This window comes from Pseudonocardia sp. Ae505_Ps2, from assembly GCF_001932425.1.
Taxonomy (GTDB): domain Bacteria; phylum Actinomycetota; class Actinomycetes; order Mycobacteriales; family Pseudonocardiaceae; genus Pseudonocardia.
Map to the genome: position 1 here is coordinate 1,712,466 of NZ_MCIP01000001.1, position 56,502 is coordinate 1,768,967.

At 72.0% G+C, this 56,502-nt stretch carries 48 protein-coding genes and 4 pseudogenes (1 of these 52 cut by a window edge); 40 read left to right on the forward strand and 12 right to left on the reverse strand.

Annotated features, from left to right (window positions below):
- From Ae505Ps2_RS08085 to Ae505Ps2_RS08095, 3 genes and pseudogenes are all read right to left on the reverse strand, one after another.
- A pseudogene (locus Ae505Ps2_RS08085) lies at nucleotides 1–270 on the reverse strand (IS5/IS1182 family transposase); the annotation flags it as partial.
- 128 nt (nucleotides 271–398) lie between these two features.
- Nucleotides 399–1,469, reverse strand: a complete 1,071-nt coding sequence (locus Ae505Ps2_RS08090) for a hypothetical protein (RefSeq protein ID WP_075309044.1) — start codon at nucleotides 1,467–1,469, stop codon at nucleotides 399–401.
- A gap of 145 nt (nucleotides 1,470–1,614) precedes the next feature.
- Nucleotides 1,615–1,950, reverse strand: a complete 336-nt coding sequence (locus Ae505Ps2_RS08095; RefSeq protein WP_075309042.1) for a helix-turn-helix transcriptional regulator — start codon at nucleotides 1,948–1,950, stop codon at nucleotides 1,615–1,617.
- A 162-nt stretch (nucleotides 1,951–2,112) separates the two neighbouring features.
- On the opposite strand from Ae505Ps2_RS08095, the gene Ae505Ps2_RS08100 reads away from it, so the two are divergent.
- The 11 genes and pseudogenes from Ae505Ps2_RS08100 (at nucleotide 2,113) to mobF (ending at nucleotide 13,917) form a co-directional block, all read left to right on the forward strand.
- Complete coding sequence (locus tag Ae505Ps2_RS08100) at nucleotides 2,113–2,448, forward strand: helix-turn-helix domain-containing protein (protein ID WP_060713740.1); 336 nt, start codon at nucleotides 2,113–2,115, stop codon at nucleotides 2,446–2,448.
- Complete coding sequence (locus tag Ae505Ps2_RS08105) at nucleotides 2,448–2,678, forward strand: hypothetical protein (protein ID WP_060713739.1); 231 nt, start codon at nucleotides 2,448–2,450, stop codon at nucleotides 2,676–2,678. The genes Ae505Ps2_RS08100 and Ae505Ps2_RS08105 overlap by 1 nt, the downstream gene beginning before the upstream one ends.
- Nucleotides 2,679–2,971: 293 nt before the next feature.
- On the forward strand, nucleotides 2,972–3,274 hold the full coding sequence (locus tag Ae505Ps2_RS08110) for a hypothetical protein (protein ID WP_075309040.1): 303 nt from the start codon (nucleotides 2,972–2,974) through the stop codon (nucleotides 3,272–3,274).
- Entirely contained in the window at nucleotides 3,271–3,654 is a 384-nt protein-coding gene (locus tag Ae505Ps2_RS08115; RefSeq protein WP_139318868.1) for a hypothetical protein, read from the forward strand. Before Ae505Ps2_RS08110 ends, Ae505Ps2_RS08115 begins: the two co-directional genes overlap by 4 nt.
- Before the next feature lie 134 nt (nucleotides 3,655–3,788).
- Nucleotides 3,789–4,004: pseudogene (locus Ae505Ps2_RS33220) on the forward strand (WhiB family transcriptional regulator); the annotation flags it as partial.
- A 227-nt stretch (nucleotides 4,005–4,231) separates the two neighbouring features.
- Complete coding sequence (locus Ae505Ps2_RS08125; protein WP_075334071.1) at nucleotides 4,232–4,744, forward strand: hypothetical protein; 513 nt, start codon at nucleotides 4,232–4,234, stop codon at nucleotides 4,742–4,744.
- 1 nt (nucleotide 4,745) lies between these two features.
- On the forward strand, nucleotides 4,746–6,698 hold the full coding sequence (locus Ae505Ps2_RS08130) for a type IV secretory system conjugative DNA transfer family protein (RefSeq protein ID WP_075309032.1): 1,953 nt from the start codon (nucleotides 4,746–4,748) through the stop codon (nucleotides 6,696–6,698).
- A complete protein-coding gene (locus Ae505Ps2_RS08135) occupies nucleotides 6,695–7,702 on the forward strand; it encodes a hypothetical protein (protein WP_139320146.1) in 1,008 nt (335 codons plus the stop codon). The genes Ae505Ps2_RS08130 and Ae505Ps2_RS08135 overlap by 4 nt, the downstream gene beginning before the upstream one ends.
- Nucleotides 7,699–8,376, forward strand: coding sequence for a hypothetical protein (locus Ae505Ps2_RS08140; RefSeq protein ID WP_075309028.1), 678 nt, complete (start codon nucleotides 7,699–7,701; stop codon nucleotides 8,374–8,376). The genes Ae505Ps2_RS08135 and Ae505Ps2_RS08140 overlap by 4 nt, the downstream gene beginning before the upstream one ends.
- Complete coding sequence (locus Ae505Ps2_RS08145) at nucleotides 8,373–9,269, forward strand: hypothetical protein (RefSeq protein ID WP_075553536.1); 897 nt, start codon at nucleotides 8,373–8,375, stop codon at nucleotides 9,267–9,269. Before Ae505Ps2_RS08140 ends, Ae505Ps2_RS08145 begins: the two co-directional genes overlap by 4 nt.
- Before the next feature lie 244 nt (nucleotides 9,270–9,513).
- Nucleotides 9,514–13,917, forward strand: coding sequence for a MobF family relaxase (gene mobF / locus Ae505Ps2_RS08150; protein ID WP_075554197.1), 4,404 nt, complete (start codon nucleotides 9,514–9,516; stop codon nucleotides 13,915–13,917).
- A 10-nt stretch (nucleotides 13,918–13,927) separates the two neighbouring features.
- On the opposite strand, the gene Ae505Ps2_RS08155 is transcribed toward mobF, so the two are convergent.
- The 4 genes and pseudogenes from Ae505Ps2_RS08155 to Ae505Ps2_RS08180 form a co-directional block, all read right to left on the reverse strand.
- Nucleotides 13,928–14,128, reverse strand: a complete 201-nt coding sequence (locus Ae505Ps2_RS08155) for a hypothetical protein (RefSeq protein ID WP_139318866.1) — start codon at nucleotides 14,126–14,128, stop codon at nucleotides 13,928–13,930.
- A gap of 993 nt (nucleotides 14,129–15,121) precedes the next feature.
- On the reverse strand, nucleotides 15,122–16,057 hold the full coding sequence (locus Ae505Ps2_RS08165; RefSeq protein ID WP_075309020.1) for a branched-chain amino acid transaminase: 936 nt from the start codon (nucleotides 16,055–16,057) through the stop codon (nucleotides 15,122–15,124).
- On the reverse strand, nucleotides 16,041–17,279 hold the full coding sequence (locus Ae505Ps2_RS08170) for a DUF6421 family protein (RefSeq protein ID WP_075554198.1): 1,239 nt from the start codon (nucleotides 17,277–17,279) through the stop codon (nucleotides 16,041–16,043). Before Ae505Ps2_RS08170 ends, Ae505Ps2_RS08165 begins: the two co-directional genes overlap by 17 nt.
- A gap of 781 nt (nucleotides 17,280–18,060) precedes the next feature.
- Nucleotides 18,061–18,902, reverse strand: a pseudogene (locus Ae505Ps2_RS08180) (IS5 family transposase).
- 723 nt (nucleotides 18,903–19,625) lie between these two features.
- Here Ae505Ps2_RS08180 and Ae505Ps2_RS31835 point away from each other — a divergent pair.
- The 3 genes from Ae505Ps2_RS31835 to Ae505Ps2_RS08195 all read left to right on the forward strand — a co-directional run bounded on the left by Ae505Ps2_RS31835 (nucleotide 19,626) and on the right by Ae505Ps2_RS08195 (nucleotide 22,440).
- Nucleotides 19,626–19,853, forward strand: coding sequence for a hypothetical protein (locus tag Ae505Ps2_RS31835; protein ID WP_075309016.1), 228 nt, complete (start codon nucleotides 19,626–19,628; stop codon nucleotides 19,851–19,853).
- Nucleotides 19,854–20,058: 205 nt separating this feature from the next.
- Nucleotides 20,059–21,141, forward strand: a complete 1,083-nt coding sequence (locus Ae505Ps2_RS08190; RefSeq protein ID WP_075309014.1) for a helix-turn-helix domain-containing protein — start codon at nucleotides 20,059–20,061, stop codon at nucleotides 21,139–21,141.
- Between the two features lie 39 nt (nucleotides 21,142–21,180).
- A complete protein-coding gene (locus Ae505Ps2_RS08195) occupies nucleotides 21,181–22,440 on the forward strand; it encodes an acyl-CoA dehydrogenase family protein (protein WP_075309012.1) in 1,260 nt (419 codons plus the stop codon).
- A gap of 62 nt (nucleotides 22,441–22,502) precedes the next feature.
- On the opposite strand, the gene Ae505Ps2_RS08200 is transcribed toward Ae505Ps2_RS08195, so the two are convergent.
- On the reverse strand, nucleotides 22,503–24,164 hold the full coding sequence (locus Ae505Ps2_RS08200) for an NAD(P)/FAD-dependent oxidoreductase (RefSeq protein ID WP_075309010.1): 1,662 nt from the start codon (nucleotides 24,162–24,164) through the stop codon (nucleotides 22,503–22,505).
- A gap of 70 nt (nucleotides 24,165–24,234) precedes the next feature.
- Nucleotides 24,235–25,074, reverse strand: coding sequence for an SDR family NAD(P)-dependent oxidoreductase (locus Ae505Ps2_RS08205; RefSeq protein ID WP_075309008.1), 840 nt, complete (start codon nucleotides 25,072–25,074; stop codon nucleotides 24,235–24,237).
- Between the two features lie 177 nt (nucleotides 25,075–25,251).
- On the opposite strand from Ae505Ps2_RS08205, the gene Ae505Ps2_RS08210 reads away from it, so the two are divergent.
- From Ae505Ps2_RS08210 to Ae505Ps2_RS08280, 15 genes are all read left to right on the forward strand, one after another.
- Nucleotides 25,252–26,415 (forward strand): alpha/beta hydrolase, encoded by a 1,164-nt coding sequence (locus Ae505Ps2_RS08210; RefSeq protein ID WP_075309006.1) that lies wholly within the window; start codon nucleotides 25,252–25,254, stop codon nucleotides 26,413–26,415.
- Between the two features lie 328 nt (nucleotides 26,416–26,743).
- Entirely contained in the window at nucleotides 26,744–28,000 is a 1,257-nt protein-coding gene (locus Ae505Ps2_RS33225; RefSeq protein WP_083695459.1) for a LuxR C-terminal-related transcriptional regulator, read from the forward strand.
- Nucleotides 27,997–28,596 carry a hypothetical protein gene (locus Ae505Ps2_RS08220; protein ID WP_075553537.1) on the forward strand — a complete coding sequence of 200 codons (600 nt, stop codon included), beginning with the start codon at nucleotides 27,997–27,999 and terminating at the stop codon, nucleotides 28,594–28,596. Before Ae505Ps2_RS33225 ends, Ae505Ps2_RS08220 begins: the two co-directional genes overlap by 4 nt.
- A 96-nt stretch (nucleotides 28,597–28,692) precedes the next feature.
- Nucleotides 28,693–29,562, forward strand: a complete 870-nt coding sequence (locus Ae505Ps2_RS08225; protein ID WP_020623112.1) for an ABC transporter permease — start codon at nucleotides 28,693–28,695, stop codon at nucleotides 29,560–29,562.
- A gap of 16 nt (nucleotides 29,563–29,578) precedes the next feature.
- Nucleotides 29,579–30,460 (forward strand): ABC transporter permease, encoded by an 882-nt coding sequence (locus Ae505Ps2_RS08230; RefSeq protein WP_020623113.1) that lies wholly within the window; start codon nucleotides 29,579–29,581, stop codon nucleotides 30,458–30,460.
- Between the two features lie 476 nt (nucleotides 30,461–30,936).
- Entirely contained in the window at nucleotides 30,937–31,683 is a 747-nt protein-coding gene (locus Ae505Ps2_RS08235; RefSeq protein ID WP_051050105.1) for an ATP-binding cassette domain-containing protein, read from the forward strand.
- A gap of 3 nt (nucleotides 31,684–31,686) precedes the next feature.
- Nucleotides 31,687–32,973 carry a hypothetical protein gene (locus tag Ae505Ps2_RS08240; protein WP_075334075.1) on the forward strand — a complete coding sequence of 429 codons (1,287 nt, stop codon included), beginning with the start codon at nucleotides 31,687–31,689 and terminating at the stop codon, nucleotides 32,971–32,973.
- Nucleotides 32,970–34,358, forward strand: coding sequence for an MlaD family protein (locus Ae505Ps2_RS08245; RefSeq protein ID WP_075334076.1), 1,389 nt, complete (start codon nucleotides 32,970–32,972; stop codon nucleotides 34,356–34,358). The genes Ae505Ps2_RS08240 and Ae505Ps2_RS08245 overlap by 4 nt, the downstream gene beginning before the upstream one ends.
- Nucleotides 34,358–35,722: an MlaD family protein gene (locus Ae505Ps2_RS08250; RefSeq protein ID WP_083695460.1), complete on the forward strand. Its 1,365-nt coding sequence runs from the start codon at nucleotides 34,358–34,360 to the stop codon at nucleotides 35,720–35,722. Before Ae505Ps2_RS08245 ends, Ae505Ps2_RS08250 begins: the two co-directional genes overlap by 1 nt.
- Nucleotides 35,719–37,059, forward strand: a complete 1,341-nt coding sequence (locus Ae505Ps2_RS08255) for an MlaD family protein (RefSeq protein WP_075553538.1) — start codon at nucleotides 35,719–35,721, stop codon at nucleotides 37,057–37,059. The genes Ae505Ps2_RS08250 and Ae505Ps2_RS08255 overlap by 4 nt, the downstream gene beginning before the upstream one ends.
- The gene (locus Ae505Ps2_RS08260; protein ID WP_083696252.1) at nucleotides 37,059–38,354 is read left to right on the forward strand and encodes an MlaD family protein; all 1,296 of its coding nucleotides are present in this window, start codon (nucleotides 37,059–37,061) and stop codon (nucleotides 38,352–38,354) included. Before Ae505Ps2_RS08255 ends, Ae505Ps2_RS08260 begins: the two co-directional genes overlap by 1 nt.
- Before the next feature lie 15 nt (nucleotides 38,355–38,369).
- A complete protein-coding gene (locus Ae505Ps2_RS08265) occupies nucleotides 38,370–39,800 on the forward strand; it encodes an MlaD family protein (protein WP_075308984.1) in 1,431 nt (476 codons plus the stop codon).
- Entirely contained in the window at nucleotides 39,797–42,235 is a 2,439-nt protein-coding gene (locus Ae505Ps2_RS08270) for an RND transporter (protein ID WP_139318863.1), read from the forward strand. The genes Ae505Ps2_RS08265 and Ae505Ps2_RS08270 overlap by 4 nt, the downstream gene beginning before the upstream one ends.
- A complete protein-coding gene (locus Ae505Ps2_RS08275) occupies nucleotides 42,235–43,353 on the forward strand; it encodes a peptidyl-prolyl cis-trans isomerase (RefSeq protein ID WP_139320148.1) in 1,119 nt (372 codons plus the stop codon). Before Ae505Ps2_RS08270 ends, Ae505Ps2_RS08275 begins: the two co-directional genes overlap by 1 nt.
- The gene (locus Ae505Ps2_RS08280; RefSeq protein ID WP_075553539.1) at nucleotides 43,350–43,571 is read left to right on the forward strand and encodes a hypothetical protein; all 222 of its coding nucleotides are present in this window, start codon (nucleotides 43,350–43,352) and stop codon (nucleotides 43,569–43,571) included. Before Ae505Ps2_RS08275 ends, Ae505Ps2_RS08280 begins: the two co-directional genes overlap by 4 nt.
- A gap of 25 nt (nucleotides 43,572–43,596) precedes the next feature.
- Here Ae505Ps2_RS08280 and Ae505Ps2_RS08285 read toward each other — a convergent pair whose 3' ends face one another.
- A complete protein-coding gene (locus Ae505Ps2_RS08285; RefSeq protein ID WP_075308982.1) occupies nucleotides 43,597–44,538 on the reverse strand; it encodes an ATP-binding cassette domain-containing protein in 942 nt (313 codons plus the stop codon).
- 124 nt (nucleotides 44,539–44,662) lie between these two features.
- On the opposite strand from Ae505Ps2_RS08285, the gene Ae505Ps2_RS08290 reads away from it, so the two are divergent.
- The 9 genes and pseudogenes from Ae505Ps2_RS08290 to Ae505Ps2_RS08330 all read left to right on the forward strand — a co-directional run bounded on the left by Ae505Ps2_RS08290 (nucleotide 44,663) and on the right by Ae505Ps2_RS08330 (nucleotide 53,224).
- A complete protein-coding gene (locus Ae505Ps2_RS08290; protein WP_075308980.1) occupies nucleotides 44,663–45,082 on the forward strand; it encodes a hypothetical protein in 420 nt (139 codons plus the stop codon).
- 19 nt (nucleotides 45,083–45,101) lie between these two features.
- Complete coding sequence (locus Ae505Ps2_RS08295) at nucleotides 45,102–45,491, forward strand: hypothetical protein (protein WP_060713702.1); 390 nt, start codon at nucleotides 45,102–45,104, stop codon at nucleotides 45,489–45,491.
- A 42-nt stretch (nucleotides 45,492–45,533) separates the two neighbouring features.
- Nucleotides 45,534–47,000, forward strand: a pseudogene (locus Ae505Ps2_RS08300) (acyl-CoA synthetase); the annotation flags it as partial.
- A 172-nt stretch (nucleotides 47,001–47,172) separates the two neighbouring features.
- The gene (locus tag Ae505Ps2_RS08305; RefSeq protein WP_075308978.1) at nucleotides 47,173–47,580 is read left to right on the forward strand and encodes an SCP2 sterol-binding domain-containing protein; all 408 of its coding nucleotides are present in this window, start codon (nucleotides 47,173–47,175) and stop codon (nucleotides 47,578–47,580) included.
- 37 nt (nucleotides 47,581–47,617) lie between these two features.
- Nucleotides 47,618–48,673 carry an alcohol dehydrogenase catalytic domain-containing protein gene (locus Ae505Ps2_RS08310; RefSeq protein ID WP_083695465.1) on the forward strand — a complete coding sequence of 352 codons (1,056 nt, stop codon included), beginning with the start codon at nucleotides 47,618–47,620 and terminating at the stop codon, nucleotides 48,671–48,673.
- A complete protein-coding gene (locus tag Ae505Ps2_RS08315) occupies nucleotides 48,670–50,193 on the forward strand; it encodes an aldehyde dehydrogenase family protein (protein ID WP_075334080.1) in 1,524 nt (507 codons plus the stop codon). The genes Ae505Ps2_RS08310 and Ae505Ps2_RS08315 overlap by 4 nt, the downstream gene beginning before the upstream one ends.
- A 191-nt stretch (nucleotides 50,194–50,384) precedes the next feature.
- Nucleotides 50,385–51,728: a cytochrome P450 gene (locus tag Ae505Ps2_RS08320; protein WP_083695467.1), complete on the forward strand. Its 1,344-nt coding sequence runs from the start codon at nucleotides 50,385–50,387 to the stop codon at nucleotides 51,726–51,728.
- Between the two features lie 5 nt (nucleotides 51,729–51,733).
- The gene (locus tag Ae505Ps2_RS08325; RefSeq protein ID WP_043282063.1) at nucleotides 51,734–51,928 is read left to right on the forward strand and encodes a ferredoxin; all 195 of its coding nucleotides are present in this window, start codon (nucleotides 51,734–51,736) and stop codon (nucleotides 51,926–51,928) included.
- Nucleotides 51,929–52,009: 81 nt separating this feature from the next.
- On the forward strand, nucleotides 52,010–53,224 hold the full coding sequence (locus tag Ae505Ps2_RS08330) for an FAD-dependent oxidoreductase (RefSeq protein WP_075553540.1): 1,215 nt from the start codon (nucleotides 52,010–52,012) through the stop codon (nucleotides 53,222–53,224).
- Here the strand turns inward: Ae505Ps2_RS08330 and Ae505Ps2_RS08335 are convergent.
- Nucleotides 53,221–53,913 (reverse strand): TetR/AcrR family transcriptional regulator, encoded by a 693-nt coding sequence (locus Ae505Ps2_RS08335; RefSeq protein WP_075308972.1) that lies wholly within the window; start codon nucleotides 53,911–53,913, stop codon nucleotides 53,221–53,223. The genes Ae505Ps2_RS08330 and Ae505Ps2_RS08335 overlap by 4 nt on opposite strands.
- 190 nt (nucleotides 53,914–54,103) lie before the next feature.
- Here Ae505Ps2_RS08335 and Ae505Ps2_RS08340 point away from each other — a divergent pair, with 190 nt between their 5' ends.
- Both Ae505Ps2_RS08340 and Ae505Ps2_RS08345 read left to right on the forward strand, forming a co-directional pair.
- On the forward strand, nucleotides 54,104–54,508 hold the full coding sequence (locus tag Ae505Ps2_RS08340) for a hypothetical protein (RefSeq protein ID WP_075553541.1): 405 nt from the start codon (nucleotides 54,104–54,106) through the stop codon (nucleotides 54,506–54,508).
- Nucleotides 54,509–54,559: 51 nt separating this feature from the next.
- Nucleotides 54,560–55,372 carry a GntR family transcriptional regulator gene (locus tag Ae505Ps2_RS08345; RefSeq protein ID WP_020627738.1) on the forward strand — a complete coding sequence of 271 codons (813 nt, stop codon included), beginning with the start codon at nucleotides 54,560–54,562 and terminating at the stop codon, nucleotides 55,370–55,372.
- Nucleotides 55,373–55,378: 6 nt separating this feature from the next.
- Here the strand turns inward: Ae505Ps2_RS08345 and Ae505Ps2_RS08350 are convergent, their stop codons facing one another.
- Nucleotides 55,379–56,502 carry the 3' portion of a TDT family transporter gene (locus tag Ae505Ps2_RS08350; RefSeq protein WP_075308968.1) on the reverse strand. It continues 28 nt past the right edge of the window, so the window shows 1,124 of its 1,152 coding nt (coding positions 29–1,152); its start codon lies off the right edge, out of view — the gene reads right to left on this strand; its stop codon occupies nucleotides 55,379–55,381.

Sequence of the window (56,502 nt, forward strand, 5' to 3'; positions counted from 1 at the left end):
CAGGCCGGGTGCGGCCGCGGCGAGGACGTCGATGCCTTCGTGCAGGTAACGGTAGGCCGTTGCAGTGCTGATCGCGTTGTCACCGGCCGAACATCGGACCCGGGTAGCATCACAGAACCAGCGGATCACCAGCACTGCCTGGGCGAACGGGGTCAACGCCCGCCGCCGGGTGCCACGTCGACGGCGTTGAAGGACCAGGAGCCGCGCCAGATAGGCCACGGTGCGCTCCCCGATCGGGAGGACAGCGGTGTAGGTGACAGGATCAGACATGCAGGACCTCGGTGACGGTGTCGATCTGTGCTGGACCGAACCGATCTACCGGGGTCCTGCCCCGTTCCCGCTCATCTCACCACCCTCGGCGTGTCGCCACGACCTGCCACCCCGCTACTGAGAACACCTCAGTGCGCCAGCTCCGCCGCCATCTCGGCCTGGTCGAAGTAGCTGATCCAGGCGGGTTCGTCCCCGGCCCGGCGCTGCTCGAAATGGTGCACCGCCGATCCCATCGCGCGGTCGCACGCGTCGGCGTCACCGATCCGTGCCAGCGCCCGGGCCTCCATGATGTGGAAATGCGATGTGAGGATCGGAATGCCGATCGAGTCGGTCCCGAGGCGAGCGGCCCGAGCCATGTTCGCGGCCTCGCGATAGCGACCGAGGAAACTCGCCTGATGACTCATCGCGTCCAGAATGCTCGCCGCAAGCAGACAGTCCTCTCCGGCGTCGGCCAGTCCGAGTGCCTGGATGAAATAGCGTTGCGCGAGTCCGTGGAGCCCGGCGTCGTACGCCATCCACGCGGCGAGTTGTGTCGATTCTCCGGCGGCTGCGAACAGGGCGCGCCGCACGTCTGCGGTGCCTGCGGCCCGCAGGAGCAGCGGCAGCTCCGTGCGGAGGTACTGCACCAGCGAGTTCCGGGCGTGTGCGCCGCCGAACGTGCTGTCCAGACGGTCGAAGGTCTCGCGCATCGTACGGAGCCGTTGAACGTCGGACAGCCCGATGCGCGACGGGCCCTCGGCGCGATCGCCGACCGGTGGTTGTGAACCCACCAGCCAGGAGACCGACGCCTCGTTCCAGGCCGCGACGTTCGTCGGCGCGCCGAGCACCACGGGCGCGCTCGCAAGATCGGCGTCGAGGAGCTGCGCGGTCGCCACGACTCCGTCCTCCGCCGAACCGGGGTAGGCGAGACCTGCCTGCGGGTCCGCCGTCGTCGGCCGGCGGAATCCGAGCTCGTCGAGCGCGACCGTGCGTCCGAGCGCAGCGCCCACCGCCTGCGCGATCGCCGTCCGCGTCGCGTCGTCACGAGGGACCGTCCCGGCGATCCACCGGCTCACGTAGGTGTGGGAGTAGCTCCGGCCGGCGGTCCGCGCAGCTGGGGACTCACTGACGGCGCGGGCGAACCGCTTCCGGCCGATCGTCCCGGCACGGTCGAGGAACCCCGCCTCGATCAGCAGTGAGGACAGCCGCTCGTTCGCCACGCGCCGGTCCCCCTCCCGGATCAGTGCGCCGTCTGACCGAGTGTGCCCCCCACTGCGCCCTGTCGCGGGTGAATCCGGAAATCCACTCTGGTTCCTGTCAGGACAACCGACGCGGTAGCTCTGGGAGGTGAGCGGGATGAACCGGTCAGGACTTCATGTCGACGGCGCGTTCGAGGGCCTCGACCCGGCGTCGGAGGTCGCGGAGTTCCCCGCGAACGTCCACGGGGTCGTCGTGCCGCGGATCGTCGCCGGTGCGACCGCCGCGCAGCACGGTGCCGAGATGGTCGGCAGGCCATCCGAGCGCCACGGAGAGGGCGACCAGCGTCCTGGGCTGACGCCGACGGGTGTTCAGGACGTGCACCAGCTCGCGGACGGTCGTCAGCGAGACCCCCGACTTCGACGCGAGATCGGTCATCGTCATGCCTCGCTCGTCGAGCCGGACCTTGATCGCGTCCGACACCGCGGACCAGTCCTGATTCACGTGCGCTCCCGCCCTGTCGAGGTGCGGCGAGCGTAGCGAGAGCGCGGTACCGCGCGCACTTCACGCGCGAAGCCGTGTTGACGAACTATCAATCTGAGCTCAATATGAGCGTGAAACTGGCACTGCTGGATCGGCTGGCAGGCCACGACAGGGGAGGCACGAGTGGATACGACGAAGACCTCGACGGCGGAGGTTCCGGCCGCCGACGCGACGGTGAGCAGGCCCGCCTTCTACACCGCGGCGGAGACTGCGGCGATGCTCCGGCTCGACGAGTCGACGCTGTACCGGCACCTGCGGCGGGGGACCTTTCCCGGACTCAAGATCGGTGGGCGCTACGTCGTTCCCGGAGCGGTCCTGGAGCGTCTGGTGGCCGACATCCTCACGACCGGGCGCTGCATCGACCTTGGCTCCTGGACCGAGCAGTGGCGGCACGATCAGGTCGCAGCGCTCGCCCGGGCCGCGGCCGCGGACGTCACGATCGTGGGCGGGGCGTCCTGATGGGCAGCGTCGGGGTGCTGATCTTGTTCATGGTCGTCGGTGCGGTGATCTGCGCGAAGGCGCGGGTGGCCGCCGGTGCGGTCGCGTTCTCGCTGATCGCGTTGGTGCTGTTCATCGCCACGCCGGTCGGGGCTGGCCTGCCGGACGCGATCGGCACGTTCATTTCGGCGTTCGACCGGGCGGCGACGCCCGCGCTGAACGGCGCCGAGACCGCGGGGGCCGGGTCGTGAGCGCGGCCGCCGAGCCCGGAGCGGGAGACCTCGCCCTCACGGCCGGGCGGGCCGAGAACCCGGAGGGACCCGCCTGCGGCGGGGCGGAGGGCCGTCCGGCCCGAGTTTGGCCCGGCCTCACTCAGATTCAAGGGCGCTCCGCTGGCGCTACGCGTCGCTGCGCGACCGACCTTCGGCCGGCCCTTGAGTCCGAGCCTCGGAGGCCGTGCGCGCCTGACGGCGCGGTGGCGGACGGGACGCCGCCACCGGGGGGCCGGACCGGCCGACCCTCCTCGCTCTTTCCGGAGGCCAGCATGACCGCGATCTTCCTACCCGGCCCGCCCGTCGTGGACCTGGACGACGACCCGACCGACCTGATCGACGTCACGGACCTGGTGTGCCCGGGCTGCGCCGGCCCCGTCATCGACGCCCCGCCGTCGGGATGGCCCGCCCGCGCCGGGCGCCCGCCGGAGTTCTCCCACGCCGACGGCTCGGTGCTCTGCCCGGACGGCATGGGCCGGGTCCCGGAGCCGGTGGAGGCGGCCGGGCTGCGGTATGGGCTCACCGACGCCGGTGCCGCCGTGTGGCGGGACGAGGGCACCGGGTGGTTGGCGTGAGCGCCCGCCCATCACGGGAGTGGGTGGTCCCGGAGCGGGTCGCGCAGCCCGGGGACCTGGACCCGCGGTTGCTGCGCCCGACCGGGCGGACGGACCGGCTGCAGGTCGTGGTCGAGCACTACGTCGTCGGGGCGGGGCGCTGCCCGGGGTGCGGCTGGCCGGTAGCGCGTCGGGAGGAGTGCCCGTCGCGTCAGGCCGCGGTGTGCCTGCTGGACAACCGGCCGTTGCCGGTCCGGCTGGCCCACCTGGTCGACGTCGTGCCCGGGGCCCGAGCGGGCCGCGACAGCGCGGCGGAGCGCGAGGAGCGGCGGCAGGCCGAGGACGCGTTGCCGGGGCTGTTCGAGGCGCCCGCACGCGGGCCGGAGAGGAACACGCAGTGAACGACAGAAAGCAGATGGGGCGGCCCGGCGACGGGATCTTGGCGGAACACGACCGCCGGGCCGCTCTCACCAACCAGTACGTGGAGGCAGGCGAGATGACGAGCGTAAACCCGAGCCCCGGACGGGTCGACGAGCTGGACTGGCGGACCCGCGCGGCGTGCCGCGACGTCGACCCGGAGCTGTTCTTCCCGACCGCGACCGCCGGTGCGGCCCTGATCGAGGCGGAGTCGGCGGCGGTGGCGGTGTGCACGGGGTGCCCGGTGATCGCCGAGTGCCGCAGGTGGGCGGTCGCGGAGCAGCCGCACGGCATCGCGGGCGGGTTGACCGAGGCGCAGCGCACCGCGCTGCGCCATCCCCGCCCGGCCCGGCGTGGCCGGCCGGTCGGGGTTCGGGTGCCGGTGTCGGTGCGGGGTGCGCGGCACCGCGAGACCGGTCGGGCCGCGCTGGCGGCCGGCGCCGAGCCAGGTCTGGTGGCTGCGCAGTGCGGGGTCACGCGGCGCACCGCGGAGCGGTGGGCGGCCGAGCTGCGCCGTGACCACCGCGTCGCGGTGGGCGTGCGGGTCGGGGGTGGCCGGTGATGGGCGTGTTCGGTGAGCCGACCGAGGTTGAGCGTCGGGTGTGGCGGGTCCGGGACCTGATCCGGTCCCTGGCCGTGGAGTGGTTCGGCACCCGTGAGACCCGCGCACCGATCGGCGACAGCAGCATGCCCCGCCCGGTCCTGGCCGATCCGCTGGCGGGGTTGCGGGCGGCGGTGCAGGTGCGGCGGGTCGCCGCTGCGCAGGGCCGGGAGTACGCCCGGGACGCCCGCGGCGCCGGACGGTCCTGGGCCGAGATCGCGTCGGTACTCGGGTTCGACGGTTTGGACGAGCCGGAGGTGCTGGCGTTCGAGCACATCGCCGAACGCGGCGGAGCCGCGGCGCCGCGGTGGGAATCGGTGTCGTGGCGCTGCACCACCTGCGCCGCCCGGGTCACCGACACCGGCCCCTACGGCAGCCACCCGACCGACGTCGAGTCCGGGCACACCGACGGCTGCGCGCGTCACTGCGCGGACATCGCCGCGTGGTCCGCCCGGACCGGATGGGACGACTGAGATGAGCGTTCTGTTCAGCTCCACCAGCCTCGTCCTCGCCGCGTTCGCCGCGGGCGCCCTGCTCGCCTGGGCCCGCGGCGCCCGCGCCCTGGCCGCCGGCCTCGCCCTGGTCGCGCTGCTCCCCGCAGCGACGATCGTCACCGCCCTCTCGTGGCCCGCCCTCATCGCCGTGGTCGGCCTCGCCGCGGCGATCGTCTGGCACCGCTGGTCGCGCTCGTCAGCGACCGTGTCTCGCTGGGCTGCGCGGTCGCGCCGCAAGGTCGGGGTGGCCTCGTCGCTGGACATCGTCCGCCACGCCGGGACCCTCGCCGTCCGGCGTCGCACCGGCACCGTCCGGCCCTCGCTGGCCGGGCTCCCGCGCTGGCAGCGGTTCCGGCTCGCCACGAGCGAGGCCGCCGTCGAGCTGTGCCGCACCGGCGCCCTTCGGGTGTGGGCGCTGGTCGAGGACGTCGTGATCGTCGTCGGCGGCCCCCGCACCGGCAAGACCGGCTGGCTCGCCGGCCGCGTCCTCGACGCCCCCGGCGCAGCCCTGGTCACCTCCACCCGCACCGACCTGCTCGACCTGTGCGCGCCGCTACGCCGCCAGACCCGGGGCGAGGTGCTCGTGTTCAACCCCGCCGGCCTCGGCGGCCGCGCGTCGACGATCACGTTCGACCCGCTGACCGGCTGCACCGACCCCGTCACGGCCACCGAGCGGGCCACGGACATGCTCGCTGCCGTCGCCAGCGGGTCCGGTGGGGACCGCGAGTTCTGGGACGGGCAGGCCCGCCGCGTCCTCGCGGCCCTGCTGCACGCTGCCGCCCTCGGACACAAGCGGATGGCCGACGTCCTGGGCTGGGTCGCCGACCCCGACACCGCCGGCCGCGAGGTCCCAGCCCTGCTGCGCCGCTCGGGGGTGACCGCGTTCGAGCAGGACGTCATGCAGTTCCTGACCACCAACGAGCGCACCCGCTCCTCGATCACCTCCAGCGTGATGCCCGCCCTGGGCTGGCTGACCCACCCCGCGGCGGCAGCGGCGGCGGAGCCGGGGGAGGGGTTCGACGTCGCCCGCCTCCTCGACGACCGCGCCACGGTGTTCCTGCTCGGCGCCGAGGAAGCCCAGACCGCACCCCTGGTCTGCGCGCTGACCGGGCACATCGCCCGCGAGGCCCGACGCCTGGCCGCCGGGCAGCCCAAGGGCCGGCTGGACCCGCCGCTGGGGCTGTTCCTCGACGAGGCCGCCCTCATCTCCCCGGTCCCCCTCGAATCGTGGACCGCGGACATGGGCGGGCGAGGGGTGACGATCCTGTGCGCGTTCCAGTCCCGCGCCCAGCTCCTCGCACGGTGGGGCGAGCACAAGGCCGCGACGATCCTGAACAACACCGCCGCGGTGATGATCTTCGGCGGGACCCGTGACAAGGCGGACCTGGAGTTCTGGTCCACCCTGGCGGGTGAGCGCGACGAGCGGGTCACCACGACCGACGACCACGGCCGCGTCGCGTCCCGGTCGGTCCGCAAGGTGCCGGTGTTGGCGCCGGCGCAGATCGCGAACCTCCCGGCTGGCCGGGTGGTGGTGATCCGGCGCGGGATCGCCCCGGTGATCGGCCGCGCTCAGATGGCGTGGCGCCGCCGCGATGTCCGGCGTCGGGCCTGGCTGCTGGCGCGGATCGAGGCTGAGACCCGCTGGCACCGCCGCAGCGAGGTCCTGCGCGCCTGGACGGACCAGCAGCTCGAACACGCGCTCGCCGCGCTTGCCGCGCGCTGGCCGGAGCGCTACGGCGAGGCGGCGGAGCGGGTCCGGTCGTCGAACCGGATGTTCGCTGAGCTGCGCACGATCCGCCGAGGCGGCGAGCACGACCAGGCCGTTGAGGCGACCGCGCTGAACGAGCCGTCCCCTGGCGCCGGGCCCGGTGGGGCTGCGGGTCCGGCCGGCCCCGCCGACGGCGCTGCGGGTGACGGGCGGTGGACCCGATGAGCGAGCGCTACGAGCTTCTGACCCCGGCCCAGGCCGTCGACCGGCTCGCCGACGACCTCCCCGGCGGCCGGGCGGACGCCGAGCAGATCGTCGCCTCCTATCTGCGCGATGCCACCGGTGTGCACGGCCGGCCCTCGTCGGGCTGGCGGCTGGATGAGTTCGATCTCGACGACGCCCGTGCCCGGTTCGGGTGGGTCGACTTCACGGGCGGGGAGACCGTCGCCCAGGCCCGCACCCGTGCCGACGCTGCCGCGGTCGCGGCTCTGCGCGAGGCGCGGGGGACGTCGGCGATCACCGACCGGACCCGGCTGTTCGCGCTGCACTCCGACGCGGAGATGTGGGGCTACCGCGCCCACCCGGTCGGGCTGGACGAGCTGACCGACACCACGGCGTGTGACCCGCAGCCGCGGCTCGTGACCGTCGCCCGAGAGGGGCGGGAGCGCTCGCACCGCGAGGCCACCGCCACCCACGACGCCCGCGTCCTGGCCGCCGAAGCCGCGGCCGCCGCGTCGACGACCGACGCCGATCACCACCAGCAGACCGACCGCGACCCGCGCGAGCAGCGGAGCGACGACCACGAGAAGGACGACACGATGCCCGCTGCGGATGACCGCAACCAGGACGAGGGGTGGTCGCTCGCCCCGGACGGGCGGCGGATGCAGATGCTGTCCGACGACCACCCGTCGATGTGTGCCCTGCGCGCGGAGATGGAGACGGCCGCCCGCACCGACGACGGCCCCGACCCTGTCGACGACGACAAGCGGGGTGACCGCGAGCGGATCCTCGACGAGGGGCCCGGGGGGTTCGTCGGTGGGATGTGGTTCACGCCGGACGAGGCCGCCGAGGGTGGGGTCCGGCCGTTGACCGAGACCGAGATGCGGCGGGTCGCGGACCTGGTCAGCGAGACCCAGACCGAGGCGCTCGCCGCGCACTTCGACGAGGTCTCGGACGCCGTCCGCGCCCGATCGGTCGGCGACGGTGACGGGGCGGGGCGGGAGCGATGAGCACGCCCCCGCACCCGCAGAACCCGGCCGGCCCCACCCCTGGGGCGTCGGAGGTCGTGGTGGCCGGTCTGGCCCGCGAGGTCCACGAGCTGCACCGCCGGGTCGACGACTTGGACCCGGTGGTGGAGCGGGTGGAGCGGTTGGAGGAGATGGCCGCGCGCACGGCGGACACCCTGGCCGCGGTCGTCGGGCGCCGGCAGAGGGCGACCGCCCCGTCGTGGCTGCTCGCCCCCACCGACACCGCCGACGTCGGCGGGTTGCTCGACGAGCTGACCGTGTGGTTGGGGGCGGTGTTCCTGCGCTACCCCGACGGGGCGTCGGTGCTGCCGGAGTGCTGGCTGTGGCACCCCGACGTCGTCGAGGAGCTGCTCTGGCTGGCCCACGCGTGGCTCGCCGCCTACCAGGGCCCGGATGCCTCGGTCAGTGCGGCGGGGGACTGGCACGACCGCCAGCGCCCCGGCGTCGTCGCCCGGGTCCGCAAGAGCGCGGGGTCGTGCTCGATCGAGCGCCACCAGACCCGCCCCGGCTGGTCGGCGCCGGGCGGGGCACCGGTCCCGGTCCCGGGCCTGGAGCACGCGGCCGCGATCACCGGGTGGTGGGCGCAGCACCGGGAGCAGATGCCGCCCGAGCCCGCTCCGGCCGCGGCCGGCCCGATCGGGGGTGCGCTCGGATGACCACCACCAGCAGCAGTGCGGGGCGGTGGGGTCGGGCCGCGGTGTGGCTCCCGGGCCTGGCCGTCGCGCTTGGCGCCGCGGTCGCGACCGCGCACGGCCTGTTTGAGGTCGCCGTGGCCGCCCGGGTCCCGGTCGGGGTGGCGTGGATCTACCCGCTGATCACCGACGGCCTGGCGTTGGTCGCCTACGCGGCGACGGCGCGGCTGGCCGGTTCCGCGGCCCGCTACGCGTGGAGCGTGGTGGTCGTCTCGGCCGGGCTCTCGGGGTTGGCGCAGGCGGTCTACCTCGCCTCGGACGCGGTGACCGCGGGTGGGGAGCTGGAGGTGTCGGCTGGGCTGCGGTTCGGGGTCGGGGCGTGGCCCGCGGTCGCTGCTGCGGTCGTGGCGCACCTGCTCTACCTCCTGGCCGAGACCCGCACCGCGGCCCCGGTCGCCGCGACGGATCCGCGGCCGACGGCCGAGCACGACGCCGGGCCCGCGCTGCGGGTCCGGGCGAGCATCACTGTCCCGGCGCCCGGCCGGACGCCGGTGGGACACCCCGGCGGGTTGGAACGCGGGTCGGGTGTCCCGCCCGCGCTGGACGGGCCGGTGATCTCGAGCCCGCCGCGGCCGGTGTCCCACCCCGCTCCGCGCCCCGCGGTCCGGCCGGACGGCTCCGGCCCGGGTGGGACGGGTGGGTCGGGTGCGGGCGCGCAGGAGCGCGCCCGCACCACCGCCCAGACCCACCGCGAGCGCCACGGCGACCTGCCCACGGTGCGTGAGCTGCAGGAGATGGCCGAGGTCGGCCGGGGCACTGCCGCCCGAGCGCTCCAGCAGCTCCGCGACACCCCACCGCAGGCCGCGAGCGGCCTGCACCTCGTCCCCGACGAGCCCCAGAACAGGACCCAGCCATGAACCCGAGCAGCCCAACCAGCAGCAGCACCACCGCCGAGACGAGCACGAGCAGCAGCGAGAGCGAGCAGAAGACCAGAACCGAGAACGACTACACCGAACAGAGCAAGAGCACCCCAAGATCAAAGGCAGCACACCTTGGCATCACGATCCGAGGGTGCGGTCCGGCCTGTGGCCGGTCCGCGAACCCCGACGCCGCTCCCGACCGGGCCCCGACCGGTTTCATGACCGTTTCGGGGTGGTCGGGATGCTGAAGGTCGTCAACGGCTACAGCCCCGAGTACCTGTTGAAGGAGGTCGCGACCGGGCGGGAGAACTACTACACCGGCGCCGTCACCGACGGGGAGCCGCCGGGCCGCTGGTGGGGTGCTGGGGCCAAGCGCCTCGGCCTCACCGGTCTGGTCGACGCCCAGGACATGCGCGCCCTCTACGAACGCTTCCTCGACCCGCGGCACGCAGGGTTTCGGGATCCGTCCCAGTGGGACAGCGTCCCAACGCTGGGACACACCGGGCGCAAGTACCTGTCCGAGGACGACCTGTACGCGGCCGCGTTGGAACGCGAGCCGGACGCGGCGGCCGAACGCCGCGCCGAGCTGCGTACCGAAGCCGGGAAAGCGGCCCGGCACAACGTCGCGTTCCTAGACGCCACGTTCAGCGTGCAGAAGTCGGTGACGCTGCTGCACACCGCGTTCGAGGCCCGCGAGGTCGCCGCCCGCCAGGCCGGCGACGAGGCCACCGCGGCGGCGTGGGGCGAGTTCCGGCAGGCCGTGGAGGACGCGATCTGGGCGGGCAACAACGCCGCCCTCGCGTACTTGCAGGACAAAGCCGGCTACTCACGGGTCGGGCACCACGGCGGCGCGGCGGGCCGGTGGGTGGACGCCCACGCGTTCACCGTCGCGTCGTTCCTCCAGCACGACTCCCGCGACCGGGACCCGCAGCTGCACATCCACAACACGATCCTGAACCGCGTCGAGTGCCCGGACGGGACGTGGCGGACCCTGGACTCCCGCGCGGTCCACCGGTGGCGCCCGGGCGCAGCGGCGGTCGGGGAACGCACGTGTGAGGAGCGGTTGACCGCGACGATCGGGGTGCTGCTGGCGATGCGCCCCGACGGCAAGGCCCGCGAGGTGATCGGGGTCCCGGCACAGGCGATGTCGCTGCTGTCGAGCCGTCGCCACGCCCTGACCGCAAAGGCGGCCGACCTGGTCGAGGCGTTCGAAGCCCGCTACGGGCGCGCCCCGAACGGTTACGAGCACGAGCGCCTCACCCAGCAGGCAACCCTGCTCACGAGGTCCGGGAAGTCCCACGACGGCGAGTCCCGCGACGACCTGCTGTCCCGGGTCGAGGTCCGGTTGCGCGCCGACATCGAGGGCGGTCTGGCCGGGATCGCCGACTCCGCCCTCGCGGCGCGCCGCGAGGGTGTGGAGCCGATGACGTTCGACCCGCGGGCGGTGATCGAACTCGCGCTGGCCGAGGTCGGGAACCGCAAGACGCACTGGACGACCGCGGACCTCACCCGGGCGGTCAACGCCGCCCTGCCCGACTACCTCGGCGTCTCCGACGGCGCCGAGATCGCGGCGTTGTTGGATCAGCTCACCGACGCCGCCCTCGACCACGCCCTGACCATGGACACCGCGAAACCCGCCGCCGAGCTGCTCCCCGACGACCTGCTCCTGGCCAACGGCCAGTCCGCCTACCAGGCCCCGGGCGGGGCGCTGTACGCGACACCGGAGCAGGTCCACACCGAACGGTTCCTCCTGGCGGCCACCGCCGCCCGGGACGGGGCGGCGTTGCCGGTCCGCGCGGCCCGCCGGTTCCTCGACCGGCTCGGTGAGGAGGGCATCGAGCTGGGCGTCGACCAGGCCGCCGCCGTGCGCGGCATCCTCACCTCCGGCGCCCGGATCGAGACCCTCGTCGGCCCGGCCGGGACGGGCAAGTCCTTCGTCGTCGGCGCCCTGGCCCGTGCCTGGACCGACCCCACCCTCCACGACCGCGCCGACGGCGGCGGGTCGGGGCCGGTGGGGCGGGTGTTCGGGCTCGCCACGAGCCAGATGGCGACCGAGGTCCTGTCCGGGGAAGGGCTCGACGCCCGCAACGTCGCCGCCTGGCTCGCCACCCAGGACCGCCTCCACACCGGCCGGACCCGGGACGAGGACGAGGCGTGGCGGCTGGGTGAGGGGGACCTGCTGGTGGTCGACGAGTCCGCGATGACCGACACCGCTGCGCTGGCCGCGATCCACCGCCACGCCGACACGGCTGGGGCGAAGCTGCTGCTGGTCGGCGATCACCGCCAGCTCGCCGCCGTCGGCGCCGGCGGCGGCATGGACCTGCTCGCCACCGCCGGGTCCCGCTACGAGCTCACCGACGCCCGCCGCTTCACCCACCCGTGGGCGCAGGAGGCGAGCCTGCGCCTGCGCGCCGGAGACGACACCGTGCTGCGCACCTACCACCAGCACGGCCGCATCCTCGACTCCGGAACCTGCGACGACGCCGAAGCCTCCGCCGTGCGCGGGTGGCTGGCCGACACCCTCGCCGGACACCACTCGCTGCTGCTGGTCGACACCAACGACCAGGCCGCCCGCGTGTCCGCGACGTTGCGCGCGGAGCTGGTCCGCCTCGGCCGCGTCGCCGAGGACGGGGTCTGGCTCGGCCGTCAGGGCACCGTGGCCGGGGTCGGGGACCTCGTGCAGGCCCGCCGCAACGCCTGGCACCTCGCCGGACGCCACGGCAACCGCCGCGGCCCGATCAACCGCGAGACCTACCGCATCACCGCCGTCCGCGACGACGGCGCTATCGAGGTCACCACCGACACCAGCCCCACCGACGGCGTCGCAGGTGGGGCCGACGGCAGCGGCGGGCTCGGGCAGATGCTCGTCCTGCCCGCCTCCTACGTCGCCGAGGATCTCGCCCTCGGCTATGCCGCCACCGTGCACGCCGCCCAGGGCACCACCGTCGACACCACCCACACCGTCGTCACCCCCACCACCGGCCCCGCCGCCCTCTACGTCGGCATGTCCCGCGGACGACAGACCAACACCGCTCACGTCACCACCCGCACCGCACCCGAGGACCCCGCTGACGGCACCGCGCGGCACGCCCTGCACCGCGACCCCGTCGCCACCCTCGCCGCGATCCTCGACACCACCGAAACCTCCCTGTCCCGCTCCGCCGTCGCGGTCGCCACCGAATCCGCAGAGAACGCCGCCAGCGTCCGGACCGCAGCCGAGCTGCTCGCCGACGCCGCGCAGCTGACTGCGACCGAACGCACCCGCGACCACCTCGACCGTCTCGTCGCCCACGGCGCCCTCACCGACCACCAACGCGCCCAGATCGCCGCCGAGGACGGCGCCGCGTCACTGACCCGCGTGCTGCGCCGGGCCGAACTCGCCGGCCTCGACCCCCAGGCCGTGCTCGTCGACGCCGTCGAGCGCGGCCCGCTGACCGGGTCGCGGAACCTGACCAACGTCCTGTACTCCCGCATCCGCGATAGCCACCGCTTCGACCCCGTCGGCGACACCTGGGCCGAATGGACACCCCGCACCGACAACCCCGAATGGCACGACTACCTCACCGCCCTCGCCCGCGCCGCCGACGACCGCGCCGCCACCCTCGGCCGCGCTGCCGCCGCCGACCCGCCCACATGGGCCACCAGCGCGTTCGGCGCCTGCCCGGCCGACGCCGACCAGCAGGCCGAGTGGAGCGCCGCCGTCGGCCGCGTGGCCGCCTACCGCGAGATGCGCGGCCACGACGACCCCGACGACGCACTCGGACCCGCACCCAAGCCCGGGCAGGTCGAGGAGTTCGCCGCCTACCGCTCCGCCCGGCGGACCCTCGGCCGCCCCGAGATCGACCGCGAGCACCTGGAACTGTCCAACGGACAGCTCCGCGCCCGCATCCGCGCCTACCAGCGCGAACTCGCCGCCGCACCCCGCTACGTCGCCAACGAACTCGCCGGAACCCGCCAGACCGCCGCTACCCACCAGCAGACCGCCGCGCTTCGCCGCGCCGAAGCCGACGCCCTCACCGATCCGAGTGAGCGGCAGCGGATCCTCGACGAGGCGAACCAGGCGACCGCTCTGGCCGCGGTGCTCGACGCCCGCGCCGAGCAGCTCCAGCAGATCGACGACGCCCGCGCCGCCTGGCTCGCCCACACCGCCCACACCAGGGTTCAGGCCGAACTGTCCAAGGCCGAGCTGTCCGCCCGCGACGCCGACGACGACCCCGCCCAGCAGGTCACCGCCCAGGAGTGGAAGGCCGCCCACGCCGCCGCCATCGTCGACGACGACGCCCACCGCGAGATCACCGAGGACGACATCGACCACACCGATGCCGACCAGCAGCCCCACACCGCAGACGGCGGACGCACGGCCCCGGCCGCCTCGGTCGCCGACTCCGGGTGGGACGACGTCCGGGAGCGGGCCGAGCGCGAACCACGCCCCAGCGGGGAGGACGTCGTCCGGATCCCCGACGCCGCCGAGACGACCGGGTACCTCGACCACGCCGGCCGGGTCCTGGACGAGATCCGCTACCGCGACACCGGCGAGGACCTCGCCCGCGCCGTCGAGCTGACCCGCTGGCACACCGACGACCACACAATGGCCGAGGACGACAGCACGGCGGACGACGTGGTCGACGAGTACAGCGGCCGGTAGCGGGTCGGGTTCAGTCGGTGTCGGCCCGGCGGGGCACGGCGAGGGGCGCCGGACCCTCGCCCCGCCAGGCCCACCACAACGTCGCCCGGATCCCCTCACACCACCCCGGGCGGTCCACCACGAGATCGGGCTGGCGCACCGGGAGCAGCTCGACGGCCACGCACTCGGCCTCGATCAGCTCCTCATAGGCCGTCGCGCACGAGCGGGTCACCGGGGCCGCCGGCCGCTGCACCTGACCCCAGGACGTGCGATGCGGAGCACCGGCCAGCCACCGGCACGTCGCCACGACACCAGCCGCATACCAATCCTGTACCCTGTGCCCACCCCGGTCACGGGTCCGGGCCAGCGCTGCAGCCCATACTGCGACGAACTCTACGAGAGGTGCATGAACGTTCGACTCGGGGATCCGCTCGATCTGCTCGACTGGAATGCCCATAAGGCCAGCATCTCATAAGTCCCGATAGTTATCACCAGTTCAGCGAGAGGGAACTCGATGACCGGATGCCGTCCGCATGCCCTGCGGCGCTGAATCTGTGGAGTCGCGGGATGATGGGCGATCACAGCTTGCTGCTGGGCACCAGAGATAAGGTCTTCACGGAGAATCCAAGGACTGGACCGACGAGTAGTGCAAACATGATAGTTCCTACCCCAACCGTTCCACCAAGAATGAATCCGACGATTAGCACGGAGATCTCTAGGAACCATCGAACTTGGGTGATGGACCGTCCCGTGACTCGGTGTAGGCCGGTCATCAAACCGTCGCGCGGCCCGGGACCGAGTGCGGCCCCGAGGTAGAGGCCACCTCCGAGACCGACTAGAAGAATACCCAAGACAATTAGCAAGAAGTTGATCACAACTGAGTTTGATGGAGGAACTACTGCCAGGGTGATATCCATGAAGACGCCCAAGAGCAACGCGTTGCATACTGTGCCGAGGCCTGGGCGCTGTCGAAGAGGGAGCCAGAGGAGTAGCACGAGTAGCCCGATGGCGTTCGTCACGATGCCGACCGATAAGCCTGTGACTCGGGCAAGACCCTCGGCGAGGACGGTCCAGGGTGAGTTTCCCAGGCCGGACAGTACCAGTAGCCCTTCGCCAGTACCGAAGATACAGAGGCCGACGAGAAGCATGGTTACGCGACGCGGGCTTGGTCGCCATCGGCTGAGATCATTAGTTCCGCTGTTTCCGGCGGTCGGATGCACGTCCACTAGATTAGGTCATTCTTTTGGCAACGGACGAGGGACTGATACTCGTTTTGTAGGGCGCGAGTGACGGGGCCTGGGGTGAAGACTCTGTCATCAATCGCCCGCACGGGCTGCACTTCGTACGCGGTACCGGTAAGGAAAATTTCATCGGCACCGCCGATCTCCTCTGGCCAAATCCGGCGCTCGATCACCGAGATCCCCTGCCGTTCTGCAATCTTCATGACGGTAGCGCGGGTGATACCAGCGAGGAAGCAGTCTGCGATGGGTGTGTGTAGAGCACCGCCGCTAACGAGGAAGAGGTTGGCTCCAGTAGCCTCAGCGAGGCGCCCCTGCCAGTCGAGTAGGAGAGCATCGTCGAAGCCACGTTCGGCTACCTCGTGGCGGGCGAGCGTGCCGATAGCGTAATTTGAAGCCGCCTTGGCATGGGTCGGTGCTGTCGCTGGGGCCGGCCGCCGCCAGCTTGACGTGCCTAGTCGAATACCGGCCATCTTGGCTTCATCGCCAAAGACTGAGGGCCAGTCCCAGATGGCGATTGCAGTATGCGAACCTGCGTCGAAGCCTGGGACCTCGATGGAACCTGAGCCCCGCCATGAGATGGGCCGCACATAGCCGTTCATCACACCCATTTTAGAGACAAGCGCAACAGTTGCGTCACACAGCTCGTCGGCCGCAAATGGGACGTCGATACGCAGCGCTGCGGCTGAAGCGAGAAGACGACGGTGATGCTGCTCTAAGGCGAAGGCGGTTCCGTCGTAGACTCGAATTCCTTCAAAGACGGAGCTTGCGTAATGCAGTCCATGTGTCAGGACATGAAAGGTGGCATTGCCCCATTCTGTCAACTTTCCGTCAAGCCAGATGTGGCCCTTGCGGTTAGAGAAGTTCAACGCTACGCTTCCGATCGCATCAATCGATTGAGTGCCGCTACCGCTGAGTGTCATCAAAAGCTAGGAGTTGATCCTCAGCTACTGACCTTCGGGATAGCAGTAGAAGTTGGTCGGCCGAGAAAGCAAATCGGTCTCGATTCTCTCCTTCGCTTAGGTAGCGGCGCACGAAAGACTTTGCTTCCGTCTTGTACATATCTGCGTCGGTGACACGGCCCTCGAGTTCTTCGATCTCGTGGACGTATTCGCGGAGTGCTGCAACTGCGGCTCCACGATCGAAGATCAGGCCCGAGGGGGTCAGCTCGATTCCACCGCGCTCCCGGAACCATGAGTACAAGAATACACCCGTACCGGCATCGAAATTCCGGGTAGCGGCACGTGAGCGCGGATAGCGGATGAGGCGTTCGAGAAGGATCATGTCAATCTGCTCCTCGCGGAAAGGCACACGATCATCATCGACCGCCACGATTACAGTCTTCGCATCTACTTTCGTCTCTTCAAGTAGTCCAACGAACCAGTTGGTTTTCAAATCTACGTTCTCGTCAAGAGGCCAGCGGCCTTGATGGTGATAGTAGTCATGAAGGTAACCCCACACGGACCGCGCATTGTAGCACCGGTCCGGCTGAAGTCCAGCTGATGCGCTCGGAGCGGTCCCGTTCACTAGAATTCGAGTAGCGGGAGGAATTGCCATTTCCTCGTGTATGCGCCGGAACTTGCTGAAAAAGAATAGTGCGTACGATTGCGAATACACCGGGCGCGAAGATGGCACATTCTCCGGAAAGAAGACGAGGCAGTTGCCGAGTCGAAACCCTGCGCTTCCATGCAGAAGAATGACAGACTGACAGTTGTTCTTTGGGTGTGGATAGAATGCTGCTAGGTCGTCAATCTCACGCGGCTCCTGGCGGCGCACGAGAAAACACTCTAGGCGGCGTCCGACGGGTGGAGCACCGTTGGTGGTCAATGCGCAGCCGAGGAAGAATGCAAGCTGGTCTCGGTCAGGAGGAACGAATGCTTCCCGCGTGGCGCCGAAGTCTGGTGCTGTGTTAAGCCCGGCAGCGATCCAAGTCGCCACATCGGATCGTAGTGCTTCAAGCTGGCGTTCAGACCTGAGGTGCAGGAGAACGTCGCTCGCGCGTTGGACGATAGTGCGTAGGAGATTGGCATCGTCTGAGCAAGCATTCGCTATCGATCCGTCACGTTCCTGTCGCAGTCGGAATCGGTCGACGAGGCCAGTGATCTCATGGACAGCTTCGTATAGCTCAGATTGAGTTCCCGACATCACTTGGCCTCAAGGCGGTGAATCGTAAAGATCATAGGCACTGGACCAAAGTCTTCTAGGATTTGGAGTCCGTGTCGCTTCGCTGCGACGATAGTAGTGATGCAGGCATCGGTAGTCCCCTCGGCGCAATCCAGGGCTGCCTGACTGTTGCTCAGCACAATCCGGCGCTCGACGCCGCGAGGGACAAGGCCGGACGGTGCGGGGTGTGTTGCCGCGGTACGTGGCGTTGTGGTCAACCCTGCGTAGACCATGTTGTGTGTCGGCAACAGAAAACTGTCCACCATAGTTAGCCGCTGCAGGTTCGAGAATGTAAGTTTGTGCAGATCAGGATAAACTGCGCATGCGACCAGGGCGTGTTCTCCCGTTTCGGGTACCCGCTCTAGTGCAGTCTCAAGTGACTCGTGAAGCGTCACTCGGCCAACAGTTCCCTGCCGTTGAAACCACGCGTGAGCAGCACTCTCCAGATTCGTTCCCGAGGGGCCCAGCGTATGGAGGTGGCGAATGCCTTCCAGGTCGACGCAAGTCGCTTCTGGAATGACTACAGGATATTTTGCTGAAGACACACGAATCCTCTCGCTGGTGGCAAGTAGACGCAGGGTGCTCGGATCGAGTCGAGGCTTATGGGCTCGTACTCGTCTTTGGGGCCGGCCGACGCTTGTACGGTCGACAGGATCATTGCTGTCCGTGCGGCGGCAAGTCAAGGAACTCTCACGCGCAGGCGAGGTCGAAGTGAAGTTTGTGTGGCCAGTCACACTTAGAGGTCGCGCGGATTGATGGATGATCATGGGCGGCGGTGTGGTCGGGTGTCCCAGCGGTGTGTGGTCCAGGCCTGCCGGATCAGGCTACGGAGTGTGATGATGGTGTCGGTGAGGTCGAAGAACGCGTCGACGACGGTTTCGCGGCGTTCGTAGCAGCGCTGCAGCCGGTTGAAGCTGTTGTGCCAGGCGTTGGTGCGCTCGATGTGCCAGCGTTGGGTGGCCTGGATCGGTGCTTTCTCGCCCTTGTGCGCGATCTCGCTGTGCAGGCCCCGTTCGGTGAGTGTGTCGCGGGTCTTACCGGAGTCATAGCCGGCGTCGAGGTGCACGGTGATGTCGTCGGGCAGCGGGCCGAGAGCGTCGAGGTGGTCGAGAGTGGGGCCCAGTAGCGGGGAGTCGTGGCGGTGTGCCCCGGCCAGGACCCGGCCCAGTGGGATGCCGTATCCCTCGACGAGTACCGATCGCTTCAGGCCCCTTGCGCCGGTCGACCGGTGACGGGCCGGCGACCTCACCGCCGCCGGGGGCCTTGGTGATGGCGCCGTCGACGGCAACGTCGTCAAGCAGCAGGCCGACGATGCGGTCGTAGGCGTCCAGGGCGATCCGGCGCAGCTGGGCGAAGACCCCGAGCCGGATCCACTCGTCACGGCGATCGCGGATGGTGGTCGCCGAGCAGGTGCTGTCGGCGATGCCCTGATACGGGCAGCCGAACCGCAGTACCTCACAGGAGCTTGTCGAACACGACCCGATCCGCGATCCGGCGGCGGTGACAGCCCCACGGATGAGTGGGATCGAACTCGACCCGGGGCGGCAGCAGCGCGGCGAACTGGTCCCACAACGGCTCGGTCAGCCATGATGGCAGGGCGGGCACGCGGCCTCCAGACGATCACGAAGAGTCAACAACTTCATGATCGACAGGCCCGTGCCCGCCCTCGCCTCAGACACCCAACCACGGCCGAGGTGTGATCAATCCGCGCGGCCTCTAAGAGGTCGCGCGGATTGATCACAGCTGGGTCGCGGCCGGGTGTCGATGGTGAGGGGCGGGCACGGGCCTGTCGATCATGAAGTTGTTGACTCTTCGCAGACCATGGTCGACCACTGTTCCATACGGCACTCAGGACCCATCAGGTTCCGGGTCGGCCCACGGCTGCGATCGCTGTGGCTTGCGAGGCCCAGCAGGGCTTGCGGCGAGCCCGGTCCACGACCCGGTCCACGAACTGCACAGCCCTACTGCCGCTGATGCTCATCCCGTCACCCAGAGAGCACGCTCGCACCTGGGAATCCAGCCCTACGGGTGCGGACGCGCCAACTACGGATCAGAAGGTTAGGGGTTCGAATCCCTTCGGGCGCACACGACACGACAGGCTCCACCGGACTCCCGGTGGGGCCTGTTCGCTGTTCGGGCCACTCGACCGGCAGGGACCTCTCGACGGTGTGGGGTCAGCCGGGGACGGGACGCAGACGCGGCCGGGGCCGCGCCCCGGGGATCGGGCGCGGCCGGGTACGACGGTGTTGCGCACGGTGCGGAGGCCGTCGACGGTCATCTCGACGACGTCGCCGGGGACCAGCGCGGGGAGGTCGGTACGGCCCCGCCGTGGTGCAGCGGCACCTCGCCCGTGCGCTCGCCACCAACGGGGCACTGCGCGTGCTGGCGTGTCCGTGGAACGTCGTCCCCATCGCCGAGACCCTGTGGTGGCACCCGGTGCACACCTACGGCCACGACGACGTCTGGTTCCGGGAGCTCCTCGGCGAGGCGGCGGGGGAGCTCACCGGAGACCCGGGTCCCCCCGGACTGCGGACGTCGGCCCCGGCCACGTCGTGACCGGGGCCGCGGCGTCGTGCCGGCGGGAGCCGGGCCGTGATCCGGAGTTCACCGGCGGAAACACCCATGTGCCCTGGAGCGGTCATGCTTCGGTCACCCCGCGCACCCCCGCCGGGACCTGGGTTCCGATGCGCCACCTCGATAGTGTCCTGGCTCACGGCGGCGACGCCATCGGAGCCGATGCGAGCCGTCGAGGAGGCCCCGAGTGCGCTACTGGACCACTGAGGACCGCCCGGCCGGCGAGCAGTTCAGCTACTGGCGCGAGGTGATCTGCGAGGCGTTCACCCCGCTCGCCGCGGAGCTGCCCGGCGCCCGGCGGACCGGGCGGGCGTACGCACACGAGATCCGCAGCTGGGTGCGTTCCAGCAGGCTGACCGCGACCAACTGCGCCGAGGTGTCGTCGGCGACCCAGCTCATCACCCACGGCCCGGCCGAGGTGCGTCGCACCGTCACCGACCACGTGTTCGTGAACCTGCAGATCAGCGGCCACTGCATCGGCACCCAGGCCGGGCGCCGCTGCGTCGTGGAGCCGGGCGGGTTCGCGTTGTTCGACACCACCCGTGAGTACGGGCTGGAGTTCGTCGCCGACGACCGGTCCCAGGAGTGGCGCTGTGTGTCGTTCCGGGTGCCCCGCGCCCGGCTGCTGCCGCTGGTGGCCGACCTCGACGCCGCCACCGCGACCACCCACGACGGCTCCTCGCCCGGTCTGGCCCGCATCGTCGCCTCCGCCATGCTGTCCACCTGGAACGGCCTCGACGCACTCGACCCGGCCGGCGCGGACGCCGCCGACACCGCGTTCACGACGCTGCTGGCCGCGGCGGCCGGCGGCTCCGACCGGCTGCGCGACACCGGACGCGCGGATCTCGACGCGGGCCTGCGGGCCGCGGTCAACCGCTACCTGGCGGCGCACCTGCGGACCGGCGACACCTCGGCCGCGGCGGTCGCCGCGCGCTTCGGCATCTCGGTCCGCAAGCTGCACCAGCTCTACGAGGGCACCGACCGCAGCTTCTCCCGCACCGTCATGGCCCTGCGCGTCGACGGGTGCACCCGTGAGCTCACCGCACCGACGCGGGCCGGGACCCTCACCGAGCTCGCCGCCCGCTGGGGCTTCGCCGACCTGTCCCACCTCAACCGGGTCTTCCGCGCCCACCACGGCTGCCTGCCGTCGGAGTTCGGCGAGCGCGAACCGGCCGGACCGGACGGACCGTGCACGCCGGTACCGGTCGCCGTGCACACCGGTTCGATCCCGGGGCGGCCTCCGGCGGCCACGATCGCCCGGCGTCCCTGACCCGGGTCGGGTCGGGGCCCGAGCGGAAGGCATCCGACGATGACTCTGGACTTCACCCTCGACGCCGAGCAGCTGGGCCTGCGGGAGCAGGCCCGGCAGTTCGCCGACACCGTCCTCACCGGTGTCGAGGCGGCGATCGCGCCGTTCTCGCAGCCCGCGGAGCGGTTCTACGCCATCGAGCCGTTCTACCGGCAGATGGCCGAGGCCGGGTTCGTGAAGGCGCTGATCCCGGCCGAGTACGGCGGCGGCAAGTTCACCTCGCTGCAGTTCGTGCTCGCCGTCGAGGAGATCGCCCGGGTCGACGTCAACGTCGCCTCCGCGATCCTCGGCACCGGCCTCGGGCTGCACCCGATCGTCCACTTCGGTACCGAGGAGCAGAAGCAGCGGTGGCTGCCCGCGTTCTGCGGGTCCGAGCCCAGGCTCGCCGCGATCGCCTACACCGAGGTCACCGGCGGTGCGAACTACGACTCGCCCGACCCGAAGGTCGGGGTCCAGACCTTCGCCCGGATCGAGGGTGACGAGATCGTCCTCGACGGCGCCAAGCACTACACCACCAACGGCTCCGGCTTCGACGGCCGCGGCGCCGACCTCATCTCGGTCGTCTGTCGTACCGACCCCGCGCTGCCGCCGCAGGAGTCGCTCGCGATCGTCGTCGTCGAGCGGGGCACCCCCGGTGTGGAGATCACCGGCATGCTCGACACCATCGGTCACCGCGCGACCAACTCGCCGCGGGTCGAGTTCCACGACGTCCGGGTCCCGCTGGCGAACATGATCGGCGGCCCCGGCGACGGCATGGAGATGGTGAAGACCGCGTTCACCTGGACCTGTGCGCCGATCGGCGCGGCCTGTGTCGGGCGGATGCGGGCGGCCTTCGACTACGCCTACGAGTTCGCGAAGACCGACAGCCGTTCCGGCCCGCGCCCGGTCATCGAGTACCAGAACGCCGGGTACATGCTCGCCGACATCAAGATCCGCATCGAGGCGACCCGCTACCTGTCGTGGAAGGCGGCCGACCACTTCGACCGCACCGGGGGCAAGGACCGCGAGCTCGCGAACATCACGAAGATCTACGCCTCGGAGCGGTCGGTCGACGTCGTCTACGACGCGATGCGCCTGGTCGGGGTGGACGCCTACACCACCGAGACGCCGATCGCCGGGATCATGCAGGACGTCCTGTGCTTCCCCGTCTACGACGGCGGCAACATGGGCGTCCGCCGCCGGCACCTGCACGAGATGCTGATGGAGCCGAGCTACGACCCGCTGGCGTCGGCGGAGAACCGGCTCGCGACCGGCGCTTGACGGTCCGGGGCCGGCCCGTGGTGGGACGGCCGGCCCCGGTCACGGTGGGGCCGGAACCCGCGTCAGTCCGGCAGTGTCGGGGGAGCGAGCTCGGCGAACCGGTCCCCGGGGCCGGGGTTCTCCGGCGGGGTCGCCCCGCCCAGGTGCGCGACGATCCCCCAGACCGCGTTGAGCGCGGTCTGCACGGCACCCTCCGCCCAGGCCGGGGTCCACGACACGTCGTCGCCCGCCATGAAGATCCCGCGCTCGGCCGCCGGCAGGTCGTCCTGCACGAAGTGGCAGTACATCCGCCGGTTGTAGCGGTAGTGGCCGGGCAGGGCGCCCTTGAACGCACCCAGGCTGTGCGGGTCGGACTCCCAGGTCACCGTGATCGGGTCGCCGATGACGTGCGCTCCGATGTCGACGGACGGGTAGATCCGCCGCAGCGCGCCCAGCGCCAGCTCGACCCGCTTCTCCACCGGGTACGGCAGCATCTTCAGCGAGTCGCTCATCCACGAGTAGGACAGGCAGATCACCCCGGGCCGGCCCGGTCCGTTGTCGAACAGGTAGGTGCTGCGGGTGAGCCGGTCGGTCAGCGTGGTGGACATGACCTCGCGGCCGGTCGACGGGTCGATGTCCCGCCAGAACGGCCGGTCCACCATCACGAACGTCTTGGTCGACTGCATGTAGCGGGTGCGGTCCAGGGCCATCCACACGTCCTGGCCGAACAGCGACTCGTCGGTGTCGATCTGGGTGGACAACAGCCAGCTCTGGCAGGTGGTGAGCACCGCGGACACGTCGCGGGTGCCGCCGTAGACGTCGGTGATGCGGATCGTGTCCGCGTCGAGCCGGTGCAGCCGGGCGACGCCCGGGCGGGTCCCGCCCCCGTGCAGCGACGACAGGCTGGTCCCGGCGGGCCAGTGCACCAGGTCGTCGGGGGTGCGCGTCCACAGTCCCTGCGGCACCTGCTCCACCCCGCCGACGACCAGCTGCTGGTCGTCCTCGCAGCCGGTCAGCACCACCCGCAGGATCTCCAGCATCGAGTTCGGGAAGTCCGAGTCCCAACCACCGGTTCCGAACCCCACCTGGCCGAACGCCTCGCGGTGGGCGAAGGACAGGTCGGAGAACGCCTTCGACGTGGACACGAAGTCGTAGAAGGTGCGGTCGTCCCACACCTCGACGAGCTCCGCCCACAGCGCCCGGATGCGCGCGGTGTCGCGCTCGCGGATCGCCTGCTGCAGGTCGCTGAAGCCCGCGCCCTCCTCCAGCGCGCTCGCCCAGGCGTCGGCGACCTCGGTGAAGAACGGCGGCAGGTCGGCCAGGGTCCGGCCGTAGTACGTCCGCCCGTGCAGGTCGATCACCGTGCTGCCGGCGGCCTCGGTCAGCGGGTTCGGGAACGGCGCGGTCTCCAGCCCGAGCAGGTCCACGTAGTGGTGGAACGCGGTCGAGGAGCGGGGGAAGCGCATCCCGCCCAGCTCGGCGACGATCCCGTCGGCCCCCTCGAAGGGCTGTGAGCGCAGCCGTCCACCCAGGTGCGAGGACTCGTACACGACCGGCCGCAGCCCGATGCGCATCAGCTCGTAGGCGGCGACGAGCCCGGCGATCCCGGCCCCGACGACCACGACCTCGGACCCCAGCCGGTCCGGTGGGACCCGGCCGAGACCGGCTGGGTGGGCCAGCCAGTCGTCGTAGGGGAAGGGGAAGTCCGGGCCGAACGCGGTGAGGGGTGGCTGCTCGGGGCTCATGGGTGGGCTCCTCGGGTCGTGTGCCGGGGGTCACCCGGCCCTACGACCCTAGTCAGGGCCCACCGGGGAATCAGCCCTTTCCGCGTCGCGAGCGCACGGCCCCGGTGACGATCCGCTGGTAGGTGGTCGGCAGCAGCCGCACCATGGAGTCGATGGCCCAGGCGTCCGGTCCGATGAGGACACGGCGCTGGTTGCGCCGAACGCCGTCGAGGATGGTCTTCGCGGCCCGGTCGGGGGTCGTGTTCAGCATCCGCTCGAACTCCGCGGTGGCCGCGGCGGCGGGCTTGCCGGTGGCGGTGGCGACGCTGTCGTCGACCCGGGCGGCCTTCGCGATGTTGGTGCGGATCCCGCCGGGGTGCACGCAGGTCGCCGACACCGGGGAGCCGGTGAGCTCGAGGTCCTGGCGCAGCGACTCGGTGAACCCGCGGACCGCGTACTTGCTGGCGTTGTAGCCGCTCATCAGGGGCTGCGCGGCGACGCCGAAGATGCTGGACAGGTTGACGACGTGCCCCGCCCCGGCGGCCTCCAGGTGCGGCAGGAACGCCTTGGTCCCGTGGACCACGCCCCAGAAGTTGATGTCCATGATCCAGCGGTAGTCCTCGAGGGACAGGCCCCCGACGGTCCCGGACAGCGCGACCCCGGCGTTGTTCACGATCATGTGCACCGCGCCGTGGTCGGCGACGACGACGTCGGCCCAGCCGTAGACGGCCTTCTCGTCGGCGACGTCGAGCTCGGCGATGGTGACCCGCACCTGCGGTCCGGCGAGCGCGGCGGTCTCGGCGAGGCCCGCGGCGTCCCGGTCGGCCAGGGCGAGGTGGCAGCCGTCGCCCGCGAGGCGCAGGGCCAGCGCGCGCCCGATGCCGGACCCGGCTCCGGTGATCGCGGCGGTACGACCGGTGAAGGACTTCATCGTCGAGCTCCCCCTCCTACGGGTGTGCCGGAGACCCTAATCCGACGACGGCCGACTCCTCAGGCCCGGGTGATCGGCACCACCCACCGGTCGATCGAGCCAATGGAACGAGACCGTTCCGTCTGCTAGCGTCGAACGAGACGGAACGGTTCCGTCTCGTTTACCTAGGAGGGTCCGATGAAGTTCCTCTACGACGACGAGTCCTTCTCCTTCGAGGCGCTGCGGGCCGCGGGCTACGCCCCCTACGGCGGCGCCGAGCTGGGGGAGGTCCTGGTCACCTGCCGGGCGATCCCCGAGGGCGACGAGGTGGCGTGGTCGACCCGGTGGGCCGCCACCGCCGCGCGGGTCGAGCGCATCGGACGCGACGCACTGGCCGCGGGGCACCGGGTCAGTGCCCGCGAGGCGCTGCTGCGGGCGTCGAACTACTACCGGACCGCGGACTTCTACCGCCGCGAGGACCCGGCCCGCGACCAGGAGTCCGTCCGGCTGCAGACCGCGTCGCGCCGGACCTTCGCCGACGCCGCCGCGCTGCTCGACACCCCGGCCCGCGCCCTGGAGATCCCCTACGAGGGCACCACGCTGCCCGCGTACCTGTTCACCGTCGACGGCTCGGGCGTCCCGCGCCCGACCGTGATCTACCACGGCGGCTACGACTCCACCCTGGAGGAGGACTACTTCGCCCTCGCCGCCGGGGCGCTGCGGCGCGGCTACAACGTGCTCGCCTTCGACGGCCCCGGCCAGGGCGCGACCGTGCGCGCCGGGCTGCACTTCCGCCCCGACTGGGAGGCCGTGGTCACCCCGGTGGTCGACGTCGCGGTCACCCTGCCCGAGGTCGACACCGGGAAAATCGCCCTGGTCGGCACCAGCCTCGGTGGCTACCTCGCGGCCCGCGCCGCCGCCTTCGAGCACCGCCTCGCCGCCTGCGTGCTCCACGACGGCGTCTGGGACATGTACGAGACCGTGGCAGGCGTGGCCGCCGCCGCAGCGGACGCCGGTGGTATCGAGGCACTCGTGGCCACGAGCACCTCGGCGCGCTGGCTGGTCGACAACGGGCGCTGGACCTACGGGGTGGCGACCTTCGACGACCTGCTCGAGGCCACCAGGGCCTACACCCTCGACGGCGTCGCCGACCGGATCACCTGCCCCACGCTGGTGCTCGAGGCCGAGAACGACCAGTTCTTCCGTGGTCAGCCGCAGCGGGTCCACGACGCGCTGACCTGCCCCAAGGACCTCGTGGTGTTCCCGGAGGACGAGGGCGGCGGCGAACACTGTCACGAGGGCGCCACCCTGCGGTTCCACCAGGTCGCCTTCGACTGGCTCGACGGCGTCCTCGCTGACTAGTCCCATCGGGTGAACCTCGCGGCGCACGACCGGCCTGGGCGCGCCACGACCGAAAACGGTCCGACCGCTCGGAATCTGCACTCTTCGTGACCGAATCATGCCTCCGGGAGGGGCATTCACCTGCGTGTTCGGGTGGCAGCACCCCGGTTGATTTGCAGTGGACGTGACTTCTGTCGCACTGTAAAACAGTCAATGATGACCGTAAGTGAGGCGGATCCGAGGATCCGGGCGGTCGCAACCCGGGCGTCCCCACCTCGTTGCAGGGGAGAGCAACACACCCCGGGGTCGATGGTGACGTCGACACCGCCTCAACGAAGAGGAGGACGGTATGGGCGAGAGCACGAGCCGCGTGGCGTTCATGCGTCGCTGCGACACCGGCGGCCGCTGGCCCGGCCAGGGGCGCCGGATGCCGCGGGCCCAGTCCTCACGCGTCGTGGACCTGCTGTTGGCCGCTCGCCGCCTCCTCGACGACGGTCGCCTCCCGCACCCCGAGCACGTCGTCGACCTGGGGTCGGCCCGCGTGGTGCTGCGGACGGTGTGGGCCGAGGCCATGTCCTCGCTCGGGTCGGGCTCGGTCCCGTCGCCGGACTTGGTGAGCATGCTCGGTGAGGTCAAGGAGCTCGACGAGCAGCTCCTGCTCGACGAGCTCGCCCACTCCGACCGTGCGCTGCAGGGCGTCCGCGCCGCGCTCGCCCAGCTCGGTGAGGCCCGCACCAGCACCACCCTGTTGGACACCGCCGCCTCCACCGCCTGCAGCCTCGGCTTCGACCGCTCGATCATCTCCCGGGTCGCGGACTCGCTGTGGATCCCGGAGCGCGTGCACGTGGAACGCGACCCGGCCTGGGCCGAGGAGATCCTCGCGCTGGGGCGCTGTCACCCGCAGACCCTCGACGGCCGGATCGTCGAGACCGAGATGGTCCGGCGCCGCACCTCGCTGCTGGTCGACGAGGTGCAGGAACGCCCCGGCGTCAACCGGCCGATCGCCGACGCCTCGATGTCGCGCAGCTACTGCGCGGCGCCGATCCTCGTGCACGGTGTCGTCGCCGGGTTCGTCCACGCCGACTGCTACTACCAGCAGCGCAACGTCGACCCGCTCGACCGTCAGCTGCTCACCCTCTACGCGCAGGGACTCGGCCAGGCGCTGACCCGCACGATGGTCCTCGACGAGATGGACCAGATCCGCGCCGACGCCGACCGGCTCGCCCGCCGGATCACCGACGCCCGCGAGGGCGACCTCGGCGACGGCTGGTGGGGCCACGGCGAGAACGGCCGGGTCACCGAGGGGGTCCCGGGCGGACAGACCGGTCCGCAGCGCAGCATCGTCGACGGGTTCCTGCGCTCCGCGCCGGTCGACCCGTCGCTCACCCGCCGCGAGGTCGAGGTCCTGCGGCTGATGGCCACCGGCGACACCAACGCCCGCATCGCCACCCGCCTGGTGATCTCCGAGGGCACGGTGAAGTCGCACGTCAAGCACATCCTGCGCAAGCTCGGCGCTGCGAACCGCGCCGAGGCCGTCTCGCACTGGCTGCGGGCCGAGCACGACCGGGCGGGCCGGATGTCCGCGGGTCCGGCCGGCTACCGGTGACCGCTCGCGCGGGTTCGTCCCGCGGAGCGCTGCCCCCGCCGTTGCGGGACTACCTGGGCCGGCTCGACGCGGCCACCCGCCACCTCACGTTCACCGCCCGCCAGGACCTGCGGTCCCACGTCTGGACCGAGCTGGCGCGCACGGCGGGTCCCGCGCCGGCCGAGGAGCAGCTCGTCCGCGCCCTGGAACGCCTCGGCCCGCCCGAGGCCCTCGTGCCCTCCCCCGTGGGGGGTGCCCCGCGTGCCCCCCGCGACCCCGCGGTCGTGCACCTGCTCGGCTGTTCCCTGCTGACCGTGGGGGTGACCGGGCTGATCGGGCTGGTCCGGGTCTGGCGTTCGCCGACCTGGCCGGTCCGCGACGCGCTGACCGCCACCGTCCTGGTGGTGGCCGGTGCCGCTGCACTTCCCCTGGTGACCGCGATCCACCCGGTCGCCGGAGCACTGCTCGGCGGCCTCGGAGCGGGAGCCCCGGCGGCCGCGCTCGTCCTCGGTGCGGTGCTGCTGATCCAGCGCCGGGCCCAGCGCAGGGAACTCCGTACGGAGCACGCCGCGGAGCCGGTCGCCCGTACCACCGATACCCCCCCAGGGGGAGGGTGATCCGCCCCCCACGGGAGGTGTGACCCCCGCCTCCGCGGAGCGAGACTTCAGCTCGGTGGACCCGGACTGTTCCGGCCCCGCACTCGAAGGAGAGTTATGACCACGCCTGGGACCCTCACCCAGACGCCCGACGAGACCGTCGAGGTACCGCGCAGGACGGCGGGTTCCGGCGGGGCGGGCGTGCTGCGTCAGGTCGCCGACCCGTTCGTCACCGCGGGCGAGATGTGGCAGCTGATGGTCAAGGTGTTCGTCCTTGCCGTCCGCAAGCCGGTCGGCTTCTGGGCCGACACCCGCGACCAGTGCTTCGACATCCTCAAGCTCACCTGGCTCCCGATGTCCCTCGCGGCGTTCGGGTTCGGGTTCGGTGCGCCGGGGCTCACCGGCGGCGCCATCTTCTACACCTTCGGCATCCCGTACCGGCTCGGAGCGTTCTTCGAGTTCGCGTCGGTCCGCGAGTTCGCCCCGTTCATCAACGGGATGGTCGTCGCCGGTGTCGTCGGAACGGCCATCACGGCCGACCTCGGAGCCCGCCGCATCCGCGACGAGATCGACGCCATGGAGGTCCTCGGCGTCGACCCGATGCGGACGCTGGTGCTGCCGCGGGTCCTGGCCTGCACGATCATGACCGCCGTCCTGGACATCCTGGCGCTGGTCGTCGGTCTGGTCAGCGGCTACGTCGCGGCGGGTCCGATCTTCGACGCCAGCTACGCGGGCTACTACGGCTCCCTGTTCGACCTGCTCAACACGGTCGACCTCTGGGGCAGCGTCGTGAAGTGCGCGATCTACGGGCTGATCATCGGCGTCGTCTGCTGCTACGTCGGGCTCAACGCCAAGGGCGGTCCGATCGGTGTGGGGAAAGCGGTCAACCAGGCCGTCGTCATCTCCTTCGCCGGCATCTGGGTCATCAACTTCGTGTTCACGCTGACCATGCTCGGCCTGAACCCGCAGATGAGCGTCTACAAGTAAGGGAGGTGTCACGGACATGACGCAGCTCGACGACCGGGGGCCGCAGGGCGACCCCGACCGCACCGAACTCCGGGCACCCGAGAAGCAGGGCGTGGACGTCAGCTTCTCCTCGATCACCGGGAAGCTGAAGACCGGCCTCACCGAGGCCGGCGACATCGGCCGGTTCACCGCCGACGTCGTCCGGGACTTCCCGGACATGTTCCGCCGCTACGTGCCCGAGGTGTTCCGCCAGGCGGGCATCCTGATCTTCAGCTCCGCTCTGATCATCTGGTTCATGATGTTCATCATGGGCGGGCAGTGCGGCCTGGAGGCCAGCTACACGCTCAAGCAGATCGGCGCCCCGCTGTACTCCGCGGTGTTCGACGCCTACTGCGGCCTGCGCGAGCTCTCGGTCTACATGTGGGGCTGGATCCTCGCGGCGAAGGTCGGCTGCGGCTACGTGGCCGAGATCGGCTCCATGCGGATCTCCGACGAGATCGACGCCATGGAGGTCATGGGCATCAAGTCGAAGTCGTTCCTGGTCGGTACCCGGATCGCGGCCACCGTGATCGCCGTGCCGTTCATGTACTTCGTCGGACTGGCCATCCTCTACGTGGCGATGTACCTGGTCACGGTGGTGAACCTCGGCGGTGTCTCACCGGGTGGGTTCCTCTACCTGTTCTGGCTGTACCAGAGCCCGTACGACATGTTCGCGGTGATGGTCAAGATCATGACCGAGTCCATCGTGATCGTCGGCGTGGGCCTCTACTACGGCTACAACGCCAGCGGCGGGCCGGTCGGCGTCGGCCGTGCCACCGCGAAGTCGATGATCATCAACCTGGTGCTGATCTCGGTCATCGGGACCATCGGCACGCTGGCCTTCTGGGGGCTCGAGACGAACTCTCCGATCGCCAACTGACCTCTCCGGGGTCGTGCCGCTCATCCCCGGCGGCCGGCCCCGGAGTTCCCCGGCCCGCCCCGACAACCCCCGAACCCCGACGACAGCCCCCCGCCACGGTCCCGGCCCTCCCCAGCCGGCCACGGTCCGGACGTCGCTCCCCGCCGCCCGGTCCGCCGCACCGCGCCCGCTCCCCGGGACCGAGGTGCCCGCTCGCAGTCCCGCCGGACGCGTCCCCCGCGTCCACGGTCCCCGGAAGCCTCCGGGGCCGCTCCCCTCAGCACGTGATCCGCGTGCCGGTTCCCCCGCGCCGGCACGCGCCAGGTCGTCCAGGAGGATCAGTGACCTCGCCGAACCAGCCCCGGCACACCGGACCGGACTCCGAGTACCCCACCCAGCAGATTCCACCCGTCCACGACGGGGGGACCCAGGCCGCGGCCACCCGCGGACCCGGCTGGTCGACCGAGACCCGGGAGTTCCGGTACGGAACGGACCCGATCCTGCAGGTCGAGGGCCTCGCGAAGTCGTTCGGCAGCACCCAGATCCTGAAGAACATCAACTTCAACTTCCAGCACGACGCCATCACCACCGTGCTGGGCCCGTCGGGCACCGGGAAGTCGGTGCTCATCAAGCACCTGGTCGGGCTGCTCGCCCCGGACCGCGGCGCGGTCTACGTCGGCGGTGTCGACATCTGGTCGATGAGCGAGAACGAGCGCTACGACATGCGGACCCGGTTCGGCGTCTGCTGGCAGGACGGCGCGCTGTTCGGCTCCATGAACCTCTACGACAACGTCGCCTTCCCGCTCCGCAAGCACACGCGGATGTCGGAGAAGGAGGTCGAGAAGACGGTCATGACCGCACTCGACGAGGTCGGTCTGGCCAAGGCCGCGCACAAGGCGCCCAACGAGGTCTCCGGCGGCATGAAGAAGCGCGCCGGCTTCGCCCGCGCGCTGGTGATGAACCCCGACATCGTGCTGTTCGACGAGCCGGACTCCGGTCTCGACCCGGTCCGCACCTCGCTGCTCTGCGACATCATCATGGACGTCCACAACCAGCACGGCGGCACGTACCTGCTGGTCACGCACGACATCAAGACCGCCCGCAAGGTCAGCGACTACGTCGGCCTGATCTGGAAGGGCGAGGTCGTCCACTACGGACCGGCGCACGAGGCCTTCGAGCACCAGGACCCGTTCGTCAAGCAGTTCCTCGCGGGACAGTCCGCCGGCCCGCTCGGGATGGACTGAGCGATGAGCGGACTCCTCGGCAAGATCGCCGCCGGTCTGGTGGCGCTGCTCGTGGTCGGCGGTGTGTTCGTCGCCGTCGGCGGGACGCAGCCGTACACGGTCAGCGCGGTCCTGCCCGCCGGCAACCCCAACCTCATCCCCGGCGCACCGATCTACATCGACGGCTTCCAGGCGGGCGAGATCCGGTCCGTGCGGCCCGAGGAGGGCCACGCGGTCGTCGACTTCACCGTCGACGACGGACTGGCCCCGCTGCACGCCGGCGCGTTCGTCCACGTGCAGTGGAAGGCCGTCGTCGGTGAGCGCCTGCTGTTCGTGCAGGACGGTCCCAAGGACTACGCCGAGATCCCGAGCGGCGGCATGGTGCAGGGCGACTTCCCGAAGCCGACCGAGGTCGCGGACGTGCTCGCCGCCCTCGACGAGCCCACCCGGGCGCGGCTGACCAGCCTGGTCGGCACCCTGCAGAACACGGTCACCGGGCACGAGCAGGACCTCAACGCCACCGTCGACACCGCCGGACCGGCGCTCGCCGCGGTCGGCAACGTGCTGCGCGGCATCGGCACCGACGGTCCGGCGATCTCCAAGCTGGTCACCGACCTCAACGGCACGGTGGACACCCTGGCCAGGCGCCAGCAGGACCTCGGCTCGGTGGTCGACGAGCTGGGCACCAGCGCCCGGGCGACGGCCGCCCAGCGCGAGCAGCTCCGCTCCGCGCTGGCCAAGCTGCCCCCGACGCTGCGCACCGCCCAGGGCACGCTGAACAAGGTCCCCGGCGTCACCGACGAGGCCCTGCCGCTGCTGGAGGACCTGCGCCCGGCGACCGAGAAGCTGCCCGGCGTGTCCGAGCAGCTCGCCCCGCTGCTGCAGGACCTGCGGCCACTGGTCGCCGACCTCAAGCCCACGCTCGAGGCGGCCTCGGCGCTGCTCGACCGCACCCCCGGCCTCCTCGACTCGTCGAACCGGGCGCTGCCGGGCCTCGCCGAGACCGCGGGCGGCTACGCGCCGGTGCTCGAGGCGCTGCGCCCCTACACCCCCGACGTCGTCGGATTCCTCTCCACCTGGGGATCCGCCGCGCAGAACTTCGACTCGAACGGCCGTTACATGCGGATCTTCGCGCAGGCCGGCCCCGCCACGCCGGTCGTCTACCCGCCGGGCGTGACGCCGCCGGGGATCGTCCCGAACCTGAACCCGGCCCCTGGCTCCGCCGACCAGACCTCGGGCAACGGGGAGCAGGGGCCCGGCGCCCCGCTGCTGCCGCAGCTCGGCGACGCCAGCGGGGAGGGTCCGCGATGAGCCTCGGAGTCTCCCGCTGGCGGGTCCTCGCCGTCGGCCTGGTCGCGCTGCTCGCGGGCACCGGTGCCGCCGCCGGCCTCTCCAACGCCGAGTCCGGCCGGATCCTGATCGCGGAGTTCGCCGACGTCAGCCCGATCCTCGCCGGCCAGCAGGTCAAGATCAACGGCGTCACGGTCGGGGAGGTCGGGCAGCTCCAGTTCGACCCGCAGCGCAAGGTCGCCGAGGTCCCGCTGCGCGTCGACACCCGCGCCCTGCCGATCCACGCCGACGCGAAGGTGACCGTCGCCCCGGTGTCGCTGCTCGGGGAGCGCTTCCTCAACCTGAACACCGGCACCCCGGGCTCGCCCGAGCTGCCCATGAACCAGCCCATCGGGGTGGAGCGGACCGGCCAGGAGGCCGACCTGCAGAACATCCTCGACACCTTGGACGACCCGACGGCGGGCGCGCTCGCCGCACTGGTCACCACGCTGGGCCAGGGCACCGCGAACAACGGCGAGAACATCCAGAAGACCCTCGCCGCGCTCGCCCCGGCCATGAAGGACACCCACCAGCTCGTCGGCGTCCTGTCCGACCAGAACGAGCTGCTCGGCCGGGTCATCGACCAGGTCGAGCCGGTCACCGGCGCACTCGCCGTCGACCAGGGCAGGCGGCTCGACGGCCTGGTCGCCTCGACCACGTCGCTGCTCGACACCACCGCCGCCCGCGACGCGCAGCTGCGCGGCACCCTGCAGGAGCTCCCCGGCACCCTGGCCGCGGCCCGCGCCACCCTCGGCGAGCTCGCCGGCACGGCGCAGTCCACCGCGGTCACCCTGGGCAACCTGCGGCCGACCACCGACAACCTGGTGGACATCAGCCGTGAGCTGCAGCGCTTCGCCGACTCGGCCGACCCGGCGCTGGCCTCGGCCGACCCGGTCCTGGACCGGGCGAGCGAGCTGCTCGACCAGGCCCGGCCGGTCGCCGCGGAGCTCCGGGCCGCGGGCCCGGACCTGCAGCGCACGGTCACCGGTGCCGAGCCGATCGTCCGGGAGCTCAACGGGAACCTCGGCAACGTGCTCGGCTTCATCCGGAACTGGGCGCTGACCACCAACCAGAAGGACGGGCTGTCCCACTACTTCCGGGCCAGCTACGTGCTCAACGGTGACCCGGTCACCGGATTCCTGCCGGGCGGCGTGCCGGACTCCGCACCCGCGCCCGGACCGGACGCCAGCCCGAACCCGCAGGTGAACGAGCCCGCCCCGTCCCAGCCGGGGCCGGGGACCGCGGCCCAGCCGGGCCAGGACTCCAACACCCTGCTGCAGAGCCAGCCCACCCCCGAGAGCAGCGCCACCGGGCTCAGCCCGGAGCAGGAGCAGGGCGCGCTCGGAACCCTGCTGGGAGGCCAGTAATGGCGAGTGCCAAGCCCAAGCGCGGCGCGCGCTTCCGATCCGGTGTGATCGGCCTGCTGATGTTCGTCGCGGCGGGGTTCTTCCTCTACGTCGCGCTGACCGCCCAGAAGGGTCTGCCCTTCGCCCAGCACGAGTTCCGCACCGCGGCCGTCTCGGACACCGGTGACCTCGCCGTCGGCAACGACGTCCGGGTCGGCCAGGTCCGCGTCGGACGCGTCGACGACATCACCCTCGCCGACGGCGTCCCGCAGGTCCGGATGCAGCTCGACGACGCCGCCACGAAGGTCTTCAAGGACGGCTCGGCCGCGGTGACCGGCCGGTCCGGTCTCGGTCAGCAGTACCTGGACCTCGACATCGGCACCGAGCAGGCCGGCGTCCTCGGCGAGGACGACGTGCTCCCGGTCCAGCGCTCCCGCGGCGCGGTGCAGCTGCTGGACCTGGCCAAGGTCTTCGACCCGGCCACCCAGGACTCCACCCGCTCCGCGTTGCAGCAGCTCGGCAACGGTGCGGCCGGACACGGCCAGGACCTGGCGGACGTGGCGAAGGCCGGCCCGCAGATCCTGCCCTCGCTCGGCACGACCGCCCGGTCGCTGTCGGTCGACGGCGGCCGCGACCTGACCGGGATGCTGCAGTCGCTGGAGAGCCTGTCCTCGCGCTTCGCCGGCCGGGAGCAGGAGATCTCCTCGCTGGTCGGGCAGCTCGACACCACGTTCGCGGCGATCGACGCGGACAAGGGCACGGCGCTGGGGGACACCCTCGACATCGCCCCCGAGGCGCTGCCGGCCGCCCGCAAGGCCCTGGAGGACCTGCAGCAGCCGCTGGCGTCGACGAACTCGGCGATGACGCAGCTGCAGACCGGGTCCCGCTCGCTCGGCGACGCCACCCCGGACCTGCGGGGCGTGCTGGTCGAGGCCCCGCAGCCGCTGGACAAGCTGCCCGGCGTCTCCGACTCGGCCGAGCCCGCGCTCGGCTCGCTGACCCCCGCCGTCGCCGATGCGCGCCCCGTCGCGCCGAAGGTGACCCAGGGAGTCGGCTTCGCGAACACCCCGCTGCAGGTCCTGGCGCCCTACGCGCCGGAGATCGCGCAGTGGTTCACCAGCGCCTCGTCCGGCCTGTCCGACGGCGATGCCGCGGGCCACCACCTGCGGTTCACCCTGATGGTCCGGCCGGAGTCCTTCGTCGGAGCGGCGGGTCTGCCCGACCCCACCGCGGCGAGCAACCCGTACCCGGCCCCCGGCCAGGCACCGAACGACGCATCGCTGGGCCTGCTGCCCGCCCCGGGCCCGTCCAACCGGACGCCCCAGGAGCAGCCCGGCCAGGGCGACAGCGCCGCCGGCGGCGGCCTTCTGGGAGGTAACCGATGACCGCCCCCGCACAGGGCACCGGCACGCCACGGCTGCGCCGCCGGCTCCCGCTCTGGGTGGCCGCTCTCGCGGTCATCGGGATCATGCTGCTGTCGCTGGTCCTGGGCCTGCTCAAGCCGCAGGTCACGACGCTGCTCATGAAGCTGACCGGCGCCTCGACCCGGACCGTGCACTTCACCGCGAACCAGTTCCTCTTCGAGGACGTCTCGAAGGTGAAGGTCGCCGGTGTCGACTCCGGTGTCGTGAGCTCGGTCGACCCGGCGCCCGACGGCGGCGCGATCGTGACCGTCGTCGTCGACCCGGAGGTCGTGGACACCGTCGGCGACCAGCCGTCGGCACGGCTGCGGCCCACCACCCTGCTGTCCGGCCTGTTCTACATCGACCTCGTCCCGGGCGGTGACCGCTCCGCGGAGTGGACCGAGCAGATCCCGGTGGACCGCACCCGGCTCCCCACCGAGGTCGACGACGTCGCCGAGCGTCTCCAGCCCGACGCCCTCGAGGGCGCGAAGGCCGCGGTCACCCAGTTCGACGAGACCCTCGGCAACGCCGGCGGCAACGAGGCGCTCCACGAGCTCCTCGCCACGGCGCCGGGGACCCTCGGTCCGGCCGCCGGGGTCGTCGAGTCGCTGCGCGGCACCCAGCCGGAGAAGGACCTGACCGAGGTCGTGCGGGGTCTGCAGCGCACCACCGGCACGCTGAACCGCGAGCCGGGGCAGCTGGACGGCATCGTCGCGAACCTGCAGGACACCACGCAGGTCCTGGCCGAGACCTCCGGTCCGGTCGCCGCCGCGGTCTCCAGGCTGCCCGGCGTCCTCGACACCACCGACGCCGGCCTGAAGCGGCTGAACGTGTCGCTGGACAAGCTGCGCGACACCGCGGGCCCGGCCCGGCCCACCGTCCAGGAGCTGGACGAGCTCCTGGGCCGTGCCGAGCCGGTGCTGGCCGACGCCCGCCCGCTGGTGTCCGACCTGCGCGCGGCGCTGGTCGACGCCCGCCCGCTGGTCGAGGGCCTGGTCCCGGCGAGCGAGGGCGCGACGCGGGTCCTCGACGACCTGCCGGCGCCGCTCGAGCGACTGGGCGGACCGGTCCTCGACTCGCTGAACACCCCGTTCGTCGGCGAGGGCCCGTACTCCGCGGTCGACAGCCGCGGTGTCCCCCTCAAGGACGAGGTCGGTCACATGTTCTCGAACCTCAGCAGGACCGGCGCCTACGTCGACCCCAACGGGCACGCGGTGTCCTTCCACCCCGGTCCCGGCCTCGGCACCGTGCCCGGCCTGGGCTCGGTGAGCCTGGAGAACATGTTCCAGCAGATCTTCCACGGGACGGGTGGTCGGTGATGGCGGCAACTCCCACACCTGCACCGGAGGCCCCCCGCGGGTTCCGGGCCAGGTTCCGGTCCGGACTGGACCGCGTCCGCAACGAGCCCGGTCTGGGCCGGAACGTGATCGCCCTCGGCGTCGTGATGGTGCTCGGCCTGGTCTGCGGGGGCTACATCCTGTCCCAGCAGCGGTTCGTGCCGCCGTGGGCGAACGAGCGGATGGTCTACGCGACCTTCTCCGAGACCCCGGCGCTGGCCCCCGGCCGCGGCCAGGAGGTCCGGATGTCCGGCGTCCCGGTCGGCGACATCCGCTCCTCCGAGCTCACGCCGGAGGGCACCGCCCGGGTGCTCCTGGCGATCGACCGCAACGACTACGACGGCCCCGTCTACGACAACGCCACCGTGGTCCTGCGGCCGAAGAGCCCGCTCAACGAGATGTACATCGAGATGGACCCCGGCACCCCCGCCGGCAAGGTCCTCGACGACTACGGCGTGCTCCCCGTCGCCAACGCCAAGCCGCCGGTGCAGATCGACGCGGCACTGGCCCACCTGGACCAGAACGCGCTCGCCGCGGTGCAGTCGCTGCTGGAGGCGTCCGACGTCGCCCTCGCGACGGCGCCCCAGGACCTCCCGCAGGGCGTGCGTGCCACCACCGAGGTGGTCGACCGGCTCAAGCCGGTCGTCGACCAGCTCGACCGGCGCCGCGACAACCTGGCCCGCCTGGTCACCTCGATCGGCCAACTCTCCACCGCCGTCGGCGGCGACGAGAAGCGGCTCACCGCCCTGGCGAACTCGCTGTCGACCACGCTGAGGACGGTGTCCGCGCAGAGCCAGGCCCTGCGTGACTCGCTGAACCAGCTGCCCGGCGTCGTCGACAACCTCGGTGCGGCCACCGGCAACGTCGCGCAGCTCTCCGACCAGCTCGACCCGACCCTGGACAACGTCCGGGCCGCCTCGGAGCAGCTGCCCGGCGCGCTGGACCGGCTGACCGACACCGTCGACACGCTCCACACCACCGTGGACAAGGCCCGGCCGGTCGCCGAGAAGCTCATGCCGGTCGCGGCGGACCTGCGCCCGTTCGTGAACGACCTGAACGGGACGCTGCCCGCGCTGAAGGAGATCTCCGGCCGGCTCGACCCGGTCACCGCCGGCCTCCAGCAGTACCTGCCGGACCTGAACGCCTTCGTCTACCAGACGTCGTCGGTGACCAGCCTGCGCGACGCCAACGGCGGCATCCTGCGCGGTCTGCTCCAGTTCGGCCCGACCACCATCCCGGCGCCCGGCGCCGACGAGCTCTCCCAGACGCCCCGGTAAGGAGGTGACCCCCGGATGAAGATCCCCCACTCCGCGCTCCCCGCGATCAGGACGACGATCCTGCTCGCCTTCACCGCGGCGTCGGCGTTCGTGTTCCTGTTCTTCTGGACCTCGGTCGGCGGCTACGTACCCGGCTACACCCAGGAGCAGTACACGACGTCGTTCCACGTCGACAAGGTCAACAACCTGGTCCCGCAGTCCGATGTCACCCTGAACGGGGTGAAGGTCGGCAAGGTCCTGACCGTCGAGGCGACCCCGGACGGGCGCGCCGAGGTGGTCGTCAACCTGACCGACGAGGACGCCATCCCGCTGCACGAGGGCATCACCGGCCGCATCAACTCGAAGACGCTGGTCGAGGAGACCTACGTGTCCCTCGTCGACGGCCGCGGTGCCGAGCTGCCCGACGGCAGCCGGCTCCCCGACGGCGCCGTGCAGTCCGCCGTCCTGCTCGACGACCTGATCCGGACGCTGCCCGACGATCGCCGCGTCGCGCTGGCCTCCACCCTGCAGTCGCTGGGTGCGGCCACGAAGGACACCCAGGCGGGGGTCGACGGCGCGCTGGCCGGCCTCGGCCAGCTCGGTCGCGAGGGCGGCACCGCCCTGGACGCGCTCGCCGCGCAGTCGAAGGACCTGGAGCAGCTCTCGCAGAACACCGCCGCGGTGCTCGCCGCGCTGGACGTGCAGCGCGGCCGCATCGCCGACCTGGTGACCGACGCCAACCTGGTCACCGAGGTCACCGCGAACAGCCGCACCGACCTGGAGAACACCGTCCGGGAGCTGCCGCCGACGCTGAAGGCCGCCCACGACGCCAGCGACGACCTGTCCCGGCTCGCCGGTGGGCTCGGCCCGGTCGCGGCGAACCTGGACCGGGCGGCGCCCGCCCTCGACGCGGCGCTGAACGAGCTCCCGGCGACCACCCGCGACCTGCGCGGACTGCTGCCCTCGCTCGACGCGACCCTGGGCAAGGCCCCGGTCACCCTGGACAAGGTCCCGCAGTTCTCCGACGACCTGCGGGCACTGCTGCCCGAGGCCGACCGGGCGCTGCTCCAGCTCAACCCGATGCTGGAGTACCTGAAGCCCTACGGCGGCGACATCTACCAGTTCTTCACCAACTTCGGTGAGGCGGTGTCGCGCGGCGATGCCAACGGCACGCTCCTGCGCGTGATGCTGGTGTTCCACGCCCAGTCGTTCGCGGGCAGTCCCGTCCCGCTCAACGGGATCCCGCCGCTGGACGACAACAACCCGTACCCGCGGCCGGGCACGCAGAACAACCCGCAGGACGACGCGCCCCCGCCGCAGGTGGCCGATCCCGGACCGGCGAACCAGGCGCCGCCGCCCGGGCCGGCCCCCACCGTCGGGCCGCAGCCCACGGGCGAGGCCGCCGAGGGCGACCAGCCCCCGGCACCGGCGCCGTCCGGTGGTGGACTCCTGGGGCTCGGCGGATGATCCGCGGCCTCCGCACGACCCTCGACGGGCGTGGCGCCGCATCCGCGGCGTCGCGCCCGTCGGGGCGTTCCGCCCTGGTCTGGATCATGCTGCTGGCCCTGGCGGCGCTGACCGTCGCCGGCGTGTCCCGGGTGAAGGTCGAGACCGGGGTCGAGTCGTTCCTGCCGTCGTCGGACCCGTCGGTGCAGCGCTACACCGAGCTCGCCCGCTCCTTCGGTGGCGACCCGATCGTCGTGCTGCTGCGCGCCCCGCAGGCCCCCGGCCTGCTCGACCGGGACGTGCTGCCGCACGTGCTCGGCCTCGAGGGGCAGCTGTCGCAGCTGCCCGACGTCGCCTCGGTCTACGGCCCGGCGACGACGCTGAACCAGCTGGCGTCGCAGTCCCAGAAGCTGCTCGCCGAGCTCACCGGACGTCGCGACGGGCTGCAGCGCGCCGCGGCGATCACCGCCCGGCAGCGCGGCGAGGACCCGGCCGCCGCCGCGAACGCCGCCGTCGCGGCGTTCGACGCCCGGTACGGCCCGCTGATCGTGCAGGGCCTGCCGGTGGGTCTGCCGACCCTGCGCAACCAGCGCTTCATCGACCACTCGATCATGGGTTCGGGCGGTGAGCCGCGCCCGCAGTGGCGCTACGTCGTCCCCGACAACCGTTCGCTGGCCGTGCTGGTCCGCCCCCGCGAGGGGCTCGACCAGGCCGGGACCGAGCAGCTCGTCGCCGCGGTGAACGACACCGTCGCCCGGGCGCAGCTGCCCGCCGAGGCCACCGTCTCCGGCGTCCCGGCCATCACCGCCTCGCTCGGCGTCGCGGTGGACCGGGAGGCGCCGGTCCTGGGCGCGGTCGCAGTCGTCGCGATCGGGCTCTGCCTGTTCCTGGTGCCCTGGACCCGGCGGCGGCGACGGCTGATCCCGCTCGCGGTGACCCTCGCGGCGACCGCGGCGACGCTGGCCGTGCTGGGCTGGATCGGCCGCCCCGTCTCGCTCGGGGTGGTCGCGTTCCTGCCGGTCCTGGTGGGTCTGGGCAGCTACTACCCGACCTACTTCGCCCGCGGGGCACGGCCGCGGACGGTCGTCGTCGTCGCGGCGGGGACGGCGGCCGGGTTCGGTGCGCTGCTGCTCTCGCCGCTGCCGTTCGTGCGGGACCTCGGGTCGACCCTGGCCCTGGGCGTCGCGTTCGCGGTGGCGCTGGGCTGGTTCGTCTACCGGCCCGGTGGCTGGGCCGGCCCGGACCGGCCCGCGTCCGCCGCGCCGGCCGACCCCGCGACCGATGCCGCCGCCGACCCGGCCGACCCGGACCCGGCCGCCCCCGACGCCGACCCGGCCGACGCAGGTGCACCCGCCGGCGACGACGCGGCGGCGCCGGACGGTCCCGGGCCGGTGGCCCGCCCGGGCCGGTCGCGGCTGGTCGCCGTCGTCCTCGCCGGTCTGGTCGCGGTCGGCGGCTGGGCCACGCTGCCCTTCCTGCCCCTGCAGACCAGCGTCGACGCGTTGTCGGCCGGGCTGCCCGCCGTCTCCGACGCCACCCGGGTCGAGCAGATCCTGGGCTCGGGCGGCGAGCTCGCCGTCGTCCTGCGGTCCACCGACGGGAAGGGCGACGTGCTCACCCCGCAGGCGTGGACGTGGATGACGACGGCCCAGCAGTCGATCGTGCGGCTGCACGGCGACCAGGCGCGGCCCGCGCTCTCGGCGCCCACGCTGCTGTCGTTCCTCGGCCCCACCCCGGACCAGGAGCAGACCCGGGCCGGCGTCCGGCTGCTGCCGCCGTACCTCACCGGCGCGGTGCTGCGGCCCGACGGCCAGGTCGCGGTGCTGTCCTTCGGCGTCCGGCTCGACGACCTCGATCGGCTCCGTGGGCTGACCGACGCGATCACCGCCGAGCTGCCCCCGGCCCCGCCCGGCTTCGTCGCCGAGGTCTCCGGGCTGCCCGCCGTCGCGGTGCAGGGCTACGAGCTCGTCTCCGCCGACCGCTACCTCGCCGGCACCGCCGGCCTGGTCGCCGCGGCGCTGGTGCTCGGGGTCGGGCTGCGGCACCGGCGCGACGCGCTGCGCGCCGCACTGGCCGCCGTGCTGGCGACCGGCGCCAACCTGTTCCTGCTCTGGGGGTTCGGCATCCCGCTGAACCCGCTCACCGTCGCGCTCGGGTCGCTCACCGCCGCCGTCGGCTGTGAGTTCACCGTGATGACCTGCGACGCCGTCCGCACGCGCGACCCGCGCCTGCGGACCGCGGTGACCCTCGCCGCCCTCACCTCGGGCACCGGGTTCGCCGTGCTGGCGTTGTCCGACCTCGCCCTCATGCGCGAGTTCGGGCTGCTCCTGGCGTTGTCCGTACTGCTGTCCTACCTGGCCGCACGGGTCGTGGTGCGGGCGTTCCCGCCCGCGCACGGCCCGGCCGACCCCGCGCGGAGTACCCCCGCCCGGGAGAAGCTCGTTGGAGTGATGTGATGCGAGTCAAGTCCACACTGGCGTGGATCGCCGGCGCCGCCCTCGACCGGGTCCGGACCACCTGGACCGGCCGGATCGTGGCGGGAGTCCTCGTCCTCGCCCTCGTCGCCGGGGTCGGCGGCGGGGTCTGGTGGAAGATGCAGCAGGTCCCCGACGGCGCGGCGCTGGCCGTCGGCGACCGGGTCGTGACCGTCACCGACCTCGACGACCGGGTGCAGACCCTGCGTGCGCTCTACGGCGTCCAGCCGCCGGTCGAGGACCCGGTGAAGATGGACGGCTTCCGCCGCGACGCGGCCAAGGCCGTCGCGCTGAGCATGGTGCTGGAGGACCGGGCGACCGAGCTGGGCGTCGGCGTCGCGGACGCGAAGGTCCGCCAGACCCTCGACCAGTACATCACCCAGCAGCTCGGCAACGGCCCCGGTGCGCGCGACGACTTCGTCAAGGTCCTCGGCAACGTCGGCACCACCGAGGACAAGGTGATGAACGAGGTCCGCCAGCAGATGGTCGTCGGGGAGCTGTTCGACAAGGTCACCAAGGACGTGACCGTCACCGACGACGACCTGCGTGCCGAGTTCCCGAAGTATGCCCAGCGGCTCGGGACCCCGGAGAAGCGCGAGCTGTCCAACATCGTCGTCGCCAGCAAGGAGGCCGCCGACAAGATCGCGGCCGACCTGCGGGGCGGCGCCGACTTCGCGACCGTCGCGCGGGCCACCACGATCGACAACGCCACCCGCGCGAACGGCGGGGCGCTGGGCCCGATCGGCGCCGACCAGCTGCAGCCCGACTACGCGAAGGCCGCCTTCGGCGGCCCGGCCGGCCAGGTGTTCGGCCCGGTGCAGAACCAGTTCGGCTGGAACGTCGGCCGGTCGGGGGCGGTGACCCCGGGCGTCCCGGCGAACTTCGACCAGGTCAAGGACCGACTCCGCGAGCTGGTGCTGTTCGACCGCCGGATCGGCCTCTGGGGTCAGTGGATGACCGACTCGCTGGCCGACGGCGACGTCCGCTACGCCGACGACTACCGCCCCGCCGACCCGGACAACGCGCCCACCGGCGCGAGCCCGGGCCTGCCCTCGGGCACGCCGCAGACGGTCCCGCCCGCGCCGGGCGGCGGCGGGTGAGTCCCGCCTGGACCGTCCTGACCTTCGCGGGTCTGGGCGTCCTGCTCGCCCTCATGGGGTGGGCGGGACGCCGGCACGCCGCGGGCCTCGGCGCGGTCCCGGGGAGGCCCGCCGAGCTGCAGCGGCACCGGGTGGCGGTCATCCGCCGCGGCGCCACGGCCTGCCTGGTGGTCGGCGTCGCGTTCGTCGTGGTCGGGGTGCTGGCACCGTTGCTGTGAGGCCCATCGGGTCACCAGCAGGTCATCAGCGGGTCAGCAGCAGGAACAGGCAGTACGAGGTGACCAGCGCCAGCACCACCAGCGCGGGCACCACCAGCCGCGGGTCGAGCTCGACGGTCCGGGAGCCCCGGCGCGGCCCCTCCAGCTCGGCGCGGGTCGCGTCCGGGTCGGGCGGGCCGAGGAGGTCCGAGATCCGGAAGCGGCGCTCGACGTCGGAGACGGCGGCGACGCCGTGCAGCAGCTCCGCGGGCGGCCCGCAGGCCACGATCCGGCCGTGGCACAGGATCGCGACGACGTCGGCCAGCTCCCGGGCCAGCGCGACGTCGTGCGTGGTGACCAGCACCGTCGCCCCCGACCGCTCCTGCTGCTCGCGGACCGCCGTCACCAGCGTGTCCGCGTGCGCGGCGTCCAGCCCGGTCTCCAGCTCGTCGAGGACCAGGACCGGCGCCTCCACGGCGAGGGTGCGGGCGATCGCGAGCCGTTTGCGTCCGTGTGCCGGCAGCTCCGCGGGGAGCGCGTCGGCCCGGTCGTGCAGCCGCATCTCGCGCAGCCGGTGCATCGCGATGCGCTCGACCCGCTCCGCGGACAGACCGCGGCCATCGAGGGCGTAGGTCAGGTTGTCGTAGGCCGACAGGGACCCGAACAGCGACGACTCGAACACCGACGGGCCGCCGAACAGCACGCTCATGCCGCGGCGCAGGCGTCGCAGCTCGGTCTCGCCGGCCGCGTGCACGTCGACACCGCCGACGGTGACGGTGCCCCGGCCCGGCGCGACGAGCCCGGCGAGGTGGCGCACCAGGGTGGTCTTGCCCGAGCCGGACGGGCCCATCAACACCGTCACGGTGCCGGGCGCCAGGTGCAGCCCGAGTCGGAACAGCACCGGGGTGTCGTCGATCATCGTCGTCACGTCGGTGAAGTCGACCGCCGGCCCGCGGGGCGGCCTGCCGCCGGACACGGGATCGGTCATCGCACCAGTGGACGCCCCGGGCTCCGGAGGCTCGTCTCCCGGCGGTGGTGACTCCCTCTCCCGTAGTGGGTGTCCCTGCGTGCGGAGGGGGCCTACGCCCGGGCGGTCCCTCTAGCCTGCGGCCATGATCGAGCAGGTGCGGAGCCGGTCCACGATGCCGTGGGCCCTGGTCCTGTCGGCCGCCGCGTGGATGCTGAGCGCGGTGCTGCTGGCCGTCGCGTGGGCCGGGCTGCGGCCGGAGCCGACGGTCGACGAGGACACGGCGAGCACGCTGGCGGGCCAGGGTGCCCCGGTCGTGGCGTCCGGGGCGACGGCGCCGTACCCGACCTGGCTGCTGCTCGTCCTCGCGGTGCTGCTCCTCGCGGCGGGCGCCGCCCTGGCGCTGCGCCGCCGCGTCGCCCGTTACCCCGCGGTCGTCCTGTCCGTTGTGTCGGTGGTGCTCCTCGCCGTGGCGGGGCGCTGGGAGACGATCCCGGCGATGGCCCTGCTGGTGGTCGGGACCGTCCCGCTGCTGACGCCCTCCGCGCTGCGACACCTGCGCTGAGCGACCGAAGGGAGACCTCGTGGCCGTCCCGGGGTTCGACTGGTTCTCCGACCGCGTGGACTGGGTCAGCCTGGTCCGCGGCGCCTCGCTGGCGTTCAGCGTGCTCGTGATCGGCGGGCTCGCCGCGCCGCTGGGCTCGCAGATCCCGGTCGTCGGGCCGGCCTGGCTGATCATCACCGCGGTCGTCGCGTTCGTGCTGGCGGGCTACCGGATCGGCGACGCCGTCGACCCGCGGGTGCACGGCGCCGGCGCGGCCGTCGCCGGGTACCTGCTCGTGTTGCCGCTGGTGGTGCTGGGCACCGGTGGGCTCGACCCGACCCAGCTCGTCCTCACCCTGCTCACCGCCGTGGTCATGGGCGCGATCGCCGGGCATCTCGCGGGCCGGAACCGGGACCGCCGCACCGTGTGACGACGCGGCCGGCCGGCGACGGCTCCGCACCCGAGCGGGGGATACGCCGAGCTCGACGACCGCTCGCGCCGGATCGCCCACGTCCTGCGCGACGCCGGGCTGCGCCGCGGCGACCACGTCGCCTTCCTCTCCGACAACGCCCCCGAGGTCTTCGAGATCTACTGGGCGGCGATGCGCTCGGGCCTGTACATCACCGGCATCAACCACCACCTCGCCGCGGACGAGGCCGCCTACATCGTGGACGACTGCGGTGCCCGGGTGCTGTTCGTCTCGGCCGCGAAGCGCGAGCTCGCCGAGGCGCTCGTGGAGCGGACCCCCGGCGTGGAGCGCCGTTTCGCCTTCGGGGGAGCGGTCGAGGGCCACGAGTCGCTCGGCGCCGCGACGGAGCTCGCCGTCGACGGGCCGCTGCCCGAGCAGCCCCGCGGCGCGGACATGCTCTACTCCTCGGGCACCACCGGACGCCCCAAGGGCATCAAGCCCGCGCTGCCGACGATCCAGGTCGACGAGCCCGGTGACCTCTACACCGCGGTGTTCGGCCCGATGTACGGCTTCGGCGAGGACACCGTCTACTACTCGCCGGCGCCGGTGTACCACGCCGCGCCGCTGCGCTTCGGCGGCATCGTGCACGCCCTCGGCGGGACCGTGGTGATGGCGCAGAAGTTCGACGCCGAGGCCGCGCTGGCGCACATCGCGCACCACCGGGTGACCCACGGCCAGTTCGTCCCGACGATGTTCGTCCGGATGCTCAAGCTCCCCGACGCCGTCCGGACGTCCTACGACGTCTCCTCGCTGCGGGTGGCCGTGCACGCCGCCGCGCCGTGCCCGGTCGACGTCAAGCAGAAGATGATCGACTGGTGGGGCCCGGTCCTGTACGAGTACTACTCCTCGACAGAGGGCAACGGCGTCACCTTCATCGACCCGGCGGCGTGGGCGGACAAGCCCGGCTCGGTCGGCAAGGCAGGCCTCGGGGTCATCCACGTCTGCGACGACGACGGCCGCGAGCTGCCGACCGGCGAGGTCGGCACCGTCTACTTCGAGCGCGACGTACCGCCGTTCGAGTACCACAACGACCCGGAGAAGACCCGTGCCGGCCGCCACCCCGAGCACGACAACTGGTCCACCACCGGCGACGTCGGCTACCTCGACCCCGACGGCTACCTGTTCCTCACGGACCGCAAGGCATTCATGATCATCTCCGGTGGGGTGAACATCTACCCGCAGGAGATCGAGGACGTCCTCACCCTGCACCCCGCGGTCTACGACGTCGCCGTCATCGGCGTGCCGGACCCGGAGATGGGCGAGCAGGTCAAGGCGGTCGTGCAGACCCCCGACGGCGTCGAGGGCTCGCCGGAGCTAGCGGCCGAGCTCCTCGAGTTCGTCCGCGAGCGGATCGCCCGCTACAAGGCCCCGCGCAGCGTGGACTTCACCGACCAGCTGCCCCGCAGCGCCACCGGCAAGCTCGTCAAGGGCGAGCTGCGCGCGCGGTACGCGGAGCCGGCCACCGCCTGACGGCCCACAGCGGTCACTCCCGGGGCAGCCGGTCACACACTGTGCCTCCGTAGGGAGTACGGAACCACCCCCCGGGAGCGATGTGACCTCCCTCGCTCCCCGGCCACCATCTGGTCCGACGGCAGCGCCCGGCCCCCGGACGTCTGCCCCTGCACTCAACGAGGAGATCACCATGGGCTTCTTCGCCGACAGCAACGAGGTCGACACCTACATCGGCGGCGTCTTCCGCGCGGCCAACGACCACCCCGAGTCCGGCCCGAAGATGCGTGCCGCCGGCATCAACCTCCGCGTGCTCTACACCGACCCGGACACCGAGATGTGGGTCAAGATGCGTGAGCCGGCGATGGAGGTCCACACCGGCGCCGACGACGACAAGGCCGACATCACCCTGATGATGCGCGCCGACACCGGCGACAAGTTCTGGCGCGGCGAGTACAACCTCGCCGTCGGTCTCGCCAAGGGCGAGGTCAAGGCCAAGGGCCCGGTCAACAAGATCCTGAAGCTGGTCCCGCTGACCAAGCCGATGTTCCCGATGTACCGGGAGCTGGTCGCCGAGAAGGACGCGACCGCGAACGCCTGACCGCCCCGTCCCAGAGCAGAGGAAGGACGCCGATCCGATGGCGACCATGAAGGCGGTCGTGCTCCGCGAGCCGCACAAGATCGAGGTCATGGAGGTCCCGAAGCCGGAGATCACCGACCCCGGTGACGTCCTGCTGCGGGTCGACCTCACGGCGATCTGCGGGACCGACCTGCACCCCTACGAGGGGCGCATCGTGATCGAGGACGACGTGGTGCTCGGCCACGAGTTCCTCGGCACCGTCGAGGCCGTCGGATCCGCGGTCAACCTCGTCTCCGAGGGCGACCGCGCCGTCGCCTCCTGCGTCGTGAGCTGCGGCAACTGCTACAACTGCCGCCGCAACCGGCCGGGCCAGTGCTTCGGCACGATGATCTTCGGGCTCGGGGTGACCTTCGGCAGCCTGTCCGGCGGCCAGGCCGAGTACGTGATCGTGCCGAACGCCGACCGCACGCTGCGCAAGCTCTCCGACGAGGGCAAGGGCAACGACGAGGACAAGCTGTTCGTCGGCGACATCATGGCGACCGGCTACGAGGCCGTCCGCAAGTTCATCCAGCCCGGCGACACCGTCGCCGTGGTCGGGGCCGGCCCGGTCGGGCTGTGTGCCGCGATGTCGGCGAACGTGCTCGGCGCCGCGCAGACGATCGTGGTGGACAAGGTCCCGGCCCGCCTCAAGGAGGCGGAGGCCATCGGTGCCGTCCCGGTGAACGCCGACGAGACCGACCCGGCCGACGCCGTGCAGGACCTCACCGACTGGCGGGGCGCCGACGTCGTGATCGACGCCGTCGGGCACCCGTCGGCGCTGCTGTCGGCCTGCACCCTGGTCCGCTCCGGTGGCGCGATCTCGATCCCCGGTGTGTACACCGAGGACAGCATCGAGCTGCCCTTCGGCGACCTGTACCTGAAGGGCGTCACCATCGCCCAGGGCGTCGCGAACATCACGAACTACATGGACGAGACGCTGGCGCTCATCGCGGCGGGCAAGCTCGACCCGAGCCGGTTCATCTCGCACCGCATGCCGATGTCGCAGGCGACCGAGGCGTACCGGATGTTCGAGGAGCGCGAAGCCACCAAGATCGTCCTGGACCCGACCGCATGACCGCCGGGACGACCGTCCGCCACTTCCCGATGCGGATCGGTGGCGAGGACGTGGACTCGAACGACCGCCTCGAGATCCGTGACCCGCAGAACGGTGAGCTGGTCGCCACCGCCGCCTCCGGTGGCGCGTCGGCGATCGACGCGGCCGTCGACGCGGCCCAGGCCGCCTTCGACGACGGCGGCTGGTCGCGAGCCACCCCGGCGCACCGCGCCTCGGTGATGCGCGCGATCGCCGACCGGCTCGGCGAGCGGCTCGACGAGATGGTCGAGCTGGAGATCATGGCCAACGGCGCCACCGTGCGTCAGGCCACCGGCTTCCACGTCGGCTACTGCGCCCCGCACCTGGAGTACTTCGCCGGCCTGGCGGAGCGCTACGAGTTCGAGACGCCCATGCCGCGGGCCACGTTCCCGGTGCTCGGCCAGTCGACGCTCCGCAAGGAGCCGATCGGCGTGGTCGGCGCGATCGCACCGTGGAACTTTCCGCTGCTGCTGAGCCTGTGGAAGTTCGCCCCGGCCCTGGCCGTCGGCAACTCGGTGATCCTCAAGCCGGACGAGAAGACCCCGCTGTCGGCGCTGGAGTTCGCGGCCATTGCCGAGGAGTGCGGGCTGCCGCCGGGTGTGTTCAACGTCGTCCCGGGCCCCGGCCCGGACGCCGGCGCGCGCCTGGCCAGCCACCCGGGCGTCGGCAAGATCGGCTTCACCGGATCCACCGACGTCGGACGCGAGATCATGCGCCTGGCCTCGGGCACGGTCAAGGCCGTGACCCTGGAGCTCGGCGGCAAGTCGCCGGCGCTGGTCCTCGACGACGCCGACCTCGACATCGCCGTCGACGGGGTGCTCTACGGCTGCATGCTGTACTCCGGCCAGATCTGCGAGTCGATGACCCGGCTGCTGCTGCCGGACTCGCTGCACGACGAGTTCGTGGAGCGCATGGTCGCCCGCGCGTCCACCATCCGGCTCGGGGACACCCGGGACTGGGAGACCGACATGGGCCCGGTCGTCTCGGCGAAGCAGAAGGACCGGATCCTCGAGCTGATCCGGTCCGGCAAGGACGAGGGCGCCACCGCGGTCCTGGGCGGCGACGAGGCCCACGTCGAGGGCTACGAGGGCGGTCACTGGATCCAGCCGACCATCTTCACCGGCGTCCGCAACGACATGCGGATCGCCCGCGAGGAGATCTTCGGTCCGGTGCTGTCGGTCATCCGCTACGGCTCGGAGGCCGAGGGCGTCGCCCTGGCCAACGACACGCAGTACGGGCTGGCGTCGTCGGTGTGGAGCCGCGACAACTCCCGGGCCCTGGACGTCGCCGAGAAGATCAAGGCCGGCTCGGTCTGGATCAACGACGCGCACCAGATCAACTGCGAGGTGCCGTTCGGCGGGTACAAGCAGTCCGGCGTCGGCCGTGAGCTCGGCCCACGCGCGCTGGACCCCTACGTCGAGGAGAAGAACGTCCACCTCGACCTGTCCGGCACCCGCGAGGCGCGTCCGTACGACGTCCTGCTGAGCCACGCCGACGACTGAGGCCTGCCCCGCCATCGGCCCCGTCCCCCGGTACCCCCTCACCGGGGGACGGGGCCGCCTCTCCCGATGGGGGTACGACCTCCCCCTCCCGGGGAGACGACCGTCCCCACGTCTCTCCGCACACTCGTCAGTGACCCCGTGTCACCAGCTTTCCGCCCGCGGAGCACCCCGCCGGGCTCGGAGGAGATCCGATGACCGCCACCTTCGACGCCACCGACTTCGAGTCGGAGATGTACGACCCGGACGCCGTGGACATGATCCCGGCCACCAGCGAGGGCAAGCCCGAGCACTACCCGATCGACATCTCGACCAAGGCGTTCTGGAACCAGACCTCGGAGCAGCGTGAGGAGACCTTCAAGGTCCTGCGCCGCGAGCAGCCGGTCTCCTGGCAGCGTCCGGTCGACGACGCCGTCACCCCCGACCCCGACGACCCCGGCTACTGGGCGGTGGTCAGCCACGCCGACATCGTCACGGTCAGCCGGGACAACGACACCTTCATCTCCGGGCAGGGTGTGCTGTTCGATCTGCTCCCGCCGATCTTCCTCGAGCTGACCCAGTCCTTCCTCGCGATGGACAACCCCAAGCACGACCGGCTCCGCAAGCTCGTCGCCTCGGCGTTCACGCCCAAGCAGATCAAGCTGATCGACGACCGGATCGCGCTGGCCGCGAAGGAGATCGTCGACGACGTCGTCGCCGAGCCCTCCGGCGAGATCGACTTCGTCCAGCGGGTCGCGAAGGTGCTCCCCACCCGCATCTTCTGCGACATCATGGGCGTCCCCGAGCACCTGCGCGAGGCCACTGAGCGCAACGCCGCCGACATCGTCGCCTGGGCCGACGACGAGGTCCTCGCCGGCCGCGCCGCCGACGAGGTGCAGGTGCAGGCCGCGACGAACCTGCACGACATCGCCGCCGAGCTCATCGAGCTGAAGACCGCGGAGCCGTCCGACGACCTGATCACCTCGCTGATCAACGCCGAGGTGGACGGCCAGAAGCTCGACGAGTTCGAGATCGGCTCGTTCTTCGTGCTCATGGCGGTCGCCGGCACCGACACCACCCGGCACACCTCGGCGTTCACCGTCCGCGCCTTCACCCACTTCCCCGAGCAGAAGCAGTGGCTCATGGAGGACTTCGACGGCCGGATCAACAACGCGATCGAGGAGTTCGTCCGGTACGCCTGCCCGGTCATGACCTTCCGCCGCACCGCGGTCGTCGAGACCGAGCTGGGCGGCAAGAAGATCGTCCCCGGCGACAAGGTCGTCATGTTCTACCCGTCGGGCTGCATGGACGAGAAGGTCTTCGACGACCCGGAGAAGTTCGACCTCTCCCGGGAGAACGCGAAGGCGCACACCGGCTTCGGCGGCGGCGGCGTGCACTTCTGCCTGGGCAACCAGCTCGCGAAGTCCATGCTCAAGGCGCTGTTTCGCGAGCTGCTGTTCCGCATCCCGCAGTTCGAGGTCGGCGAGCCCGAGCTGCTGGGCACCAACTTCATGCGCGGGGTGAAGCGCATGCCGTTCCGATTCTCCCTGGAGAAGTGATGGGTCTGCGTATCGAGCTCGACGAGGGCAAGTGCAGCGGCCTGGGCCTGTGCGAGGCCGAGGCGCCGGAGCTCTTCGAGGTCCGCGACGACGGTTCGCTCGCGGTGCTGGACGCCACCCCGGCCGAGGAGCACCGGGCGGCCTGCGAGGCGGCGATCGCCTCCTGTCCGACCGAGGCGCTGCGCCTCGTCGAGAGCTGACCGCACACACCCCCTCACCGCGGGGACGCCGGGAGACCGCCACTCCCGGCGTCCCCACTCCCTTCTCCGGAGGAGCACACCGTGGAGCACCTCGTCGTCGTCGGTGCGTCGCTGGCCGGCATCCGGGCCGTCGAGGCGGCCCGCAAGGCCGGCCACCGGGGCGCCGTGACCCTCGTCGGGGCCGAGCGGCACCTGCCCTACGATCGCCCGCCGTTGTCGAAGGCCTTCCTCGACGACACCGGCGAGGAGCCGGCCGACCCGCGGTTCCGGACCGAGGAGCACCTGCGCGACGAGCTGGGGGTCGAGCTGCGCCTCGGCGTCCCGGCGACCTCGCTGGACACCGCGGCGAGACTGGTCGGGCTCGGCGACGGCGCCGAGCTGGGCTACGACGCGCTCGTCGTCGCGACCGGCGGGGCGGCGCGGCCGCTGCCCGGCACCGAGGACCTCTCCGGGGTGCACGCGCTGCGGACCTGGGACGACGCGCTCGCCGTCCGCTCCGCGCTGGACGCGGGCGCCCGCACCGTCGTCATCGGTGCGGGGTTCATCGGCTCGGAGGTCGCCAGCTCGGCGCGCAAGCGCGGCCTGCCCGCGACGATCGTGGAGACCCTGCCGGTCCCGCTGGTCCGTTCGGTCGGCGAGGACATGGGCAAGGCCTGCGCCGACCTGCACCGCGCGCACGGCACCGACCTGCGCTGCGGAGAGACCGTCGACGGGCTGGAGTCCTCCGGCGGCGCGGTCACCGGGGTCCGCCTGGGGTCGGGCGAGATCGTCCCGGCGGACCTGGTCGTCGTCGGGATCGGGGTGTCCCCGTGCACCGGCTGGCTGGAGGGCTCGGGCGTCGAGCTGCACCAACGCGACCGCGGCGTCGTCGCCGACGCCACGCTGCGTGCCGCCGACGGGGTGTACGCCGCGGGCGACGTCGTGCACTTCCCGAACCACCTGTTCGACGGCGAGGTCATGCGGCTGGAGCACTGGACCACCGCCGCCGAGCAGGGCGCGGTGGCAGCCAGGAACGCGCTGGACCCGGCGAACGCCACCGAGCTCGGCACCGTTCCGTACTTCTGGTCGGACTGGTACTCCAGCCGGATCCAGTTCGTCGGCCGGCCCGCCGCCGACGAGATCCGGGTGGTGTCCTCCGAGCAGGGCGACGACCGCTTCCTCGCGCTCTACCGGCGCGGCGACCGGCTGGTCGGGACGATCACGATCGACCGGCCCACCCAGATCATGAAGTACAAGCGGCTGATCTCGAAGCGGGCGAGCTGGGCCGAGGCGCTGGAGTTCGCCGGGGTGGGCTAACCGTTCCGCTGGCCGTGCTGACCCGAGGCGTCCGCGGCATCGCCGTCGTCGACCTCGAGCATCCGGCGGGCCAGGCGCTTCCAGCTCGCGAGGTGCGGCTCGGTCTCGTGGTCGCGGGGGTTGATGGCGTAGGTCATCGCGACCCCGCGCATGCTGGTGAACAGCAGCTCGCGGCACTCGTCGAAGGCCGGGTGGCTGGACAGCGCGGGGCCGAACAGGGTGGCGACCACGTGGGCCACCGCGGTGCCGAGGCGCCGCTCCGCGGGGAGCAGCTCGGCACGGATGTCGTCGTTGGTGCGGGCCGCGACCCACAGCTCCATCGACGCCCAGAAGTACGGCTGCATGAACGTGCCCCACAGCAGCTCCACGGCCCGCTCACAGCGGGCGGTGCCGGTGGTCCCCCCGTACTCCGAGTCCACCACCCACTGCTCCATGTCGGCGATCCGCTCGGCGGCCAGGTGCTGCGCGGCCGCGATGAGCAGTGACTCGCGGCTCGGGAAGTGGTGCAGCAGCCGCCCGCGCGACACCCCCGCGCGCCGCTGCACGGTCACGGTCGTCGAGTGCGCGTGGCCGTGCTCGTACAGCTCGTCGAGGGCGGCCGCGAGGATGATGGCCCGGCTGCTGGCCCGGCGTTCGTCCTGCGTGCGGCGGGGGCGGGGCGAGTGCGGTCCGCCCGCGGGGGAAGCCATGCCGGGGAGGGTAGCCCTCGGCGGCGTGACGGACGGCCGTACGTGCTGCTCCACCCGACCCCGGGGTTCGTCGTCCGAGGGGGGTCGATGATCGATGACGACACTCGTCCGCTCACATCGTGGGACGGGACGTAACACTCTCGGGTATCCGCTTCGATCACCAGAGTGACGTCGGACGTGAGGCGGGTGGATGGACAGCACCGGACCGTACGGGCGGTACTACGCGGAGCGCGCCGCGGCGGGTCAGCGCACCGTGCTGTGGCCGTGGCTGCTGCTGGCGCTGGTCGTGCCGGTGGTGCTGCTGGGCGGGGCGATCGTGAACGGCGACGACCGTGCCGAGGCGACCACCGTCCACCGGGCCGCGCCCGTCCCGGCGCGGGAGGCGACCGAGGGCGTGTACCGCGCCGGTCTCGACCTCGCACCGGGCACCTGGGCCACCGACGGTCCGACCCCGGGCCGGGAGTGCGGCTACACGCGCACCGGCGTGGACGGCACCGAGGTGTCCCGCGGGGTCCTGCACGGCCCGGCCGCCGCCCGGGTCCTCGACGGCGAGTCGGTCGTCCTCACCGGAGCCTGCACCTGGTCGCTCCGCTGACCCGTCGGTCGGGATCGCCCGTCCGCGTGCCCGGTCCGTACATTCAGCGGGGTGCGTGACGCCGAGTCGGGACCGGTCCCCGGACCCGCCGTGCTCCGTCGCGAGCCGGGGCGGCTGCTCTGGGAGCAGCTGCTCGATGACCTGCGCCGCCGCCTGGACTCCGACGCGTTCACCCACGGCTTCCCCGGCGAGCTCGCCCTGGGCCGGGAGTACGGCGTCAGCAGACACACCGTCCGCCAGGCGGTGAAGGTGCTGCGCGACGAGGGCCGCGTCGTCGGGACGCGGGGCCGGCCGTCGCGGCAGGCGGCGCCGGTCGAGACCGCCCAGCGCCTGGGCGCGCTGTACAGCATCCACGAGTCCGTCCGGGCCATGGGCCTGGAGCAGCGCAGCGTCGTGCGCTCCCTGGACGTCCGCGCCGACGGCGTGGTCGCGGCGCGTCTCGGCCTGGAGGAGTCGACACCGCTGGTGCACCTGGAACGGCTGCGGCTGGCCGGTGGCGAGCCGCTCGCGCTGGACCGGGTGTGGCTCCCGCACGACCTGGCCGCGCCGCTGCTGCACGCCGACTTCACCGGGGTCGCCCTCTACCAGCGCTACGCCGAGCTGTGCGGCGTGGTGCTCACCGGTGGCCACGAGACCATCGCGCCGATCCTGCCCACCCCCGCCGAACACCGGCTGCTGGGCGGGAGCCCGTCGACCGCCGCGTTCTCGGTGTCCCGGCTCGGCAGCGCGAAGGGGCGCCCGGTCGAGTGGCGCCGCACGCTGGTGCGCGGGGACCGCTTCGTGCTGCGGGCCGACTTCTCCACCCGCGACGGCTACCAGCTCGACCTGCTCAAGGCCCCCGACCGCAGCGACCCGCGTCGCTGAACGCCCCTATGCGGGGCGAGCAGGTTCGGAGCGGACGAGCGCACCGTGCACGGTCCGGGCACCGACGACGAGCCAGGCCGCCACCAGCAGCACGTACAGCGCCATAGCGACGACGGCGAGCGCCGGCGTCCCCAGCCGTTCCACCAGCAGGTTCGTGCCGGTCACGCAGGTCCCCAACGGGAAGGTGAAGCTCCACCAGGTCAGCGTGAACGGCAGTCCCCGCCGGACGGTCCGCAGGGTCACCGCGGCCGCGAGCGCCAGCCACAGCATCGCGAACCCCCACACCGGGACTCCGTAGACCACCGCGATCACCGCCGCGGCGCCCGCGTACGGCTCCGGCACGCTGCCGGGCGCGGCGTTCGCCAGGAGCCCGGCCGCGGTGACCGACTGGCCGAGCGGGCCGAGCACGATCCACAGGGTGGGGACGGCCGCCGCCGGGCCGGTCCCGTGCACGACGAGCCGGTGCCAGATCTGCGGGAGCAGGGCCAGCGTCGCGAACAGGCTCATCCCGAACAGCGCGACGCAGGCGAGCAGCAGCGTGGTGCGGCCCTGGCCCGGCGCCAGGTGCACGACGAGCAGCGCCCCGTCCGCGGCCGACACCATCGGCGGCACCACCGGCAGCAGCCACGCGGGGGACACCGCGTCCGGCCCGACCGTGTGCCGGGTGATCATCAGATACGGCACGCCGACCGCGGTGACCAGCCCGAACACCGTCCCGACGAGCCACAGCACCGCGCTCGTCGCGAGCGCGGCCGGAGCGCCGAGCACGGCAGGGCCGAACTGGACCGCGCCGGCGCCGACCGTCATGAAGGCCATCGCGACGGCGCCGTAGGACTGCACGGCCACCGGGTCCGCGGCGTGCGCGCGGGCCCGCTCGGGGGAGCGCACCCGGTGCGCCACCGCCGCGGCCACGAGCACCACCAGCAGTGCCGAGGCCAGGCCCCACACCCCGGTCGCCCACGCGGTCAGCAGCGGGGAGCGGAACGGCAGCGTCGCGGCGGCCCCGCCGACGATCCCGGTGCCCATCACCGCGGCGAACCAGTTCGGCCCGAACGACCGGACCGCGTCGCCCGGGGTGTCGAGCCCGCGCAGCAGCCCGAGGCGGACGAACGCGTGCGGCGGAGCGGCCG

What these genes read in the sequence shown, in the direction of transcription:
- Ae505Ps2_RS08145 (WP_075553536.1), top strand. Translation starts at nt 8,373, where the DNA reads ATGACCACCACCAGCAGCAGTGCGGGGCGGTGGGGTCGGGCCGCGGTG.
- Ae505Ps2_RS08335 (WP_075308972.1), bottom strand. Translation starts at nt 53,913, where the DNA reads ATGGCTTCCCCCGCGGGCGGACCGCACTCGCCCCGCCCCCGCCGCACG.
- Ae505Ps2_RS33225 (WP_083695459.1), top strand. Translation starts at nt 26,744, where the DNA reads ATGGGCGAGAGCACGAGCCGCGTGGCGTTCATGCGTCGCTGCGACACC.
- Ae505Ps2_RS08210 (WP_075309006.1), top strand. Translation starts at nt 25,252, where the DNA reads ATGAAGTTCCTCTACGACGACGAGTCCTTCTCCTTCGAGGCGCTGCGG.
- Ae505Ps2_RS08285 (WP_075308982.1), bottom strand. Translation starts at nt 44,538, where the DNA reads ATGACCGATCCCGTGTCCGGCGGCAGGCCGCCCCGCGGGCCGGCGGTC.
- Ae505Ps2_RS08170 (WP_075554198.1), bottom strand. Translation starts at nt 17,279, where the DNA reads ATGTCGGGAACTCAATCTGAGCTATACGAAGCTGTCCATGAGATCACT.
- Ae505Ps2_RS08165 (WP_075309020.1), bottom strand. Translation starts at nt 16,057, where the DNA reads ATGACACTCAGCGGTAGCGGCACTCAATCGATTGATGCGATCGGAAGC.
- Ae505Ps2_RS08200 (WP_075309010.1), bottom strand. Translation starts at nt 24,164, where the DNA reads ATGAGCCCCGAGCAGCCACCCCTCACCGCGTTCGGCCCGGACTTCCCC.
- Ae505Ps2_RS08135 (WP_139320146.1), top strand. Translation starts at nt 6,695, where the DNA reads ATGAGCGAGCGCTACGAGCTTCTGACCCCGGCCCAGGCCGTCGACCGG.
- Ae505Ps2_RS08195 (WP_075309012.1), top strand. Translation starts at nt 21,181, where the DNA reads ATGACTCTGGACTTCACCCTCGACGCCGAGCAGCTGGGCCTGCGGGAG.
- Ae505Ps2_RS08265 (WP_075308984.1), top strand. Translation starts at nt 38,370, where the DNA reads ATGAAGATCCCCCACTCCGCGCTCCCCGCGATCAGGACGACGATCCTG.
- Ae505Ps2_RS08260 (WP_083696252.1), top strand. Translation starts at nt 37,059, where the DNA reads ATGGCGGCAACTCCCACACCTGCACCGGAGGCCCCCCGCGGGTTCCGG.
- Ae505Ps2_RS08245 (WP_075334076.1), top strand. Translation starts at nt 32,970, where the DNA reads ATGAGCCTCGGAGTCTCCCGCTGGCGGGTCCTCGCCGTCGGCCTGGTC.
- Ae505Ps2_RS08240 (WP_075334075.1), top strand. Translation starts at nt 31,687, where the DNA reads ATGAGCGGACTCCTCGGCAAGATCGCCGCCGGTCTGGTGGCGCTGCTC.
- Ae505Ps2_RS08340 (WP_075553541.1), top strand. Translation starts at nt 54,104, where the DNA reads ATGGACAGCACCGGACCGTACGGGCGGTACTACGCGGAGCGCGCCGCG.
- Ae505Ps2_RS08305 (WP_075308978.1), top strand. Translation starts at nt 47,173, where the DNA reads ATGGGCTTCTTCGCCGACAGCAACGAGGTCGACACCTACATCGGCGGC.
- Ae505Ps2_RS08255 (WP_075553538.1), top strand. Translation starts at nt 35,719, where the DNA reads ATGACCGCCCCCGCACAGGGCACCGGCACGCCACGGCTGCGCCGCCGG.
- Ae505Ps2_RS08315 (WP_075334080.1), top strand. Translation starts at nt 48,670, where the DNA reads ATGACCGCCGGGACGACCGTCCGCCACTTCCCGATGCGGATCGGTGGC.
- Ae505Ps2_RS08140 (WP_075309028.1), top strand. Translation starts at nt 7,699, where the DNA reads ATGAGCACGCCCCCGCACCCGCAGAACCCGGCCGGCCCCACCCCTGGG.
- Ae505Ps2_RS08205 (WP_075309008.1), bottom strand. Translation starts at nt 25,074, where the DNA reads ATGAAGTCCTTCACCGGTCGTACCGCCGCGATCACCGGAGCCGGGTCC.
- Ae505Ps2_RS08320 (WP_083695467.1), top strand. Translation starts at nt 50,385, where the DNA reads ATGACCGCCACCTTCGACGCCACCGACTTCGAGTCGGAGATGTACGAC.
- Ae505Ps2_RS08275 (WP_139320148.1), top strand. Translation starts at nt 42,235, where the DNA reads ATGCGAGTCAAGTCCACACTGGCGTGGATCGCCGGCGCCGCCCTCGAC.
- Ae505Ps2_RS08130 (WP_075309032.1), top strand. Translation starts at nt 4,746, where the DNA reads ATGAGCGTTCTGTTCAGCTCCACCAGCCTCGTCCTCGCCGCGTTCGCC.
- Ae505Ps2_RS08110 (WP_075309040.1), top strand. Translation starts at nt 2,972, where the DNA reads ATGACCGCGATCTTCCTACCCGGCCCGCCCGTCGTGGACCTGGACGAC.
- Ae505Ps2_RS08125 (WP_075334071.1), top strand. Translation starts at nt 4,232, where the DNA reads ATGGGCGTGTTCGGTGAGCCGACCGAGGTTGAGCGTCGGGTGTGGCGG.
- Ae505Ps2_RS08270 (WP_139318863.1), top strand. Translation starts at nt 39,797, where the DNA reads ATGATCCGCGGCCTCCGCACGACCCTCGACGGGCGTGGCGCCGCATCC.
- mobF (WP_075554197.1), top strand. Translation starts at nt 9,514, where the DNA reads ATGCTGAAGGTCGTCAACGGCTACAGCCCCGAGTACCTGTTGAAGGAG.
- Ae505Ps2_RS08225 (WP_020623112.1), top strand. Translation starts at nt 28,693, where the DNA reads ATGACCACGCCTGGGACCCTCACCCAGACGCCCGACGAGACCGTCGAG.
- Ae505Ps2_RS08105 (WP_060713739.1), top strand. Translation starts at nt 2,448, where the DNA reads ATGGGCAGCGTCGGGGTGCTGATCTTGTTCATGGTCGTCGGTGCGGTG.
- Ae505Ps2_RS08230 (WP_020623113.1), top strand. Translation starts at nt 29,579, where the DNA reads ATGACGCAGCTCGACGACCGGGGGCCGCAGGGCGACCCCGACCGCACC.
- Ae505Ps2_RS08290 (WP_075308980.1), top strand. Translation starts at nt 44,663, where the DNA reads ATGATCGAGCAGGTGCGGAGCCGGTCCACGATGCCGTGGGCCCTGGTC.
- Ae505Ps2_RS08310 (WP_083695465.1), top strand. Translation starts at nt 47,618, where the DNA reads ATGGCGACCATGAAGGCGGTCGTGCTCCGCGAGCCGCACAAGATCGAG.
- Ae505Ps2_RS08250 (WP_083695460.1), top strand. Translation starts at nt 34,358, where the DNA reads ATGGCGAGTGCCAAGCCCAAGCGCGGCGCGCGCTTCCGATCCGGTGTG.